Annotated in this window: 41 protein-coding genes and 2 tRNA genes; 32 read left to right on the top strand and 11 right to left on the bottom strand. The window is 62.0% G+C overall.

Annotated features, from left to right (window positions below):
• The coding region (locus tag Q0J85_RS09435; protein WP_294480768.1) for a DUF1570 domain-containing protein at window positions 1-735 on the top strand (735 nt) is incomplete at its 5' end.
• A gap of 144 nt (window positions 736-879) precedes the next feature.
• Entirely contained in the window at window positions 880-1,410 is a 531-nt protein-coding gene (locus tag Q0J85_RS09430) for a DUF2062 domain-containing protein (protein WP_294480766.1), read from the top strand.
• Between the two features lie 90 nt (window positions 1,411-1,500).
• Here Q0J85_RS09430 and Q0J85_RS09425 read toward each other — a convergent pair whose 3' ends face one another.
• Entirely contained in the window at window positions 1,501-2,502 is a 1,002-nt protein-coding gene (locus Q0J85_RS09425) for a LacI family DNA-binding transcriptional regulator (protein ID WP_294480763.1), read from the bottom strand.
• Window positions 2,503-2,664: 162 nt separating this feature from the next.
• Here Q0J85_RS09425 and Q0J85_RS09420 point away from each other — a divergent pair, with 162 nt between their 5' ends.
• Complete coding sequence (locus Q0J85_RS09420; protein ID WP_294480761.1) at window positions 2,665-3,552, top strand: dihydrodipicolinate synthase family protein; 888 nt, start codon at window positions 2,665-2,667, stop codon at window positions 3,550-3,552.
• The gene (locus Q0J85_RS09415) at window positions 3,549-4,724 is read left to right on the top strand and encodes a sialidase family protein (RefSeq protein WP_294480758.1); all 1,176 of its coding nucleotides are present in this window, start codon (window positions 3,549-3,551) and stop codon (window positions 4,722-4,724) included. Before Q0J85_RS09420 ends, Q0J85_RS09415 begins: the two co-directional genes overlap by 4 nt.
• Window positions 4,725-4,727: 3 nt before the next feature.
• Here Q0J85_RS09415 and Q0J85_RS09410 read toward each other — a convergent pair whose 3' ends face one another.
• Entirely contained in the window at window positions 4,728-5,753 is a 1,026-nt protein-coding gene (locus Q0J85_RS09410) for a glycosyltransferase family 9 protein (RefSeq protein ID WP_294480756.1), read from the bottom strand.
• Between the two features lie 232 nt (window positions 5,754-5,985).
• On the opposite strand from Q0J85_RS09410, the gene Q0J85_RS09405 reads away from it, so the two are divergent.
• Window positions 5,986-6,069: transfer RNA gene (locus Q0J85_RS09405), tRNA-Leu, on the top strand.
• Window positions 6,070-6,077: 8 nt separating this feature from the next.
• On the opposite strand, the gene Q0J85_RS09400 is transcribed toward Q0J85_RS09405, so the two are convergent.
• The 3 genes from Q0J85_RS09400 to Q0J85_RS09390 form a co-directional block, all read right to left on the bottom strand.
• Entirely contained in the window at window positions 6,078-6,329 is a 252-nt protein-coding gene (locus Q0J85_RS09400; RefSeq protein ID WP_294480752.1) for a hypothetical protein, read from the bottom strand.
• Between the two features lie 151 nt (window positions 6,330-6,480).
• Window positions 6,481-8,640 (bottom strand): AAA family ATPase, encoded by a 2,160-nt coding sequence (locus Q0J85_RS09395; protein WP_294480749.1) that lies wholly within the window; start codon window positions 8,638-8,640, stop codon window positions 6,481-6,483.
• A 224-nt stretch (window positions 8,641-8,864) separates the two neighbouring features.
• Window positions 8,865-9,206: a hypothetical protein gene (locus tag Q0J85_RS09390; protein WP_294480748.1), complete on the bottom strand. Its 342-nt coding sequence runs from the start codon at window positions 9,204-9,206 to the stop codon at window positions 8,865-8,867.
• A 235-nt stretch (window positions 9,207-9,441) separates the two neighbouring features.
• On the opposite strand from Q0J85_RS09390, the gene Q0J85_RS09385 reads away from it, so the two are divergent.
• From Q0J85_RS09385 to Q0J85_RS09345, 9 genes are all read left to right on the top strand, one after another.
• Window positions 9,442-10,791, top strand: a complete 1,350-nt coding sequence (locus Q0J85_RS09385) for a tyrosine-type recombinase/integrase (protein ID WP_294480746.1) — start codon at window positions 9,442-9,444, stop codon at window positions 10,789-10,791.
• Between the two features lies 1 nt (window position 10,792).
• Entirely contained in the window at window positions 10,793-11,389 is a 597-nt protein-coding gene (locus Q0J85_RS09380; RefSeq protein ID WP_294480745.1) for a hypothetical protein, read from the top strand.
• A gap of 151 nt (window positions 11,390-11,540) precedes the next feature.
• Window positions 11,541-11,849, top strand: a complete 309-nt coding sequence (locus tag Q0J85_RS09375) for a helix-turn-helix domain-containing protein (RefSeq protein WP_294480743.1) — start codon at window positions 11,541-11,543, stop codon at window positions 11,847-11,849.
• A 172-nt stretch (window positions 11,850-12,021) separates the two neighbouring features.
• Window positions 12,022-12,843 carry a DUF6291 domain-containing protein gene (locus Q0J85_RS09370; RefSeq protein ID WP_294480740.1) on the top strand — a complete coding sequence of 274 codons (822 nt, stop codon included), beginning with the start codon at window positions 12,022-12,024 and terminating at the stop codon, window positions 12,841-12,843.
• Window positions 12,843-14,168 carry a DnaB-like helicase C-terminal domain-containing protein gene (locus Q0J85_RS09365; RefSeq protein WP_294480737.1) on the top strand — a complete coding sequence of 442 codons (1,326 nt, stop codon included), beginning with the start codon at window positions 12,843-12,845 and terminating at the stop codon, window positions 14,166-14,168. The genes Q0J85_RS09370 and Q0J85_RS09365 overlap by 1 nt, the downstream gene beginning before the upstream one ends.
• A gap of 20 nt (window positions 14,169-14,188) precedes the next feature.
• Entirely contained in the window at window positions 14,189-14,356 is a 168-nt protein-coding gene (locus Q0J85_RS09360) for a hypothetical protein (protein ID WP_294480735.1), read from the top strand.
• Window positions 14,340-14,495, top strand: coding sequence for a hypothetical protein (locus Q0J85_RS09355; RefSeq protein WP_294480733.1), 156 nt, complete (start codon window positions 14,340-14,342; stop codon window positions 14,493-14,495). The genes Q0J85_RS09360 and Q0J85_RS09355 overlap by 17 nt, the downstream gene beginning before the upstream one ends.
• A gap of 468 nt (window positions 14,496-14,963) precedes the next feature.
• Window positions 14,964-15,521: a hypothetical protein gene (locus Q0J85_RS09350; protein ID WP_294480730.1), complete on the top strand. Its 558-nt coding sequence runs from the start codon at window positions 14,964-14,966 to the stop codon at window positions 15,519-15,521.
• 329 nt (window positions 15,522-15,850) lie between these two features.
• A complete protein-coding gene (locus tag Q0J85_RS09345) occupies window positions 15,851-16,255 on the top strand; it encodes a hypothetical protein (protein WP_294480727.1) in 405 nt (134 codons plus the stop codon).
• A gap of 770 nt (window positions 16,256-17,025) precedes the next feature.
• Here the strand turns inward: Q0J85_RS09345 and Q0J85_RS09340 are convergent.
• Window positions 17,026-17,101 (bottom strand) — tRNA-Ile (locus Q0J85_RS09340).
• Window positions 17,102-17,241: 140 nt separating this feature from the next.
• Here Q0J85_RS09340 and cls point away from each other — a divergent pair.
• Window positions 17,242-18,723: a cardiolipin synthase gene (gene cls, locus Q0J85_RS09335; RefSeq protein WP_294480723.1), complete on the top strand. Its 1,482-nt coding sequence runs from the start codon at window positions 17,242-17,244 to the stop codon at window positions 18,721-18,723.
• A 65-nt stretch (window positions 18,724-18,788) separates the two neighbouring features.
• Here the strand turns inward: cls and Q0J85_RS09330 are convergent, their stop codons facing one another.
• Window positions 18,789-20,219: a sialate O-acetylesterase gene (locus tag Q0J85_RS09330; RefSeq protein ID WP_294480720.1), complete on the bottom strand. Its 1,431-nt coding sequence runs from the start codon at window positions 20,217-20,219 to the stop codon at window positions 18,789-18,791.
• 235 nt (window positions 20,220-20,454) lie between these two features.
• Here Q0J85_RS09330 and Q0J85_RS09325 point away from each other — a divergent pair, with 235 nt between their 5' ends.
• Genes Q0J85_RS09325 through Q0J85_RS09285 form a run of 9 tightly spaced genes read left to right on the top strand, consistent with a single transcriptional unit; the run spans window position 20,455 to window position 33,876 of the window.
• A complete protein-coding gene (locus Q0J85_RS09325; RefSeq protein ID WP_294480718.1) occupies window positions 20,455-21,903 on the top strand; it encodes a hypothetical protein in 1,449 nt (482 codons plus the stop codon).
• 60 nt (window positions 21,904-21,963) lie between these two features.
• Entirely contained in the window at window positions 21,964-23,010 is a 1,047-nt protein-coding gene (locus Q0J85_RS09320) for an AAA family ATPase (protein ID WP_294480715.1), read from the top strand.
• Entirely contained in the window at window positions 23,007-24,809 is a 1,803-nt protein-coding gene (locus Q0J85_RS09315) for a hypothetical protein (RefSeq protein ID WP_294480713.1), read from the top strand. Before Q0J85_RS09320 ends, Q0J85_RS09315 begins: the two co-directional genes overlap by 4 nt.
• Window position 24,810: 1 nt before the next feature.
• Window positions 24,811-25,788 (top strand): ABC transporter ATP-binding protein, encoded by a 978-nt coding sequence (locus tag Q0J85_RS09310; protein ID WP_294480711.1) that lies wholly within the window; start codon window positions 24,811-24,813, stop codon window positions 25,786-25,788.
• Between the two features lies 1 nt (window position 25,789).
• A complete protein-coding gene (locus Q0J85_RS09305; protein ID WP_294480708.1) occupies window positions 25,790-27,238 on the top strand; it encodes a hypothetical protein in 1,449 nt (482 codons plus the stop codon).
• Entirely contained in the window at window positions 27,235-28,503 is a 1,269-nt protein-coding gene (locus Q0J85_RS09300) for a hypothetical protein (protein WP_294480705.1), read from the top strand. Before Q0J85_RS09305 ends, Q0J85_RS09300 begins: the two co-directional genes overlap by 4 nt.
• Window positions 28,500-29,357: a DUF58 domain-containing protein gene (locus tag Q0J85_RS09295; RefSeq protein ID WP_294480703.1), complete on the top strand. Its 858-nt coding sequence runs from the start codon at window positions 28,500-28,502 to the stop codon at window positions 29,355-29,357. The genes Q0J85_RS09300 and Q0J85_RS09295 overlap by 4 nt, the downstream gene beginning before the upstream one ends.
• Window positions 29,354-31,108 (top strand): BatA domain-containing protein, encoded by a 1,755-nt coding sequence (locus tag Q0J85_RS09290; RefSeq protein ID WP_294480700.1) that lies wholly within the window; start codon window positions 29,354-29,356, stop codon window positions 31,106-31,108. Before Q0J85_RS09295 ends, Q0J85_RS09290 begins: the two co-directional genes overlap by 4 nt.
• Window positions 31,105-33,876 (top strand): VWA domain-containing protein, encoded by a 2,772-nt coding sequence (locus Q0J85_RS09285; protein ID WP_294480698.1) that lies wholly within the window; start codon window positions 31,105-31,107, stop codon window positions 33,874-33,876. Before Q0J85_RS09290 ends, Q0J85_RS09285 begins: the two co-directional genes overlap by 4 nt.
• 25 nt (window positions 33,877-33,901) lie before the next feature.
• Here the strand turns inward: Q0J85_RS09285 and Q0J85_RS09280 are convergent, their stop codons facing one another.
• Both Q0J85_RS09280 and upp read right to left on the bottom strand, forming a co-directional pair.
• A complete protein-coding gene (locus Q0J85_RS09280) occupies window positions 33,902-35,266 on the bottom strand; it encodes a metallophosphoesterase (protein WP_294480695.1) in 1,365 nt (454 codons plus the stop codon).
• Window positions 35,263-35,889, bottom strand: a complete 627-nt coding sequence (gene upp, locus Q0J85_RS09275; RefSeq protein ID WP_294480692.1) for a uracil phosphoribosyltransferase — start codon at window positions 35,887-35,889, stop codon at window positions 35,263-35,265. Before upp ends, Q0J85_RS09280 begins: the two co-directional genes overlap by 4 nt.
• A gap of 256 nt (window positions 35,890-36,145) precedes the next feature.
• Here upp and Q0J85_RS09270 point away from each other — a divergent pair, with 256 nt between their 5' ends.
• Together Q0J85_RS09270 and Q0J85_RS09265 are read left to right on the top strand one after the other, a co-directional pair.
• Window positions 36,146-36,301, top strand: coding sequence for a small basic protein (locus tag Q0J85_RS09270; RefSeq protein WP_294480689.1), 156 nt, complete (start codon window positions 36,146-36,148; stop codon window positions 36,299-36,301).
• Between the two features lie 83 nt (window positions 36,302-36,384).
• Window positions 36,385-37,359 (top strand): serine/threonine protein kinase, encoded by a 975-nt coding sequence (locus tag Q0J85_RS09265; protein ID WP_294480687.1) that lies wholly within the window; start codon window positions 36,385-36,387, stop codon window positions 37,357-37,359.
• Window positions 37,360-37,368: 9 nt separating this feature from the next.
• Here Q0J85_RS09265 and Q0J85_RS09260 read toward each other — a convergent pair whose 3' ends face one another.
• Together Q0J85_RS09260 and Q0J85_RS09255 are read right to left on the bottom strand one after the other, a co-directional pair.
• Window positions 37,369-38,259, bottom strand: coding sequence for an alpha/beta hydrolase (locus Q0J85_RS09260; protein ID WP_294480685.1), 891 nt, complete (start codon window positions 38,257-38,259; stop codon window positions 37,369-37,371).
• Complete coding sequence (locus Q0J85_RS09255; RefSeq protein ID WP_294480682.1) at window positions 38,256-38,954, bottom strand: hypothetical protein; 699 nt, start codon at window positions 38,952-38,954, stop codon at window positions 38,256-38,258. Before Q0J85_RS09255 ends, Q0J85_RS09260 begins: the two co-directional genes overlap by 4 nt.
• A gap of 303 nt (window positions 38,955-39,257) precedes the next feature.
• Between Q0J85_RS09255 and Q0J85_RS09250 the strand changes: the two genes are divergently transcribed.
• From Q0J85_RS09250 to Q0J85_RS09225, 6 genes are all read left to right on the top strand, one after another.
• On the top strand, window positions 39,258-39,902 hold the full coding sequence (locus Q0J85_RS09250) for a TIGR00730 family Rossman fold protein (protein WP_294480680.1): 645 nt from the start codon (window positions 39,258-39,260) through the stop codon (window positions 39,900-39,902).
• A 17-nt stretch (window positions 39,903-39,919) separates the two neighbouring features.
• Window positions 39,920-41,164 carry a hypothetical protein gene (locus tag Q0J85_RS09245; RefSeq protein WP_294480675.1) on the top strand — a complete coding sequence of 415 codons (1,245 nt, stop codon included), beginning with the start codon at window positions 39,920-39,922 and terminating at the stop codon, window positions 41,162-41,164.
• 36 nt (window positions 41,165-41,200) lie between these two features.
• Window positions 41,201-41,710: a hypothetical protein gene (locus Q0J85_RS09240; protein ID WP_294480672.1), complete on the top strand. Its 510-nt coding sequence runs from the start codon at window positions 41,201-41,203 to the stop codon at window positions 41,708-41,710.
• A gap of 124 nt (window positions 41,711-41,834) precedes the next feature.
• Window positions 41,835-42,134, top strand: a complete 300-nt coding sequence (locus Q0J85_RS09235; protein ID WP_294480669.1) for a hypothetical protein — start codon at window positions 41,835-41,837, stop codon at window positions 42,132-42,134.
• Between the two features lie 18 nt (window positions 42,135-42,152).
• Window positions 42,153-43,172 carry a hypothetical protein gene (locus Q0J85_RS09230; RefSeq protein WP_294480667.1) on the top strand — a complete coding sequence of 340 codons (1,020 nt, stop codon included), beginning with the start codon at window positions 42,153-42,155 and terminating at the stop codon, window positions 43,170-43,172.
• A 21-nt stretch (window positions 43,173-43,193) separates the two neighbouring features.
• Window positions 43,194-44,942 (top strand): serine/threonine-protein kinase, encoded by a 1,749-nt coding sequence (locus tag Q0J85_RS09225; RefSeq protein ID WP_294480665.1) that lies wholly within the window; start codon window positions 43,194-43,196, stop codon window positions 44,940-44,942.
• The last annotated feature ends 231 nt before the right edge of the window (window positions 44,943-45,173 follow it).

Here is a 45,173-nt window from a genome sequence, read left to right as displayed (position 1 = left end):
TTTGAGTCCTACTTTCCGCTGCGGCGGCCGCTGCAGTCGGTGAGCGTGGTGCGGATTTTCAAGCAGCGCGAGCAGTCTCTGGAGTACGTCGGGGGAGAGCTGGAGTGGTCGGGGGGGCTCTGGTCGCCGGCGCGGCGCGAGCTGGTGATTTCGCCGCTCGACCGGCGGGTCCGGGATTCGATGCAGAAGATGATCATGCGGCAGGTGGCGTTTCACGAGGGGTTTCACCAGTATTTGTTTTTCGCGACCGGCGAGGCGCAGGCGGACATGTGGTACAACGAGGGGACCGCGCAGTATTTCGAGGGGATTGAATTCCGCACCGGGAAAGGAGTTGTGCTGCTGCCGCAGGAGAGCGGGCGGGCGCTGACGGCGCTGTTCGAGCACGACCGGGTGCTCGACGTCGGCGCTCTGGTGAAGATGGACCGCCGGGCGTTTTACGGGGAGAACCGCAACGAGAACTATCTGCTGGCGCAGGCGCTGGTCTACTATCTCTGGAAAGGGGCTCCGGTCGCGGACTGTCCGCAGTACGCGCAGATTCCGCGGCGTTATTACGAGAAGCTCGTCGAGACGCGCGATCCGGCGGCGGCGAACGCGGCGGCGTGGGAGGGGGTTGACATGGCGCAGTTCGCGAAAGATCTGAGTCGTTTCTGGAACGACTCGAATCTGGTCCGGGAGTCGATCCGTTACCAGCCGCCGGACCGGCAGGAGCCGGAGGAGCGGGGCGGAACGCGGTAGCGCCGCGCGGACACCAGTGGAGGAGGAGCAGGGGAGGGGAGGCGGAGGGTGCGTATTATCGACTCTTTTTTTGTTTTTCCGGCTTGTTATTTTCGGGAACTGGGGTTATATTACCACGACCGATTCCGGGAAGAAAGGAGATTCATGGCGTTCAAGCTGAGACGGAAACTGATTCACTTTTACGTGAAAATCGTTCGCGCGGAGGGGACACCCACCTACATTGCGCGCGGGTGGGCGCTCGGCATGTTCATCGGCTGCGTGATTCCGATGTCCGCTCAGCTGCTCATTTCGATTCCGCTCTCGTTTGTGCTGCGCTGCTCGAAGATCGGGGCGACGCTCGGGACGTTCATCACGAATCCGGTGACGGTTCTCTTCATCTATCCGGCGCAGTGCTGGGTCGGCAACAAGATCATCGGCGGGAGTTTGTCCTGGGAGGCGACGCAGCAGGCGGCGCGGGATCTGGTCAAGCTCGATGTGAGTGGATTTCTGCATCTCGGCGGGGATTTGATCGCGTCGTTTTTCGTCGGGGGTTTTCTGCTGGCGGCGGTCTGTACGCCGCTGACCTATTTCGGGGTCTACCATCTGGTGCTGCGCTATCGGCGGATCAAGGCGGCGCTCAAGGCGAAGCGGCGCGAAAAGCACGCCGCCGCCGCAGCAGCAGCGAAAAAGGAGTGAACGGGGACTCTCCTCCCGGGGGGCGGCGGACTCCCGTCGCATCCGGTTCCGGCCCGATTCCGCCTGTTATGTTTGTTCAGATGCTTTCAACTATTCTCCTGGAACGAGTTGAGGTGTGACGATGACGGCGACGTGGTCGGCGCGCGGCTCTTCGCCGGAAATGCGGCGCATGAGTTCCCGGAGCGCGAGTTCGGCGAGCATGCGCGGCCCGAGGTCGATCGAGGCGGGGCGGGGGAAGAGTCCCGCGAAATATTCGGGCGTATGATTGCACGAGATGAGGCGCGGCCTCCGGGGCGGAGGATCTTTCGCAAAGACGCGGCAGAGCAGGGCGGTCATGCGCTCCTCGGGGGAGAAGATGCCGTCGAACGCCCCCTGTTTCAGGGCGGGCATGGCGCGCGCGAGAACGAGTTCGAGTTCCGGGTCGGAGAGGGATTCAAATCCGTTTTCCCCCTGGGGGAGAACGAGTTCGATGGTGGTGCACGGGGCTGCCTCCGCGAAGAGCTCGAAGCGGAATCCGGAGATTCTGCCCGCGAATCCGGGGTTGTCGCTCGGGGCGGAGAGCACGGCGCAGCGACGGCAGCGGTTTTCGAGCAAATAACGGGCGGCGATGCGTCCGGCGAACTCATTTCCCATGAGGGTGGTGCGGTCGGAGTCGCCGCAGCGGTGGCTGTTGAGCCAGATGTGGGGCAGTCGCGTCAGGACGGCGGCCAGTTCGGGGGAGTCGGCGGCGTGGCCGAAGAGGAGGATTCCGGCAAGTTCGCCCCGCAGCCGTCGCGACTCGAGTTCCGCCGGGAGCGTATCCGGCGGCAGGAGGAGCAGATTCCAGCGGTGCGGCATCCGGGCGGCGAGGACGCTGAGTTTCTGGAGGACGGTGCGGGGGTCGCAGCCGGGATCTTTCGGCAGGATCACGCCGATGCTGCTGACGCGGCTTCCGGAACGGGGGGCGGGGCGGCTGCCTGTGAGCCGTTCGATCACGGCCAGGACCTGTTCACGTTTCTCCGCGGTGACGTTCCCGCTGCCGTTCATCACGCGGGAAACCGTTGCGGGAGAGACGCCTGCGACTCTCCCGATCTCTTTGACCGTATATGGCATAAGCACCTCATTGACCGGGTTGTTGCTGCTTATAGTATAGAAACGTTTCAGAAATATTTCAAATTCGTTTCCGGAAATTTCCTGAAAAAAGATTGCTCCGGGGCGTTTTCCGCGGTATACTCTAAAGCAGGGACCGAAACCGGAATGCAACAGGAGGGAACGATGATAAACGGAAAGATTCACGGCATTGTGGTGCCGCTGGTGACGCCGCTGTCCACGCCGGACCGGATCGACGAACCGGGTGCGGAACGGCTGATCGAACATGTGATTTCGGGCGGGGTGCATGCGATATTCCTGCTCGGCTCGACGGGGGAGGGGCCGGCGCTGCTGCCGGAGGAGCAGCGCCGTTTTCTGCATGTCTGCGTGCGTGCGGCAGCGGGGCGGGTGCCGGTGCTGGCGGGGATTTCGGGTGCGTCGGGAGCGTCGGCGGTGGAGCTCGGGAAGTTTGCGGCGCGGGCGGGGGTCGATGCGGTGGTGGCGGCGGTGCCCTGTTTTCTGCCGCCGGAGGGGGAGGAGATCGTCCGCTATTACCGGCGACTGGCGCGGGAGATTGCGCTGCCGCTGCTGGTCTACAACATGCCGTCGCTGACGAAAGTGTCGCTGAAACTCGAGACGCTCCGGCGTCTGGCGGAGATTCCCGGGGTGGTGGGATACAAGGACAGTTCCGGGGATCTCGCGGCGTTCCGGGAGGCGGTGAATCTCTTCGGGTCGCGTCCGGATTTCTCGCTGCTCGTCGGGCCGGAGGATCTGACGGCGCGGGCGGTGGCGCTGGGCGGGGACGGCGGCGTGAACGGCGGGGCGAATCTCTTCCCGGAACGTTACGTCGCGCTCTACGAGGCCGCGAAATCGGGGCAGATGGATCGAGTGGAACTTCTTCAGAAAGAGGTGCTTGATGTGGTTGGAACCTACGGATCACCCGCGACAGCGGCGAGTGTGATCCGCCGGTTGAAATATGAGCTTTCCCGTCGGGGGCTGATTCGGAACATCCTTGCGTTTCCGCTGCTGCCGATGGGGGATGAGGCCGGAATGCAAAATACGAGGAGTTTATGAAACGGATTGCCGATGAGAGGATTTTGTTCGAGTCACCGTATCCGGAGGCTGTGTTCTGCTACACGCCGTCGCTCTGCCGCGGATTCGACGGGCGGCTGCTGGCGGGGTTCGATCTGGGGGGACCCGGGACGGTGCGTCTGGAGGGGCCGCGCTCGGATTCGGGGGATTGCGCGAGCGGCAATCAGTTCCGGGTGCTGCTTTCGGACGACGACGGCGCCGGCTGGCGCGAGAGCCGCACCCGGCTGCCGATGCTGCACGCGATGATGTTCCGGGCGGGGGGTGCGCTCTACGCGCTCGGCCAGAGCGGGCGGCTGGTGATCAGCCGCAGCGTGGACAACGGGGAGAGCTGGTCGGAGGTTTCGGTGCTCGAGCGCGACCACATGTGGCATCAGAGCGCCTGCCGGGTCGACTTCCGTCACGGGAACGTCTATGTGGTTTACGAGCAGCGGATTCCGGGAGCTCCGTGGCCGGGCGTCTCGCCGGTGCTGATGGCGGCGGGGGAGGAGGCGGATCTGTGCGATCCGGCGAGCTGGCGTTTTTCGGAGCCGTTCCGGGCGGAGGCGCTGTTTGCGGAGCTCGGGATCACGCATTTCGGCGGGGGGAGTGTCGGGGTGCTTGAGACGAATGTGATCCGCATTTACGACCGGGAGCATCTCTACTACGATCCGGAAGACCGGACGCTGCTGCTGCTCATGCGGGCGGAGACGGGGCTCGGGAACGTCGGCGCGGTTCTGCGCGGGATCGAGTCGCCGGACGGGGCGTTGCGGATCGAGCCGCTCCGGAGCGTGTCGGGCGGGAAGTTCTTTCTGCTGCCGTTCCCGGGGGGGCAGATGAAGTTCCACATCGACTACGACGCGGAGTCGGGGCTCTACTGGATGGTGGCCAGTCCGAAGTCGGATGGGTTCCGGACGCCGGGAGTGCCGTGGTACGAGGCGTGCGGCGAGCGGCGGCGGCTCGAGCTGTTCTATTCGCGCAACGGGTTGGAATTCCGCAGTGCGGGGGTGGTGGCCGAGGGGCTCGGGAAGCTCGATTCGCGCCATTACGCGAGTCTGCTTTTCGACGGGAGTGATCTTCTGGTGTTCGCGCGCTCGGGGGATTCCCGGGCGAAGACTCTGCACGACGGCAATCTGCTCACGCTGCACCGGGTGAAGAACTTCCGTGATCTGGTATGATCTTCAGCGGGAATGCGTTGCGTGTTTTCTGCGGAAGAACTCCATTTCGGCGTTGAATCGGTCGAACGGTTTGCGCAGCAGTTCCGCAACGGCGACGCCGGGGTTGCGCCGCATGGACCGGATCTGATGGATGAGGCAGAGCCGGTCGCACTCGGCGGCGCTCATCGGCGCGCCGGAGAGGAAGCGGGCCGCGGCGTTGCGCACGAGCTCGAACGGGACGCGGGCGGCGGGGAGGTCGTAGAGCCGGACGAGGTTGCAGTCGATGCCGTGTCCGTAGCGACCCGAGTAGGTGACGTACTCCGGATGGCGGCGCAGCTTCCCGGTGATGATGATGCCGAAGACGCCGACGGCGTTGGCGATGTGTCCGAATCCGCTCTCGACGCCGATGAAGCAGGCGGCGTCGGCGATGATGCGGGCGGCGGTCTGCAGCTGGATCTGTCCGGTCAGGTTGACGAAGCGCGGGGAGTCGATGTCGAGGACGGGTTTCATGCCGATTTCGACGACGTTCCGCCCGGAGTCGAGGAGGAATTCGGCGAGACGCCGCCATTTTCCGGCGGGCCACTGGCGGTTTTTCCCGCGCGAGGCGCAGTGGAGGACGACGTAATCGTCCGGGAGCGGCGGCGGGGCGGCTTCGGGGTCGAAATAGAACCGGGGTGTTTCGTCGGGCACTTCGAGTCCCGCGGCTTCGGAGAATTGGCGCAGGAGGCTCGGAAACGTGCGCACCTGTCGTGGTTTCGGGGTGCCTGGGGTGTGGAAATTGAATTCCCACGAGAGGGTGCCGGGCGGGAGTTCGGCCTTGCGTTTCCGGTACTCGTCGGCGTCGGAGATCGTGACGATCTCGTCGACGAAGGGTGCGAACCGGAGGAGTTCGGCATACTGGGGCCGGGTGTACCAGCGGAACCTGCGGTCGGGGTGGCGTTCGTGCAGAAACCGGTAAGCCGGTTCCATCGCGACGATATCGCCGAGCCGTCCGAGCTGGCAGACGGTCAGAAGCGGCGCGTCTGTCGTGACGGGTTTCGCATGTTGCATAGCTGTTCTCCGGGTGGGGGAGTGAATAATCGTTTCCGGCCTGATACGGCGACACCGTCTTAATTTAGCACATGGTTTCCGGAAAGTCAAGCTGCGGCCGTTCCGCCGGCTGCCGGGGGGAGGTGAGGTGAGGGGGTGGCGGCGGGGATGGAGAGGAATCATTTTCACTTTTTTTTCCGATCTGGACTGGAAAAAGCGGGAGACGCCGGTTATCTTATGGAGCAGTGGTCGTGCCCGGATGGCGGAATGGCAGACGCAGCAGACTTAAAATCTGCAGCCGAAAGGTGTACGGGTTCGAGTCCCGTTCCGGGTACCAGTTGAAAATCAATGAGTTGCGACGAATCGCCGCGACTCTTCCGCAATCCGGGAATAGAGCGACGCCCGCACGGTCGGCGCCGCCGGTTTCAAGGTATCGTCAAAAATCGCCGCATTGCCGCCCACGGCGCGACTTTCGACTCCGGTGCGCCGTGATTCGCGTTTTCGATCTTCCGCGATCTGCGGGGCGTTTCCGGCGAATTCTGTCACCGTGCGCGGGGGCGGGCCCGACCTTGCAACCGTCCGGCTCGCGGTCTCCACGGGGAAAGAATCCGTTCCGCCTCCGGTTGACTTCGCGTCGCGGAGAGAAGAGTCGAATCGCCCCGGAAGTTTTATATACCCCCTTAAGGGGGTATAAAACCAGGGGCGATTGATTCTCTCTCTTCGCTCCCTCCCGGAGCGCCCCCGTCAATCACTCCGGACTCGGGGGCGATGGAAGAAACGCCGTCTGCACCGGCGGGGAAGCCGGTTTTTCGATCATCTTCCTGATTCCGGGAGTCGTCTTTTCCTCCCGGGCGGGCTGCCGCTCGATGAGGTAGCCGTTTTCGATGCAGACGGCCAGAAGCGTTTCGATCCGCTCCTTGCTGGAGGTGATTCCCCGGGCTGCGATGGCGCGGCGGAAAGCTGCCGCGGTCATGCTTTCGCCGGGTCTGAGAATCTCTGCGGCGCGGGCGGCGTCCTCCAGCAGACGGCGGCGTTTGTCATTCTCTCTCTGCGCCGTCCGCGCTGCCGGGGTGACCGCTGCCGGCGGGGCGACCGGTTCCGGCGGAGCGTCGAGCTCTTCCCAGTAGATGGCGCGGTCGCTCCAGCGGAGATATTTCGCCTCTCTTTCCCAGCCCAGCCGACGCCCTCGCTTGGGCGCGGACAATTTGTAGAAGAAGTTGCCGCTCCGGTCCTTGAAGCGTTCCAGAACGAGCGCATACCGGGCCCAGTTGATGATCTCGGCGCTCCCGTGATAGTTGTATGCCTGATTGAAGTTTTCATTCAGCAGCGCCCCTTTGCCCGATTTCGCCATGTGATGGACGAAGAGGGCGGCGGCATTCTGCCGTTTCAGGAGCGGGTTGATCTGGTGTCGGAGAAATCGGCTGACTTTTTCCTGATTGGAGAGGTCGCACCCGGCAAATGCAAACAGCGGGTCGCAGATGACAAGGTCGATTCCCGGTTCCAGAACCTGTTCCAGCATGCGGACAAAATGGTCACCGGCGTGCGTCGAGTCGCTGATGATCCTCACGGCTTCCCTGGCGGCATCGATCTGCGGAACGGCCAGCGACTCGATGCTGACGGCGCCCCAGCAGACGCCGGCGAGCTCCTCCTGCAAGTCTCTCTCGTCGTTTTCGGCCTGAATGAGCAGTATTTTCAGGGGGCGCGTCGGATGGAGGCCGAAGCACGGCAACCCGGCGCCCCAGTGCAGACACAACTGCATGACGAGGGAACTTTTCCCGCATCCGGTTTCCGCGGCCAATACGCCCGCGCCCCCCCTGCAGATGAAGCGGTTTCGGATCAGTTCATTCGGGTCGTCCGGCCCCTCCGCGATGATTTTTTCCTGAAGTTCCCGGAGGGTGACGGCTTGCGCAAATGTTTCTGCGGGGATCAGCTGATGTTCCTCGCCGGCGATCCACTCTTTCAGGGCCGCGCGCCCGTTCTGCCGCAGGAGGGCGTTGACATCATGAATTCCCGGAGTCATTGCGGCGATTCTGCACTTCTTCCCGGCAGCAGTCAATTTCTCTTTGAGCGCGTTGGACGATTTCATCCCGTGCTCATCCGAATCGGCAACCGCGATGAAGCCCGGTGCCTGCGAGGCGGCGGCCAGCTCGATCAATCTGCCGGGCTCGTTCAAGCCGGTACAGGCCGCGCCGCCCGCGTCGAGGATGGAAAGCGCGTCGATCTGCCCCTCGCACACGAAAACGGGGCGGGAATTCTGCTGCAGCGCCGCCGCGTTGAAAACCGGTTTTTTCCCTCTGGGATTATCGTACTTGGCGCCGTGGCCGTCGGTTTCCCGGTCGATGAAGCGCCGGACACAATACTCCTCTCCGGGATAGGGGATGATCGCGGCGCGGTCCGCGGGGTCGAATCCGAGGTGAAACGCGGTGACAATTTCCGGAGACAGGCCCCGGTGTTCGCAAAAATATGCAAAGGCTTCCGCCTGATTCTGTTCCGTATCGTTGACGTAGCGGCGGATCGCCTCCGGGTCTCCATGTTTTGCCTGACTCCAACTCGCGCCCCCGGCTGGAGTCGGCGAGGGCGAGGGCGCGGGAGTCGGGGAGGGCGAGGGGCGGAAATCGCCGGCGGGAAGCGGTTCCGCCGGAGGGAAATACCTGCCGCTGCGGATCGCCAGTTTCCGGAGCAGTCCGGCCGCGCCGTCGGGGTTTCCGGAGAGGGCGAGACTGTTCCATGCCGTGCGGCAGTCCGCGGCGTTGTACTTCAGCGGAGCGGTGGCGCTCCACTGGTCGAACGTCTCAAAAGCTCCTCCGGCCGATTTGAATGCTCCGCCGATGTTGATCCATTCGGAGCGGTCGCAATCGGCAGACAACGCGAAAAGACACTGCGTGACTACGGCTGGATCGTGCATCATGCTCTGGCCTCCGCAGTTACGGAATTGAGCCGTTTCCGGCCGCCGGCGGGTTTGATTGCTGGTGTGATCTGCATGTGAAAAGCTCCTTGTGTTGCGCATCGGGGATGGATTCCGCGACAACAAAAGGAGAAAATGTCAACTTTCCAACTGAAATCGGGGGGGGACAATCCGGGGCGGACTCCACCACCACCACCTCCTCCACCACCACCTCCTCCTCCCGGTCCTCAGACTGCGCCGCGGATTTTCCGGATTCGGCGCAACGTCTGCCAGAGGAGTTGACGCCCGGCGACGCATCCGCCGCCGGACGCGGCGATTGTTCCCGGCGGCCAGAGCGACCACTTGACCGTGCGCCAGTAGTTGCCGTGCGCGGTTGCGTTGCGGACGATGACCGGGGTTGATTCGCGCTTTCCGAAATCCGCGCTGCGGTCCGGGACCAGGAGGAACTCGACCTCCGCGGGGCGCGGATAGCGGATCAGCCGCCGGAGACGGCGCAGGGCGCGTCCCGATTCGGCCAGAACCGCTTCGGTGTCGAGCGGGTGCGGGACGCCCGGTATTCCGGTGTGCAAGACCCGGATATTTTCGGCTCTCCCGCCATCGGAGAGGGGGAGTTGAGCAGGAAAAGTGGTGGATCCGGCCGGATTTGAACCGACGACCAAGAGATTATGAGTCACCTGCTTATATGCTCAAAATCGGAAATAATCGCGAAAATGTTGTAAAAATGTGTAAGTTTTTGTTTGACAAGTTGCTTTTTGGCTGGTATCTTAGCACCGTGTAACAGTACCGGGAGCTAAGGGGGCCGGAATGAGCATTTTTAAACGCAAGACAACACGGGGCGAAACCGACGAATACCATTACAACTTTATGCAGGGCGGCAAGCGCTATTACGGCGTATGCGAGGGATGCACCACCGAACGGGCGGCGCTGGCCTTTGAAAAGAATATCCGCGACACCGCGAAGAATGCCAGCCAGCAGAAGAGTGTCAAAGCGTTGCTCGATAACTTCCGGGAAGAGCTGACCGGCGGCGATGCAATTTCACTGGCCGGGGCCTTTGATCGATACATGGCAAAGCCGAAGAAGCGGAGACCGGGCGAACACCAGCAGCAGAGAAACCGGACGTACTGGGGCGATTTCGTCGCCTTTATGGCTTCCCGTTATCCCGAAGCCGTAAACCTTGCCGACGTCACCGACCGCCATGCCGAAGAGTACATAACCATGCTGCGGGATTCCGGCGCTTTCGTGAAAGAGGTTACATTCACCCGGCAGAGCCGCCGCCGTATCGTCGAGGCCACCTATACGCACCAGTGCGATAAACTATCCCCCCGCACGATCAACGCCCGGCATAAGGCAATCAAGGCCGTTTTCGCGTGGCTGAAAGATGATGCCGGATTGGCCCGGAATCCGTTCGACATTCCGACGCTCGATAATGACACCGTAAGCCGCGACGCTTTCACCAATGCGGAACTTGTGCGGATCGGCGACGCGATGACCATGCCATACACGCAGCCGATTTTCACCATCGGGCTATGTACCGGGCTGACACTGGGGGATATTTGTCTGCTCCGCTGGAATGAGATTGACGGCGAATGGATCAGCAATAAGCGGCGCCGGAAAACCGGGGTAATGCTGGATATTCCCATCATGCCGCCGCTTGCCGCATTCCTTGAACAGCAGCGCCCTGTAACCGGGGGCGGGGAGTTTGTCGCCCCGGAGCTTGCCGCCATGTACCAGACCAACCCGACCGGGGTAATGATGCGGGTAAAGTCGTTCCTTGAGGGGTTGGGAATCCAGACTACTTCACGGATCGAGGGGCGCAGCCGGGCGGTTTCGACCAAAGCGGCGCACGCCATGCGGCACACGTTCGCATATCTGGCGGGGGTGTACAGCGTGCCGCAGCCGATTGTCCAAAGCGTCTTGGGCCACATGTCACCGGAGATGACGGCGCTTTACCAGAAGCACGCCAGCCGCGAAGCAAAGGTAAAGTTCATGCAGCAGATGCCGAACGTCTTGGGCGCTCCCGCCGCCCCGTTGAAACAGCTTCCGGCGGCAGGGGCGGCAATGGAACCGGAACGGGCCGAACTCCACCGCCTTGCCGACGCCTTGCCGATTGAATCAATACGGAATGTTTTAGAATATGCACAAAGGAGGTGTTGAAATGTTTGGTCTGAATAGAAAGAAATTAACCAAAAAAGAAGCATTGGGATATATTAAGGATGAGGTAGAAAGGTATAGTTTCCGGTTTCGACTATATTGTAAAGATGCCTATGGTACGGGACGAAAGATTCCGCGAATTGAAAAAGTTTTTTTTCTGCGTGCCAAAAGAGAAATATTAAACCTGATAGATTCCCCATTATCAAATGTCGATGAAGAATACTGGTTGCGGCTTGTTAATGCTTTTGGGTTTCTTCGTGCTTCTTTTGAACGGATAACGATTTTGGCAAGTTCACGTGATGTGGTAAGGTTGCCTTTATGCCCTGAACAGTTGGCAGAATTGGACTACTTTAGAGAAAAAGCAAATAAATTTTCCGGCCGGAAGCCGGACGCTTTCCGGCAGAACGTACGAGATTTTGCACTTAAACTGAAACAAGAATTATTGCAGAGGGGGAAGAGCAACAGAGAGGCAAACGCTATTATAATTGATCAGCTGGAGCGTCACCCGATTTATGGCGAGTATGTGAAAGAATTGGGGAAAGAAGCCTTGCGGAAATTGCTTCAAATGCCAAAAACGGCCAAAGAGAGAAACGGGAAATAACGTTTTTTCCCGTTATCGGGAAATATCGTTTTGTATCGTTTCTGTTGAAAATAAAGCATTTGCAAATATTGCTTCTTTCCCGAAATGTGGTATAATTGTCCTTGTAACAAGGCGCACATACAAGCGCAATCAAAACAAGGAGGATTATATCATGACACAAACAACCGCAGTACCGCAACACATCATTACGGCGGCCGACGCATTGCTCGGCCCGTTCGGCGTGAACATCCGCCAACTGCTGGCCGCCCCGGCCAGTGAGCCGCAGCAACTCACTAAGAAGTATCTGACCGTAGCCGAGGCGGAGAAGTATTACAGCGTCGGCCGCTGGATGATCTGGCGGGCCGCGCGCGCCGGGAAACTCCACACCGTCAAGCCCAACGGAAACGGCCGCCAAGGCCGCGTATTGATCGACAAGGCCAGCCTTGACGCATGGCTCGAAAGCAAGCAGCCGGAGGCGTAAGGATGCGCACGAATGAACGATATAGACCGCGCCGGAAAGCCCGTCGGCGTCCACCGTGTCAAACCGGCGGGATTTGCCAACCTTGCACCGATTGCCCCCGTGGGTGTCGCCCCGTTGTAACAATTCAGTACGTTTTCCGGACGATGTTTCCGAAATAGAGGGGGGCGATATTATGGCTGCTGCAAATTCAGTTATTTTGTATCTCGACACCGCCCCGGCGATTATGGCGCTTGAGCCTGCCGACGCGGGAGCGCTGTTTGTCGCTATTCTTCAACATGCCGGGGGAAATTGTGTCGAAATATCAACGTTGCCGGGCGTTATTCGCCCGCTTTTTATGATGTTTTCCGCACAGATTGACCGCGATAAAGCCAAATATGCCGAGGTGTGCAAAGAGCGGGCAGAATCGGGCAGAAAGGGCGGGTTGAAGAAGTCGGCAAACGCTGGCAAAAGCAAGCAAATGCTAGCAAATGCTAGCAAACCTAGCAAAAGCAAGCAAATGCTAGCAAATGCTGGCAAATCTAGCAAAAGCTGGCAAACCTTAGCAAATCTAGCTGATAGTGATAGTGATAGTGATAGTGATATTAATAAAGAAATCTCTCTTACGAGAGACAAAGAAACGCTTGACGCTTTTTCTTTGAGTGCCGAAGATTCGGCACCACTCACACAATCAGCATTGAATCCCAAAGCTACCAGTTTCAAGCATTGGACGAAAGAGCAGTTAAAGAACGCCGTCGCGGAATGCGTCGCCGCACATCCGGAGTTTTCCGAGTTCGCTGCCGATTTTGTCGATTACTGGTATGAACCGACCGCCAGCGGAAAGCCGCGTTTATGGCGTGAAAAAGCTTGGGATACAACGCTCCGCCTCCGCACATGGGAGAAAAAAGAGCTGGGGCACAACGTGGCCGCGCGGCCGGTTTCCGGGTATTCCGTACACCCGGAGGCCGGTACACGGGAATGGGAAGAACTCCACCGCCGCGAAATGGAGGCGTTTTGATGAGCCCCCAAATTCCGCATTACGCTGAAACAGAGCGGCAGGCCTTGGCCGCGATAATCCGCAACGGGGCGTTGTTTGACGTGGCGACCGGGGCGGGTATTACTGGAAATTCATTCTATTCCCCTGACAACCAGCGTATCTTTGTGGCAATGGAGGCGCTGGCGCGGCAGGGAATCCCGATTGACTTGCCGACACTGGGTGAGAAACTCCCAGATTTAATCGTAGAGCTGGGGGAACTGGAATGCGGGGCGATTGCCACCGACGTTAATTTTCCGGCGTGGCTGGCGCGGCTGCGGAGTTGCGAGGCCGCCCGGTTGATCCGGCTGGAGGCGTTGGGGGTTGTGGATGATTTATCCACCATCGATCCGGACACCGGGAAAGCCATTGCCCGACTGGTTGCGACGGAGGAAAAAGCCCGGAATTTGATCGACGGCCACCGGGTGCCGACCTTGAATGAGACGGCGGCCGCATTGCTCGAACGCATGGTAAACGCCCCGCCGCCCGTAATCCCGTTTTTCCCGAACGGAACGCAGGGAGCGCGCGTGTTACAGCTGCACCCGTCCGAGATGATCGTAATCGGGGCACGTACCGGACTGGGGAAAACCGCCTTTGCATGCGGGGCCGTCCTGGAACAGCTCCGGGCGGGGCTGGTGGTGGTGTACTTCTGCACGGAATCAAGCAGCGTTGATATTCTTGCACGGATCGCGGCGCAATATTCCGGGGTGTGCCATTTCGAGGCGCAGAAGCGGCAGCGGAATCCCGAAAAAGTCGCCAGATTCGGCAGGGCGGCCGAAAAAATCGCAGAAAAGTTTAATCGGCAACTGTATATTCATGGCTGCGAAAACGGCCCGATTACTCCCGATACAATCCGGGGGCGCTGCCGGGAAATCCTGCTGACCTCCGGGCGGGTTGATTTGGTGTATGTGGATTTTCTGCAAGGCGTGAAAGCTCCGGCATTCATGGAACGCCGTACCGCGCTGGAACAGACAAACTACAACGTGCAGCAGATTCACGACCTGTTAAGCGAAATGCGGGCGGCCGGGGTGGTGCTTGCGCAGTTTAACCGCTCTTCCCAGAGCGACCGGGGCGGGGGGATGCCTGACCTTACATGGCTGAAAGATTCCTCCCTGATTGAGCAACTGGCGCACACGGTGGCTTTCCTGTACCGGAAAGATGACAATTCCCCGACAAGATTTTACTCCCGGAAAACCCGCAATCAAGCCCCGTTTTCATCGGGGATTGATTTGGCGTGGAACGGCACCGGATACACCAGCGCCCCGCTTTACGATTCAACCGACATACCGGCAGCGACCGCCGGTGAATGAATGAGCAGAAAGGTATAGCCATGAAGTATGATTATGTTTGCAGGCAATGCGGCAGAAACAAACCCAAAGACGGCGGCAAGTACTGCAAACCCTGCCGGGCCATCGGATTTGATGAACTGCTGAAGTTGGCCAAAGAAATCAAAGCACCCAACCCCAAGGAGAAATCAACCCATGATCCCGAACAATGAGACCGACCGCGAAGAGCTGGCCCGTGAACTGGCCGCCCGAAATGATCTGGAATTGATTCCATTGCCGAACGGCCTTTACCGGCTCGGAGACGCTCCCCCGGCAACGCTCGACCAGATACTCGAATTTTTTGGAAATTGAGGCAACATGCCGAATTTTAAAAAATTCATTTCCTGACATTGTGTGTAAAAAAGGGGCCCCTTACGGTCTAGGAGCCGGGCAAGGTTAAAAATTTTGCCCCCCATCCCTTGCCGAGGGGCTTTTTTTTCATAGCATGCTTTTATATTTGATTTTTTTATTAGGATTTCCTTGCTATATAGCTGGCCATGTGATTGGGCTTCGCTTCTAATAGTTCGAGGTAACAAAATTGTATCAGTCGCCCTTGACACGTTCTTGCAGTGGTGCTATATTCCAGGCGTTGCGAGTACAAGCCGCAGCCGCCGACCGTTTCAAGGGCCACCAACCCCGAGGCGTTAACATGAAACTTTTTTTGTGCCCTGAAGTTTTGCCGTTTTGCGTGAAGCAGGAAACGGGTGGTGCCGTCCTGCAAGGTGCTTGTACCACCGACCGCAAGACGGCTCTTTTGCTTCCGGGCCGGGAGAATTGCAAATGAACAACACCAACCCAACCGCTACCAATGCAGCCGAAACCGTGTTTCCTGACAAGTTTACTGAAATGCATGAAAGCGGGCCGCAAATCACCGAAGCCATGAACGCGAGTAATGATCGGTCAAGCGCAGAAACCCGCGCAGGAAGCGGTAATGCGGCGATTTATGACGGCATAGAGCCGGAGGCGATTATGTGGGGCGTACAGGAAGCCGCCAGACGCGGGGTTTCTCTGCCGAAGTTAATTTCCGATTATCTCCGGACGTTCCGCCCGGTATATCGGGAGTATCAGGAAATCTTGCGGAAGTTGATCGAGGCGAATAAAAACGAACTCGAAGAAGAGTATGAGATACAGAGGGATTACGCAAAATCTTCCGAAGCTGTTCCGGAAAATCATCGTTTGGAGGAAATCAAACTTTGGCGCCGCCATTGGATACTTGAACGGTTGCGGCATTGCCATCCGGATGATATTATTTTCTTCATAGCCTCCCGGCACATTCCCCATGCCGAGGGCGAGGGCGAATTGCTGAATACTCTTGCCATACTTCGGCCGCAGGAGTAGCCCGGAGAACCGCAGACGTTCGGAGGTAATTCAACGGGCGAAATTTTGCGCCCGTTGAAATTCCAAAGTCCACACGAAAGCATGAAGTAATAATAAGGCGTCCATGACTTTTGATAAAAGCCTGCGAATGTATGGGAGGGGCATGTAGCACGTTGGCAATTTCGCAAAATGTGCTACATGCCGGATTTCACCAGCTCTATTTTACCTGGAACAATTATAGATGAATTCCGTGCCCCGAATTTTTGGGCGGCTGGATTCTTGAAGTTATGGCCGGACGGGGTATATTTATAGCTGAGATCGAAATTCCCTGCGGATCGTCGGGGCTTGTTATGACATTGAACGAACTGAAAAAAGTGATTGCGGATCGAAAGCGCGGCATTGTCGCCCCGCTGAAATCGCGCTTGTTTGAATCGGCGCAGTTGCGTTTTCCAGCCGGGCCGCTGGCGGAAGATTGCTTGCTGGTGTGCTCGATACTGGAAAAGCCCGAAAGCGGGGACGTGGTTGTTATCCGGTTGAATGACGGCAGCACCGTTGCCGGGGAGCTCCCCCGCGCGGCAGCGGCTTCAAACGCCCCGAAGAAAAAGCGGCACATGCGACGGGCCGCCGACATGGAACAACTGGGAAACGTCCCCGCTATTATCCTGCGGAACACATCCGGAGAGACGGTATCTTTCCAGCAGCACGAAGTCAGCGCGGTCTTGAAAGTTGTTGACGCCGCTATGAAAATTTTGTAAGTCGTTTATAATCAGTGGTTGCTATTCAACATAATGGGTGTTATGCGACGTTATAAAATTATATGCTCATAAACTGCTATTCATTAATGAGTTACGGAACACCTTGAAAAAAACGGGATGCCTGATTGCGACATTATCCGGAATCGAAACATATAATTTTAGGGACGTTTTCCGGGGATTTTGCCGGAAAGGGGATAAAGACCGGCTTATTTTTAAGCCCGTCGCGTATTTCCGGAACGAAATTCCCGGCCAGATTGCTGGGGCGATGGTTTCCGGAGGAAGCTGCTCCATAAATTTGTGGAGCACCGGGGGTACCGTCGCCAATTTTGGCGAGCGCTTGGGCGGATTCAGAATTTCTGAAGTCAGCTCTGGCGCCCGCGCTCATTTTTGAGCATGGCAAAATCCGTACCGTCCATAAAATTGTGGACGGCGCGGCCGCTTCTTTCGAGATTTCCGCTCAAATTACAACATTTTTACAACATTCGACAAGGCTAATCAAAAAAAGACGGGGAATCGAAGTGGTTTCCTTGACGCTTCCGACCATGGCTTTTTACACCGGGACATGACCGGAAAGACGCTTTTCCCGTTTTGGGCAGCAGCTTCCAGCGCTTGCACGCCGTTTACACTTTGAAAGACCGTTTTTGAGGGGAAATCGGCCCGAAAAAATGTTGTAAAAATGTTGTAATTCTTGTTTCGGAAGTGCTGTTTTTCGCTGTTTTGCACCATGTAACAGGGGTAAAGATGTTTGAGGGGGAGTTGAGGGGAAAAAGTGGTGGATCCGGCCGGATTTGAACCGACGACCAAGAGATTATGAGTCACCTGCTCTGACCGCTGAGCTACGGATCCACGAAATTCCCTTACTATAATTCCGGTTTCAATGATTCGCAAGCCCCGCAACGGTTTTTTTACGCTTTTCAATGCCGCAGGGTGGATTTTTTCCTCACCGCGAAGTATGGTATGCCGTATAAGAAAAGGTGAGAAACTCTATGGAACATTACGAGTGGTTCGTTTACGGCGGTTTTCTGCTGTTTCATATCGGAATCTGCTTCCACATTCTGATCACAAAACGCGAACAGCCCGGCGAGGCACTCTTCTGGCTGCTGCTCGTCGTCCTGCTGCCCGCCGTCGGCATCGCCGCTTATCTCCTCTTCGGCATCGTCAGACTCGATCACGCTCAGAAAAAAGTCCTGCTGCTCCAGCAGAATATGAAAGTGGATCCATTCCGATATTTCGGCCCCGCCGTCGCCGCCCTCCAGAAAGCTCTGAGCTCTTTCCAACCTCCCCCGGAGATCACGGAAAATCCTCATAATTTCATGTTCGACCGGCTGTTCCCCGACTCCGCAGCCCTCGCCGGAAACCATCTCGAAATGCTCCGCGACGGCGTCACCGCATATCCGCGCATGCTCGAGGATATCCGCCACGCCCGGCACTGCGTCCGCATGCAGTCCTATATCCTCATGAGCGACGAGGTCGGACGCACTTTCATGGAAGCTCTCGAGGAACGCGCCCGCGCCGGCGTCGAAGTCAAGGTGCTCTTCGACTCACTCGGCAGCATCCGGAGTTATTTCTCCCACTACTTCCGACGACTGCTCCACCGGCGGCTCGCGAATTTCCAGATCCGGTCGTTCTCGCCGTTCCATTTGATCACTCCCTGGCGCTTCCAGCTGCGCAACCACCGCAAACTCCTGCTCATCGACGGGAGAATCGCTTACTCCGGCGGAATCAACATCTCCGAGGAAAACGAACGCACGACGCGCGTCCCGCGCAATCGCCATATCCACGACCTCCACTGCCGGATCACCGGCCCCGCCGTCGCCGAGCTGACCAAGTCGTTCCTCCAGGACTGGGCCTATGCCACGCGCAAAGAGTGGCTCGACGGTGTCGGCCCTCATGATTTCCCGCTGCCGGAAAACGAGGGCGACGCCGTCGTGCGCATCCTGACCAGCGGACCCGGCGGCAACTACGAGGGTACCCGCAAACTCTTTTTCGCCGCCGCCATGTCCGCACGCCGTTCTCTCTGGATCATGACCCCCTATTTCGTTCCGGGGCCGGAGTTCATCAATATGCTCTGTCTGACCGCGGCACGCGGAGTCGACGTGCGGATCATCGTCCCCGCGAACAATGACCACTTCTTCGTCTCCTGGGCGGCGCAGAACTATTACTCCACGCTGCTCGAGAACGGCGTCAAAATCTACAACAAACAGGGCGTATTCTCCCACATCAAGGCGCTGCTCGCGGACGGAACCTGGGGATTCATGGGGTCGAGCAACTGCGACAGCCGGAGCTTCCGGCTGAACTTCGAGCTGGATTTCTGTTTCGAGCAGAGTCCGTTCCCCGGAGTCCTGCGCGACCAGTTCCTCGAGGAACTCGCCAACTCTCTGCCCGTCACCCTCGAACAGGAGCGCGCCAAGTCGTTCCCGCGCCGCCTCGGGGAGAACATCTGCGCGCTGTTCACGCCGATCCTCTGAAAAAAAATACCCCCGGAACGCCGTCTCGCAGCGCTCCGGGAGTGTGGCTCGATCGATCCTGCGCTTCAGTTCACCTTGACCGCGGTGTCGAACGGCGCGGCGGGAACCCCCTTGCTGTTCACGAGGTTCGGATTCGCAAGCTTGTCCCAGCCGAAACGGAGTCGCTGCGGCTCCGCGACGCGCTCGGATGTGACGATGAGTCTGCCGTTCTCAATCACGCCGGAAGCGGGGTGGAACGTGTTGTCTTTCCCCGCCAGCATCAGGTGCGAAACGGGTTTCCCGTCGCGGGTTTTGAGCCCGTTCGCATGGTCGAATTCGACGATGAGCCGGTTGCCGTCGCGCTTCGCGCTGCGGAACGTCGGCGCCATCGCGGAGTCGTCTCCGATCCCGTAGGTGTGGAACAGTACGAGATTCGCGAGGCGCTCCGCCAGCGGAATCTTGTTCCGCGGATGGATGTCGTTCTCCTCGCCGCAGTCGGTGGCGACGATGAATCCGGCGTTCCTGTCGGTCTGGGCGAACCGCTGCTGGGCGGCCCAGAAGTTCGGAATCCGGGTGCTGTCCTCATTGCCGTATTTGTAGGGCGGGAGCTGAACGATGTAGATCGGCATGTCGGGATTCGCGAAATTCGTCCGCCAGGTGTCCGCGAGCGCCTTGAGCTTTTCGCCGTAGAGCGCACCCTCGGAGTGGTTGTCCTCCCCCTGATACCAGAGCATCCCCTTGACCGCGAACGGCCCGAGCGGGTGAACCATCGCATTGAAGAGCGCGACGGGGAGGCGCTGTTTGTCCTTGCGCAGTTCGTCGTCTTTCTTCTTCATCATGTCGGCGACCTGGCTTTCGACGGTTTTCGCGGTCTGTTCGAGGGTTTTGAACTTCTTCATCGACTCGAGCGTGCTCATGGCCTCGACGCGGCAGCCGCCCCAGGAGATGTCGATGAGACCGACCGGAACCCCGGTCGCTTTCTGAATCCGCGCTCCGGTGAGATAACCGACCGCGGAGAAACCGCGCGCCGTTTCCGGCGTGCAGACTTTCCAGCTGATGTCGAGGGTCGTCATCGGCGTGCGGCTCCAGACGCGGGGCACCTGACAGAGCCGGATCTGCGGATTGTCCGCGGCGGCGACCACTTCGGCCGCTCCGGTGATGTTTTTGAGCACCCACTGCATGTTGCTCTGCCCGGCGCAGAGCCAGATGTCGCCGACGAGAACGTTCCGGAACGTCTTCGTCCCGTCGTCGCCTTTCACGGTGAGGACGGCGCCCGCGGCGGAGGCTTTGGCCGGAGGCAGTTCGAGTTTCCATCGGCCGTTCCCGCCGACTTTCCCGCGGACGGTGGCGCCGCCGAACGCGACTTCCACTTTCTCCCCGGATTTCCCGGTCCCCCAGACGCGGATCGGCGTGTCGCGCTGCAGAACCATGTTGTCGGAGAACACCGGGGCGGTTTCAACCGCTTCGAGGGCGAGTGCCGCACCGGTGAGCGCGGCGGCGATCAGTTGTTTTTTCATAAAACCTCCTTGACAAGAGCTGGTTGAGTTTAGTATAGCATTCGATGGAGGAGAATGCAAGTTTTCCGCGAAATTCCGTCGCATCCGGCGGAAACCGGCGGAAACCGGCGGAAACCGGCGGAAACCGGCGGAAACCGCCCGCGCGGCGGGAATAAAGCGTTTTTTTGTCGGAAAGAATTCTTGTATTTGCCGAAAAATCGGTTATGTTTCCGTATGAACGTATGCAGGAGAAACGATGAAGCAGCTTGATCCCGTCCGGAGAGCGGAGAGTATGGCGCACCGTCTGCGCCGGAGAATCGCGGCGGCGCTGTTCCTGCGCGGATTTCTCCGCGCGTCCGGCGCGGCGTGGTTCGCGGCCGGAGCGCTGGTGCTGGCGGTGCGGATCTTCGCCCGGCCGCTGCCGGACGCCGTCCCGTGGGGAATCGCGGTCGCGGCGCTGGTCGTCTCCGCCGCAATCGCCGGGTGTTCCGCCGCAAAACAGCTCCCCGGAATCAGGCGGCTGCTGGCGTGGCTCGACGGCGCGGGCGCTTCCGGCGGATTGCTGACCGCGTCGCTCGAGGTGGCGCCGGGCGCATGGCGCGAACGGATCGTCCTGCCCGCGATGCCGAAGATCCGGACCGGCGGCGCGAGGGAATGGGTCGCACCGGCGGCGGGCGCGGCGTTTCTCGCCGGAACTCTGCTGATTCCGCAGTCGCGCATTGCCCCGCAGGAGCACTGCGCGCTGGACATCTCGGCGGAGACGGCCGAACTCGAGCAGAAACTCGAAGTGCTCGAGGAGGAGTCGCTCATGCGCGAGGAGGAGCTCGACGGCATGCATGCCGCGCTCGATGAGCTCGAACTCGATAACGACGCGCGCGACACGGCGCGCACCTACGAACTGCTCGACGCTCTCGCGCGCAAGGTGGATCTCGCGGGAGAGGAGGCCGGCGAACGGGTGCGCAACGAACTCGAGACGCTGCGCATGCTCTCTCTCGCGCTCGACTCCCTGAATGCTCTCCCGCTCGACCAGGTCCCCCCCGAGGCCGCGGCGCAGATGAGCGCTCTGCTCGAAGAGCTCGCGCAGGAGAATCCGGAACTGGCGAAGATGCTCGCCGATTCCGGCGCCGCGACTGCAAAACTCGACCCCGGAACGATGAAACGCCTTGCCGAAGCGATGCGCGACTCCTCGGGCGGACTCGAACGGAAACTCGCGAAACTCGTCGAGCAGAAACTCCTGAAATCCCGGTGCGCCCGTCCCGGGCAGTGCGACGGCGGAGATGGCTCCTGCGCCTCTCCCGGCAGCTGCCCCTACGGGGAGGATCTCGCCACGTGGCTCGAGAAGAACGCCCCGGGCGCCGACGGACTGCTCGCCGCCTGCGCGATGTGTGAGCCTCGGCCCGGAGGGCGGAGCGGTGCCGGCGAACCCGGGCGCGGCCGCGCCGACGCGATGCTCCGGTACATCGGGAATACGCCGGAGTTTTCCGGGAAAGAGACGGATCTCGCCGTCGCCGGGGTGAACGATCCGGCGCAGAGCATGGTCGTTCAGCGGTTTGCGGGGGCGCCCGACGTCGACGGGAGCGAGCGGCGGGCGGCCGCGGCCGGCCATCTGCGCGGCGGCGATGCCGAAGTCGAACAGCGCGACGCCCGGATCTATCCCGAGCACCGGGCCGCCGTGGAGCGCTATTTCAAACCGAAAGAGAAATGATGGGCGGCACATACCGCAACGTTGACTGAAACCCGATACCAAACAAGGAGTTGTCTTATCATGAATCAGACCGGACTCATTACGCCGGAGGAGCTGCGGCCGATCTGCGGGCGGGCATGCCGGATTCTCGACGAACTTGACCGGATTCTGCTCGGCCACCACGAGGTGCACCGTCTGCTGCTGATCGGGATTTTGAGTCGCGGCCACATTCTGCTCGAGGGACTCCCGGGCGTCGGCAAGACCGCGCTGGTCAAGGCGCTCGGATCGCTGCTGTCGCTCGAATTCAAGCGCATTCAGTTCACCCCGGATCTGCTGCCGAGCGACATCCTCGGGTGCAACATATTGCAGATGATGCCGGACGGGGAGCGGAAGATGGTGTTTCAGCCCGGGGCGATCTTCTCGAACATCGTGCTGGCGGACGAGATCAACCGCGCTTCCCCGAAGACGCAGTCCGCGATGCTCGAGGCGATGCAGGAACACGCCGTCACGCTGCTCGGGGAGACCCGGCCGCTGCCGGAACCGTTTTTCGTGCTCGCCTCGCAGAATCCGATCGAACTCGAGGGCACCTATCCGATTCCGGAGGCGCAGCTCGACCGGTTTCTCTTCAAGATCGCGGTTGGAAACGTCGGCGCGGACGTGCTCACCGAGATCATCTCGAACCGCCGCCGCGGCGAACCGCCCGCCCCGACGTTCCACGTGTCCGCCGCGGAACTCGCGGAACTCTTCGACGCGATGGAGCGGATCTATCTGAGCGAACCGGTTGCGAATTACATGGCGCGGCTCGTGGCGGCGGGGCACCCCGGCTCTCCGGAGGCGCTGCCGGAGATCGAGCGGTTCGTCTCGTTCGGCGCCTCGCCGCGCGCGGCGATCGCGCTGGCGGAGTCGGCGCGCGCCGCGGCGCTGCTCGCCGGGAGGCCGTCGGTCGGATTCGAGGATGTGAAGAGCGTCGCGCCCGCGGTGCTGAATCACCGGCTGATCCTGAACTATCAGGCGCGGCTCGAAAAGGTGACGAGTTTCGACCTGATCGGGCTGCTGCTGGAAAAGGTCGATCCCGCCGGGCTCGGGCTGCCCGCCGGAGTGGCGCTCGAACCGGGGGGGGCGAAATGATGAGACTCCGGAGAACGGGCTGCATTCTGCTTCTTCTCTTTGCGGCGTGGTTCTGCCGGGCCGAACAGTTCGGCGAAATTTCGATCGAAATGGTGCCGGGCATGATCGAGGAGCCGCGGGGCGAAACCGGCTGTTTCATCCGGGAGTTCCGGCTCGAGAACCGCGGAGGCGGACCGGCCGCGATCTGGATGCGGATGTATGCGGATTCCGGGCTCCCGTTTTCGGCGGAACGGTCGCTGCTGCTGCCGCCGGGGGCGGTGCGGAATGTGCAGCTCCAATGGCCTCAGGTGATCTCCCGCCGCTATTTGAGCCGGTATTCCAGTAATCATCTCAGCGCGGAGCTCGAGCTGGCGATCAACGGCCGCCGGGTGCGCCATTCGCTTTCCCCGGGAGGGGGCGGCATTTCCGTGACCACGCTCGTCTCCGGAACGGTCGCGCTCGGGGAGTTTCTCTCGAAGCTCAACTCGTTGCAGGTGAGGGTCTCCCCCGTCCCGGTCGCGCAATGGGGGAGGGAGCCGCTCGACTATTCCGGACTTCGTTCGGTCTGGATTTCGTCGACGGACCGCCTGCCGACCGAAGTGGAAACGGCACTCATGCGCTGGGTGTTCGGCGGCGGCACGCTCGTGGTCTGCGTCCCGCCCGACGCGGCCTGGCCGGAGGGGGAAGAGCCGGATGAGGGGTTGAGGAAAATCAGTCACGGCTGGGGGACGCGCATTCTCTGCCGCCCGATCCCTCCCGACGGATTCCCGGAGGCGGCCGACGGCCCGGAGCCGGAGGAACAGCCCGGGAGCGCGGCGGCGACCGCGGCGGTCGATGTTTCGCCGTTCGGGATGGACAATCAGAGCGATGAGAGCGGGATCTTCTCCGCGTCGCCGGGGCTTTCGCTTCTGCATTCGCTCACAACAGGCGGGTCGAGCCGCATTTCGCAGGATTCGTCGGCGGTCGAGGATGGGCTCAAGCTGGAGATTCCGACGATTCCGCTGCACTGGCTTTTTTTCGTGATGGTCGCGTTCGTGATTCTGATCGGTCCGGTCAACTATTTTGTGCTGAGGAAATTGCATCGTGAGATGCTGCTGCTGGCGACGACGCCGGCGATCAGTCTGCTCTTTTGTCTGCTCGTGATCGGGTTCATCACGGTCGACGAGGGGTGGTATTCCCGGGCGAAAGCGTCCGGAATCACGCTGCTGGACCAGCCGACCCGCCTCGCCGCGACGCACGTCCGGTTCGGCGTTTATGCGCCGATACCGCCGCGCGGCGGATTGCGGTTCGACTCGGGCGACATGCTGAACTTCTGCGGCGCGGGGGAGATCGACCTCGCGCTCAACGAGGGGCAGCATTTCCGGTCGGGATTGATCCAGCCGCGCATTCCGCTCTACGCCGTCGTCGAGCGCGTGACTTTGCAGCGCGAACAGCTCCGGATCGTGCGGGAGAAAGGGGGAATTTCCGTCGTGAACGGCCTCGGCGTGAAGCTCACCGGTCTCGGCGTCATCGACGACGCGGGGCGGCTGTTCGTGACCGACGACCCGGTCGAGCCGGGCGCGCGCGTGCAGCTCAAACCGACCTCGTTCCGGACCGGACGGAGCGAAATGGAGTGGGAGGCGCTCCTCAAGCAGTTTGAGCGCTCCGACGCCCCGGGGGCGGAGGAGAATTTCATCCGCCGGAACGTGAGGGAGTTCGCGCGCGGTTATTATGTGGCGCTCACGGAGGAGCCGCTTTTCTACACGCCGGGATTCAAGCCGGATCAATTTGAGGCGAACCATCTGGTGTTCGGCCGTTACAGCTTTTCGGGAGAGGAGTAGAATGAAAATCCAGGTGAGGAATCTTGTGCGCACGTTCGGAACCACCCGGGCGGTGGACAACATCAGTTTCGAGTTCGCCTCGGGGAACATCTTCGGCTTCATCGGGCCGAACGGGGCGGGCAAGACCACGACGATCCGCATGATGGCGACGCTCGATCTGCCCGATTCCGGCGACGTGTTTTACGACGGGATTTCGGTCGTGGACGACCCGGAGGAGGTGCGCAGGGTCGTCGGATACATGCCCGACTCGCTGCCCGATTTCCGGGACATTCAGGTGTGGGAGTACCTCGACTTCTTCGCGCGCAGTTTCGGGCTGCGCGGCGAAAGGCGCAAACGCGCGCTCGCCGAGATCGAGGAGTTCACGAACCTCGGAGGAATCCGCCACAAATATCTCGCCGGGCTCTCGAAAGGGATGAAACAGCGCGTGAGTCTCGCGCGGGCGCTCGTGCACAATCCGGCGGTGCTCATCATGGACGAACCCGCCGCGGGACTCGATCCGCGCGCGCGGCTCGAACTGCGTTCGCTGCTGAAGATCCTCTCCGAACAGGGCAAGGCGATTCTGCTCTCGAGTCACATCCTCTCGGAACTGCAGGACATCTGCGACGGGGCGGTCATCATCGAAAAGGGGAAACTCCTCTCGGCCGGGACGCTCGACCAGCTGCTCGCGAAAGCCGGCGGCGCCGCCCCGGGCACTCCGGACACTCCGGGCGTCCCGGACGCGCCGCCGCAGGTGACGGTCGTGATTCAGTGCGCGAAAACGGAGGAAGCCCGGCTGAAACTGCTCGAACACCCTGCCGTGAAAGAAGTTGTGATTATGGGGGAGGGGAAGCTCAAGGCGTTCATCCAGGGGGGGGACGAACTCGTTCCGCCGGTCATGGGCACCTTGTTCGCGGCGGGGCTGCCGGTCATGGGATTCATGCGGCAGTCGATCGGGCTCGAGGAGCTCTTCATGCGCATCACCACCGGCGAGGTGCAGTAAAATGGCGAACGCAGCGGAAAAAACGGTCCGCCGGGATTGGAGCGACTGGTTCAACCCGGTGTTCATCAAGGAGATGCGGCAGTATTTCCACAATCGCGCCATTCTGGCGGTCATGGGAGTTCTGCTGCTTGTGCAGCTGCTGCTGCTCGTGATGATTCAGCTGCTGTCGGCGGAGGAGGAGGCGAACGAAATTTTCGGCAGCGGCGCATTCATGTTCGGCATGGTGACGGCGGGAATGGCGCTGGCGGCGTTTCTCGTGAACGCAGTCGGTTCGATGCTGCGGTTCACGGAGGAGCGGCGCGACCGGGAGCTGGATTTCTCCCGCACCACGATGCTGTCGGCGAACCGGATCATTCTGGGGAAGCTGTCCGGGGCGTTCGTGATGACGGTTTTCATCTACGCGCTCTGTCTGCCGTTCATCGTGATCGCGTACTTTCTGCGCGGGATCGCGATGCCGACCATGCTGGTTACGGTGCTGGCGACTCTGCCGCCGCTCCTGATCGCGATGCAGGCGGGCATCCTGGTCGGATGCGCCGGAAAGCGCTGGCTGATCGGGATCTACTTTCTGTTGATGTTCCTCCTGGGGATCGACGCGCTCGTGTTATTCGGATTTCTGGTGTCGTCGTTGAGCTTTTCGGATTCGCACTACTGGCTGTCGGTGCTGCTCTGGTACACGCTCTGCTTCTTTCCGTTCGGGCTGCTTTATGCGTTGAGCGTGGCGGCGTTGAGTTCGCGGCAGGCGAACCGGATGCTGCCGGTCCGGATCTTCCTGGCGGTGACGCTGGGGGCGGCTCTGCTCGCCGGGCTGGCGGTCGCCTGGATGAGCGACGGGCGGATCGATCCGCTCCCGGGGGCGCTGTTCGCGTTCGAGGCGGGCGGGGCGTTCGTCGCCGCGATCTGCGCGACGCTGGCGGCGTTTGAACGGCTCGATCCGGGCAGGCGCGTGCGGCGTTCGTGGCCGCGCAACCGGGCGGGGCGTTTCGTCTATTTCCTGTTTTCGAGCGGGGCGTGGGGCGGCATTGGATTGTCGTGGCTCATCGTGCTGGCGATGGGGGCGGTGTCGGCGCTGCTGTTCGTGATCTCGTCGGATGGGGGGAGAAACGGCACGGCCGCGCTGTGCTGGTGCGCGGTCGCCTGTTATTTCCTCTTCTACGCCCAGATCGGAATATCGGCGTCGAGCTTCTGGACCACGCAGCCGGGATGGTGCTTCTGGATGTTCACGGTGATTCTCTTCGTCTTTCTGCCGCTGCTCCTCTGCGGGCTGGTGGCGAGGATGACCGATGTGAGCGTGGAATTCCTGCTGATTACGACGCCGTTCTGCCTCGTGGACGTCTCGCCGGGCAATGAGCTGCTCATGGCGCTCTTCGGGCCGTCGTTCGCGCTGGCGTCTCTGGTATTGGCGGTCACGTTCCGCGCGATTCTGCGGAAAAGGGGGAGGGCGGCGCGATGAGATTCCGAACGTTCAGCGACAACTGGAACTTCTGGACGGTCAAGTATCTGCGCCGGGTCCGGCACAATTTCTCTCTGGTGATCTGCGTCGGCATTCTGCTGCTGCTGCAGTTTCTGATCTTCCGCAGCTATATCGGGGAGATGCCTCTGCCGAAAGAGTGGCCGCCGTGGTGGGTTCTGCTGCTGCTTTTCTTCTGCGGGCTCGGCACGACGGGCTGCATGACGATCGGATACGGTACGGTTTCCAGCCGGAAGCGCGAGCGCGATCTGGAACATTTTCTCCGGTTTGCGCCGATGGATGCGAACGCGGTCTGCCGGGGTTTCATCTGCAGTCATCTTCTGACGTTCGGGATTCTGTTCGCGACCTGCGGGCTCGCCTGGGGGGTGACGATCTGCCTTTTCCCGGAGATGACGGGGCGTCTGCTGCTGTGGGTTCTGGAAGTTTATTTCTTCTCCTGTATTCTGCTGCAGTCCGCGGGGAGACGTCTGGGGCGCCCCGATCAGTCTCTGCTGCTGATGCTGGCGTTTTTCCTGCTCTCCGGCCGGATTTTCCAGGGGGAGCGGGAGCATCTGACGGATTCGGCGCTGACGGTTATCCTCTTTTTTTCGGCGCTCTACCTGACGCTGCTGTTCCGGGAGTCGCTGCTGCCGAAAGAGGCGGTCCGCGAAGTCGGGCCGCGCCTCGCGCTGGCGGGATTTCTGGTCGTCGCTCTGCTGTCCGGGTCGCCGGTGACGGCCGGGGTGCAGGCGCTTGTCCTCGCGATCGGGGCGTATGCGTCGATGGGGTGCGCGGTTCAGGGCGTTCCGAACCGGCAGCTCAGACGGCTTCCGCGCAACGGCTGCGTCCGGTTTGCCGCCTGGGTGCTGTACGGCTCCTCCGCGGGGGGATGGATCTGGAGCTGGATCGCGGCGGCGACGGCGTGGGCGATTCTGCAAGGCGGGGAAAGCAGTTTGTCCGGAGTCCTCTTCGCGGTGAGCTGGGGACTGGCGTGGGCCGAGGCGGGAGTTTTCCTGCTCTCGCTGATCCGGCGGCGTCTGCGCCGGGTCGACGCGACGTTGGTGCACGGATGGTGCGTTGTGGCCGGATGCGGGGTGGTTCTGGTCGTGCTGGCGATGATTGCAATTACGTTCGGAATCGACGGCGGGGAGGTGTTCCGGACCGGAGCGAACTGGGGGTGGGCGGCGGCGGCCGTGCTGCTGATCCCGAACCTGCCGCGGATGGCGTTCGACTTCCGGAGAATCGTGCTCGGAAAGGGTGTGGAATGAACGGATTCTGCCGAAACGCGATCGCCGCCGCCCTCGCCCGGGGGGAGGGGCTGGAACTGGCCGCCGACCGCCTCAGCGCCGGATTCGACGGGCGGCGCACGGGGAGGCGTTCCGGCAATGCGCTCGAATTCTCCGAGTACCGCGAATACCAGGCCGGTGACGATCTGCGGCGGCTCGACTGGGGCGTATACGCGCGCAGCGGGCAGCTCATGGTGAAACGTTACAGCGAGGAGGTCGATCCGCGCTGCGACATCGTGCTCGACGACTCCGCGTCGATGGCGGTGCGCGAAGAGAAGGCGGCGGCGGCGGCCGGGGTCGCGGCGCTGCTCGCGCAATCCGCCGTGAATGCGGGATTCTCGCTCGCGGTCTGGCATTGCGGCGAAAAACTTGAAAAGGAGGAGCGCGCGCCGTTTCCGCTCGAGTGGAGCCATTGCGATTTCGCCGCGGAGACGAGTCCGGGGGAGGTGTTCGATTCGTTCGCGGGCGGGTTTCAGTTTCGCGGAATCCGGTTCGCCGTGACCGATCTCCTCTGGGCGGAGGAGCCGCGGCGCTTTCTGCGGCGTCTCGCCGACGGGGCGCTGCGGACGGTCGTGATCCAGCTTCTGACGAGGGAGGAGCAGTTTCCGTCGGTTTCCGGCAATGTTTCGCTGATCGATGCCGAGAGCGGCGAGGAGCGCGAACTCATGGTCGACGAATCGATTCTTGCGCGTTACCGGGAACGGTTCGTCCGCCATCAGGAGCTGTGGAGCCGGGCGGCCGGGGAGTTCGGCATCCGGCTGATCCGGCTGACCGTCGAGGAGTTCTATCCCTCCTGGGATCTCCGGGAGCTGTTTCGCTGCGGGGTGTTGAAATGAGTGAATGGATCACCAGCTTCGAGCATCCGGCGTTTCTCTGGGCGGGGGCGGCGGTTCTGCCGCTGCTGGCGCTCTACTGGTTTTTCCGGCGGTCGAACGTGACCCGGGTTTCGGCGATCTTCCTCTGGGAGCGGCCGGAGACGATGCCGGAGAGCGGGGCGCGCTGGCAGCTGCGGCGATTGCCGCTCTCGTTTTTCCTCGAGGCGCTGGCGCTGCTGCTGCTCGCGTTCGCGGCGGCCTCACCGTTCCGGATGGCGCGCGAGGCGTATCCGGTGCTTGCGGTGGTGCTGGACAACTCGTATTCGATGCGGGCGGCGCCGCCCGGGGGAGTCTCGCCGCGCGAGCGCGGAGCGGAGGAGCTGCGGAAACGCCTCGCGCGCCATCCGGGCCGCCGGGTGCTGCTGATTCTCGCCGGAAACGAGCCGCGTCTCTGCTCCGACACGCGGGAGGAGAATCCGGATTTCGAGAAGTTCTGGACGGCGGACGAACCCGCCGCCGATCTCGCCGGGGCGCTGGCGCTCGCGCGCATGCGGAGCGCGGGGTGCGAACTGCTGGTGCTGACCGACCGCAGGCCCGATTTCCCGCTGGCGGAGGATACGGGCTGTTTTGCGGCCGGAACTCCGCTCGGGAACACCGCGCTCGTGAACGTCCGGCGCGGGGCGGAGACGATTCTCGCGGAGGCGCTGAACGCCTCTTCCCGGCCGCGGCGCGTGCAGCTCGAACTGAATCCGGGGGGCACGGCCGGAACGGTGGAACTCTCTCCCGGGGAACGGTATAAGTTCGTCTGCCGGATTCCGGATTCGGCGCTTGCGCGCGAGATCTCTGTGACGCTGCGCACGGAGGAGGGCGATCCGCTGCCGTTCGACAACCGCGTCGTCCTCCTGCCGGAGTCGCGCGAACCGGTGCGATACGCCGTGGCGGCGGATCTGCCGGAGCCGGCGGTGCGCGAACTTGACGCGGTGCTCGCCGGGAATCCCGATTTTGTGCGCAGCGACGATCCGGAACTTGTTTTCGGCGGTCCCGGTCTCGCGGCGGGGAATCATCACCGCTTTCTCTGGAACACCGGGAGAGCGGGGCAGGGGAGCTGGTCGCGCGAACCGATCTCGGCCCGTCCGGACCGGGTGCTCACGCGCGGGCTGGCGCTGCGCGATCTGCGCTGGAGTGCCGATCCGCAGCTGCGGCTGCCGGGGGAAGTGCTTCTGCGGCGCGGCGAGACCCCGCTGCTCTCGTTCCGGCGCCGGATCGACGACCGCAGCGATCTCTTTCTGAACCTCGATCCGGAGAGGTCGAATCTGAGCCGCCGCCCGTTCTGGCCGGCGTTCTTCTGGAACGTCGCCGAGTACCTGCGGGCGGAGCGCCCGGGGCCGGGGCTGCACAACTTCCGCAGCGGAGACCTGATCGCGTTCCGGATTGCCGATCCGGCCGTGCGCGAGGTGCGGGTCATCTGCCCGGACGGGTCGGAGCGGAGCGTGGTGCCGTTCCGCCGCCGCGTTCTGCTGGCGGATCTGCCGCCCGGAGTGAGCCGGATCGAAGCCGGAGAGGAGGCGTGGAGCGTTTCGGTTCTGCCGCTTTCCGCCGTCGAGTCGCAGCTCGAGGGCGCGGGAGTTTTCCGCTGTGAACCCAGGCGCGTCGCGCAGATGGCGGAGAATCCGCGCACGCCGCTCGGCTGGATCGCGCTGCTGCTGGCGGCCGCAGTGCTGGCGCTCCATCAATGTCTGCTCGGCCGCAAACGGGAGGAGGCGGCGAAATGAACATTCTCTGGCCGGCGGCTTTTCTGCTGATTCTTCCTCCGGCGGTTCTGCTTTACTGGCGGCCGTTCCGGAGTCGTCGGGTGTGCGTGATCCGGATGATGGTCTACCTCGCGCTCGTGCTCGCGCTTGCGGGAATTTCGATCGAATGGCCGGACCGCGCCGGGACGCTCGTGGTCGCGGTCGACCGCAGCCGTTCGATGCCGGAGAACGCACCGGAGGAGTCGGAAGCGTTTCTGCGCCGTCTCGAGCTGTCGCGGCCGCGTGACTCGCAGCTCGGCGTCGTCGCGTTCGGCGGCGGGGCCGTGATCGACAAACTGCCGGAGTCGCCCGGATTCGACGGACTCCGGAGCCGGATCGACAATCCGGACGGATCGAACATCGCGGCCGCGCTCGAGCTCGCGCTGACCCAGATCCCCGCCGACTCGCCGGGGCGCATTCTTCTGTTGACCGACGGACTCCGGACCGGAGCGGATCCGGCGCGGCAGATGGCGCTCGCGGCGGCGCGCGGCATTCCGGTCGACGTGAGGCTGATGGCGCGCAGCTCCGCGAACGACCTTGCGATCACCCGGATCGATTCTCCGCTCACGGCCGCCGTCGGGGAGTTCTACACGCTGAACTGCCGGATCGTCTCGCCCGCCGCGCAGCGGGCGACCTGCCGGATCCGGCGCGGCGACGGACCGTGGAGCGTGCGGACCGTCGATCTGCGGCGCGGAGTCAATTTCGTCTCCTGGCGCGACCGCGGCGACCAGGCCGGCGTCATCGACTACACCATCGAAGTCACGGGAGCGGATTCCGCCTCGGATGAGCGCCCCGAAAACAACCGGGCGCGGCGGCTCGTCGAGATCGCCGGGCGGAAACCGCTGCTGCTGCTCACGGAATCCCCCTCCGGCAACCTCGCGCGCGTGCTCAGGGAAGCCGGAATCCCGGTCGTATCGCGCCGTCCCTCTCCCGCGGAGCTCACGCCGGAGAGACTCGCCGGCTGTTCCGGTGTGATTCTCGAAAACGTCCCCGCCTCCCGGCTCGGTCCCGACGGCATGACGCTGCTCGCAGACATGGTGAAATCCGGCGCGCTCGGACTCATGATGACCGGCGGACGCAGTTCGTTCGCGGTCGGAGGCTACTACCGTTCTCCGCTCGAAGAGATTCTGCCGGTCTCGATGGAGCAGCGCCGCGAGATGCGCAAGAGTCTGCTCGCGCTCGCGATCGCGCTCGACCGCTCCGGCAGTATGAGCGCCCCGGTCGGGAACATGACCAAAATGGATATGGCGAATCTCGCGACGCTCGAAGTGTTCCGGCTGCTGATGCCGCGCGACGAGTTCAGCGTCATCGCCGTGGACAGTTCGCCGCACGTGTCGATTCCCCTGACCCCGGTCGAGGATATCGTCGGCGGCGAGACGCGGATCCGGAGCATCGAGTCGATGGGCGGCGGCATTTTCGTCTACACCGCACTGCACGCCGCCACGACCGAACTGATGAAGTCGAACGCCGCGACCCGGCACCTGATCCTTTTCGCCGACGCCGCCGACGCGGAGGAGCCGGGCTCCTACCGCGAACTGCTCGAACGCACCTCGCGCGAGGGAATCACCGTCAGCGTGGTCGGACTCGGATTCGAGAGCGACTGCGATGCGGAATTGCTCAAAGAGATCGCCCGGCGCGGCAACGGCATGATCTACTTCTCCGACCGCGCCGACGAACTTCCCCGCATTTTTGCGCAGGACACGTTTCTCATGGCGCGCAGCACTTTTGTCGATACGCCGGTCGAGGCGCTCTACACGGCCGCGCTGCGGAGTCTCACAAACGCCGATTTCGGCCGTTCCGCCGAGTTCGGCGGCTACAACCTCTGCTACGGGAAAGCGGGCAGCGAAGTCATTCTCGTCAGCAATGACGAATTCAAAGCGCCGATCGCCGCGACCGGGCAGGCGGGGCTCGGACGGGTCTGCGTTCTCACCGCCGAGGCCGACGGCGAATACACCGGGCCGTTCGCCGTCGACCCCATGGCCGGAACGCTGCTCTCCTCCCTCGCCGGATGGATGATGACGCCGGAATCGGGGCAGGGGGAGTTTCTGCTTACGCAGTCGCTCGTCGACGGCGTTCACCGCATTGAGATTCATCTCGACCCGGAGCGCGGGCGCGACCCGTTTCCCGCGCCGCCGGTGGTCAATACGGTCGTGACTCGACCGGGCGGGGCGCCCGTCACGCGGCAGGATGCGTTCGTCTGGGTCTCTCCGGACCGGCTGGAAGCGAACATCCCGCTCGAGGGGGACGCGGTCTGCCTCTCCACGGTCGGCTGGGAGGGGAAACGCCCCGAAACCCTCGCGCCGGTCGCACTCCCCTGTTCCCCGGAGTTCCGCCCGGCCGAATCCGCCTCCGGAAATGAGATCATCGAACTGGCAGCCTCGACCGGCGGCGGAGAACGGCTGCTGCCGGACGGCATCTGGGAGGAACTCCCTGCCCGGTTGCGCCGCATTCCGCTCGCGCCGTGGCTGCTGGCGGCCGCGGGGATTCTGCTGCTGCTCGAAGTCGCGGAACGGCGGCTCGGACTCTCCGGACGGCTTTTCCGCCGCCGGGAAGAGCGCCCCGTTCCCGCTTCCGCCGTCCCTCCGGCAATGCCGGGGAAACGGGGGAGAAAACGGGGGAAAGCCAGCCGCCGGAAAGAGCGCCCCGTTCCCGCGGAAGTGGAAACTCCCGCCCCCGCCGCCGGGGAGGAGTCGCCGCCGGACGCCGATTCGCTCGGGGAGGCGCTGCGCCGCGCCCGCCACCGCCGGTGAACGGCGAACCGGGGAGGGGGGAGGCTCAGCGGCCGCCCGCCCGCAAATATGCGGCCACGGCTTCGCGTTCGGTGATTCCGAGCGGCCGAAAGGCGCCGGACTCCAACTTTTCGCGCAGCGGCGGCGTGCTCACGAGCGAATAGTTCGTGAGTGCCAGCGTGAGGGTTTCCGGGGCGTCCGGCGCGCGCCAGCGTTTCCCGTCCTCTTCGATCTTCAACCCGGAAAAGGCGAAGACGCTGCGCCCTCTGCGGCTGGCGGCGCCGATCCAGTTCAGCAGTTCCGCGAGCTCCTCGCGCGTGAGTTCGACCGTGCAGAGCTCGTTCTCATACGGCAGCAGCGTGAAGAGCCCCTCGTTCGTGACCGCGCAGGGAATCCCGAACTGCGGCAGGGCCGAAACGGAGAAGAGCGCCGCGTCGCTCCGGGCGGCCCGTCGCACCGCTTCCGCGCCGATGCGGCAGATCGGGGCGGTATTCTCCCGTTTCTCCGGCAGCCGCAGCGGCGTCTCCGTCGTGGCGATGACGGTTTCGGCATACGGTTTGTACCGTTCGAGGAAAGGGCGGAGCACACGTTCCGTCCCCGCGTCGGGGGCGGGTTCGTCGCCGGGGCGCAGCAGCTCCGAGGTGAGCCGCTCAAGTCTGCCCGACTCGTCGTCGAAGACGGCCCGGATCCGGGCGACGCATCCGGCGTAACGCCCCGCCTGAACGAACCACGCTCCGGAGATGCGGACCCCGCGTTTCTCCTCGTGGCTGTGCCCCGCGAGCACGAGATCGATCTCCGGGAACTCCGAGAGGAAACGGAACATCGTCCCCGGCGGCGTGTAGATGCCGGAGTGCCACGCCAGAACGATCAGATCCGGTTTCGCCGCAAGCACTTCCGGCATGATTCCGCGCAGCGCGTCCCGGTTCGGCCGGAACGTCCAGCCGGAATCGGGCATCAGCCGGTCCGGCATCTTCGGATCGGTCATGCCGATGACCGCGATGCGATGGCGGCCCCGTTCGATGAGAATCCACGCTGCCGGTTGAAATTCCGGGCGGCTGAATTCCGCGCCGAGTGTTTTCCCGCGGAAGTTCCGGGCGGCCCGGACGAGCGCTTCCGGGCCGAATTCAAAGTCGTGATTGCCGGGAACCCAGACGTCGTAGTCGAGCTCGTTCAGCAGAGCGGTCATGATTTCTCCCCTGCTGTGGCGCGAGAGCAGCGTTCCCTGCAGCGTATCGCCGCAGTCGATGCGGATCGCATCGGGATTTTTCCGCAGCAGCGGCGCGAGACGGGCGAACGCCTCCGCCCGTCCGTGAATGTCGGTCGTGCAGAAAATCTCGACTTCACCGGCGCTCCCGGCCAGGCAGACGCCGATGAGCAGCAGGAGAGCCGGAATTCCGCGCAAAAATCTCATACGTGCTCCGTTCCGAAGATCCGGTCGCCCGCGTCGCCGAGCCCCGGCACGATGTATTTGTTCTCATCGAGCCGCTCGTCGAGACAGCCGGTGAAGACATCGATTCCGGGATGGCGGGCTTCAAACACGGCTTTCCCCTCGGGCGCGCTGATGATCGTGACCGCCGCGATCCGCCGGAATCCCGCCTGTTTCAGCAGGTCGGCCGCGGCCGCGAGTGAATTCCCCGTCGCGAGCATCGGGTCGAGCAGCAGTGCGAACGAGTTCGGCGTCGCTTCCGGCAGTTTGCAGTAATATTCGCGCGGCAGTCTGGTCACATGGTCGCGCTCGAGACCGACGAATCCCGCCGCCGAGTCCGGAACGAGACTCTGCGCCGCCTCGAGCATGCCGAGACCTGCGCGCAGGATCGGAACGAAGACGATCGCATTCGCAATCCGGTACCCCGTCGTCTCCGCGAGCGGAGTTTTCACCGGAAAACTCTCGAGTTCCACTCCCCGCAGCGCCTCCGCGGCGATGAAGCTGGTGACTTCCCGCACGCACTCCCGGAAACGGACGCACGGCGTGGTACGGTCGCGCAGGATCGAGAGTTTCGCCCTGACGCATGGATGGTCGACAATATGAAGCATAACTGCCCTTTCTGCTGAGATTTTTTTCAGTATACAACCGCAATCGCGTTTCCGCAACCCGAAAAACGGCAAAAAAACGGAAATTTCCCGCTCTTCGCACTTGAAGAATCGCAAAGAAAAGGCATATTAATAGGCATTGCCGTTTGCGACCGGCTGCGGATGGAAGTTGAACTGCGCTTTCCTCCTCCGGTTTCATCGGCGGTCAATATCGTGTTTTTCATTTGTAAATGCAATTCAAACATATGAGGTGAAGAGTATGTCCCAGCATCCGAGTCTCCGCGTCGGCGGAAAAATCCGCAAAATCCGCAATGTCATGAAGCGTTTCGAGCGCATCAACGTTCTGCGTGCCGACGGCCGCATCCCCGAGGACAAGGTTCTCGGGCTGCCGAAGACCAAGCCGGTCGAGATGTAATCCGTCGCAGAACGGAATGGAGGAAACGCGGGGCGGAGCGATCCGGTCCCGCGTTTTTTCATATTTCCCGGAGGGAGGCGCACATGCCGGAATTCGGAACATTCGACACGCTCACGCCGGAGGTGATTTTCACGGCGGCGGAAGAGGCGTTCAACTGCCGTTTTTCCGGCGTGCTCCTGCCGCTGCCGTCGTACATCAACCGGGTTTACGAGATGGAGTCGGCGGACCGGGAACGGTTCATCATCAAATTCTACCGCCCCGGACGCTGGAGCCGCGCCGCTCTGCTGGAAGAGCATGTGTTCACGCTCGAGGCGCGCGAGGCGGAGATTCCGGTGATCGCCCCGCTGCGGCTCGCGAACGGGTCGACGCTCGGCACGGCGCCGGATGGAACTTTCTTCGGCGCTTTCCCGAAACGGTGGGGCAGGGGACTCGAACCGGAGTCGGACGCCCCCGTCTGGCGGCGGCTCGGCGCTCTCATCGGTCGGCTTCACACGGTCGGGGCGGCCCGCGCCGCAAAGCACCGGATCCGGCTCGACCCGCGCGGGAATACGCTCAATGAAGTCGCGCATCTGCTCTCCTGCGGCGTCGCCTCGGAACGGGTGCTGCCGGCGCTCACTTCGACGCTCAAGCGGCTGCTGGCCGCACTTGCCGAACGCTACCGCCCCGGGGAGACGATCCGGCTGCACGGCGACTGTCACAAGGGCAACATCCTCGAACGGCCCGGCGAGGGACTCATGCTGATCGACTTCGACGACATGCTCTCCGGACCGCCGGTTCAGGATCTGTGGCTGCTGCTGCCGGGGCCCGTGGAGGAGTGCGCGTTTGAACTCGGTGAACTGCTCGCCGGTTACGGTTCGATCCGGAATTTCGACCGCTTCTCGCTCGACCAGATCGAGCTCCTGCGCGCCATGCGGATGATCTACTTTCTCGACTGGTGCGCAAAACAGCGGTCCGACAGCGGATTCGCCGAACGCTATCCCGACTGGGGAACCGACTCGTTCTGGCGCGCGGAGATCGCCGCGCTCGAAAATCAGCTCGCCGTCATCGCGGAGTCGTAAGGGGCGGTTTCACGGCCGTCCCCCCGGGGGAAGCGGAGCGGCGGGGGCGGAGGCGGCGGGGGCGGAGTCGAGAAACTCCTTGAGTGTCATCCAGTAACGCTCTCCCGCTTTCAGCAGGATATTGTTGTGTCCGGCGCCCTCGACGGTATAGAATTTCTTCGGTTCGTTCGCCGCCTCGAAGAGTTTTTCTCCGTGAGCGTGAGGAATGATCCGGTCGGCATCGCCGTGAATGATGAGGAGCGGCATCTCGATCTTCGCAATGCGGTCGATGTTCGGGAAGCGGTCGAACGGCAGAAAATCCATCCCCGCCACCGCGAATGTGCTCAGAAACGGCGCTTCGAGCACGAGCGCCCGCGCTTTCACCTTTTCCGCGAGATGGCACGACGGACCCGTCCCGAGCGAAAATCCGTGGATCACGATCGACTCCGGCGCGATTTTTTGTTCTTCAACGAGCCATGTCCAGACCCGTTCGATATCGCGGTAAGTCGCGGATTCGGACGGGGTTCCGCCGCTTTGACCGTATCCCTCGTAATCGTAGGCAGCGATTCCGCAGCCGCGTTCGACGTACTGCTTCATGCGGTAGCGGATCATGCCGAGATCCTCGGCGTTGCCGTGGCTGTAGAGCAGCACGACTCCGTTTTCCGGCGGCGGCGAGTAACGGACCGCAATGCGGATCCCCGGCTCGACTTCGAGCATGGTCACATCCGGCGGCTGCGGCGATCCGCCCGGCGGCTGAAAGATGATCGAATCGGCCACGCATCCCGTCGCACACGAAATCAGGCCGAAAGACAACGCCGCGATCGCAAGGCTGATGAGCCCGGCGCGGAGCGTCCTGAACACTCTTTGCCGTTTCCGATTCCGGGCCGGCCGCTCGTCGTTCTGCTGTAGAGCATCCATCATTCAAGTCCGCTCCTGTTCCATTGCTCCGGGTCGAACGGGGCCCGCCGGCCGGGGCAGTTCTCCCGACGGCAGAGCCGGCAGGTCGCGAAATCGTGTTCCGCGGCAAACAGAACGCCCGAGGTGCTTTTGCATGGGACCATCAGCAGGGAATCGGTCAGTTCGACGCCGATCAGCTCCGGAATCCTGCCCCCGAAAATCCCGTCGAAGAGTTTCGTCTGCTCCTGCAGCGGCCAGACTCCGGCATCGCCCGAGCCCGGCGCCATTCCCGCCAGACGCGGAATGCCGAAGCGGCTCATGATCTCCCTGCGCAGCGCGGCGCTGGCATGGTGCAGCAGCTCCATGCGCAGCTCCTCCAGCCAGAATTGTTCGAGCGGATCGGGCGACTCTTCGAGTTCGGCGGTCTCCCGTCCGCAGGTGGCGCAGCAGGCGAAGAGCCGGCGGCGGCCGCCGAGCTGGGCGGCGAGCACCCGGCTCTTCAGCGTCACCCCCGCAACCGTGACCGTATCGGCGGTGACGGCATCGACCGTGCAGTCGCGATAGACCGCACGGGGGCGCCCGATCGCGTTCACCCGTTCGACCAGCGACTCCCAGGATCGGCGCAGTTCCCCGTCCTCCTCCGCCAGATAGACCCGTTTCGCCAGCTCCGCCGCGTTCAGCCGGAACGGAATCGAATCCAGAACCATATATTCACTCATGCAGCCCCCCTGATCCGGTTTCCCATACAATACACCGATCCCGCGTAATTGCAAGCGTCGCCGCCCGGGCGGAACGAAATGCGAATCCGGCTGAAAAAAATGCGCATCGGCAGTTGCAAATCGATCGATCACGCAGTACAGTATGCCTCATTCCGTTTCCCTGCACACTCATCCGGAGTGCGGATTTTTCCGTTTTGCGGCATCGGCGGCCGGGGAAGCGGTTTTGCGGAGTGTCCGGACGGGGACACAATAGAGAATCCCGCGGAGACCTTCCGGGTTTCCGTTCGAGTGCGGAGGTGAAAGGTGCGTATCGATAAATGGGACAGAATCCGGGCGGTTGCGGTCTATTGCGGCTCGCGCACGCCGGAGAATCCGGTTTACACCGCCGGCGCCGTCCGGCTGGGGCGTTTCCTTGCGGAACACGGGATGACGCTGGTCTTCGGCGGCAGCAATACCGGAACGATGAAGAGCGTCGCCGACGCCGTGCTCGAGAACGGCGGGCGGGCGGTGGGGGTGTTCCCCGCGGAGTTCCCCCGGACGCTGCTGCATCCCGGGCTGAACGAGAGCGTGATCGCGGCCGATCTTGCGGAGCGCAAACGGCTGATGCTCGACCGTGCCGACGTCTGCGTCGCGCTGCCCGGAAGTTTCGGAACCTGGGACGAACTCTTTGATGCGCTCGCACTCCGGAAGATCCGGTCCGGCCATGTGAAGCCGGTCGGCGTGCTGAACATCGACGGTTACTTCGACGCATTGCTCGCGTTTATCCGCCACAGCGTCGAGACGGGATTTACGAGCGCCCGGCACGCGGGGCTTCTGAAAGCGGCCCCGACGCCGGAGCTGCTGTTCCGCCGGCTCGCGGGGTCTCTGGTCCTCTCCGGGGAAAACAACGGGACGGAAGAGGAATGCGGAAACCGGACCGTTCCGAATGTCAATCAAAAACCTGAATGATGAGGAAAGGAATCAGGATGAAACGGAGATCAGGTTTCTCATGGTACGGCATGGCCGGGGTCGGCGCGGCTCTGCTGTTTTTCTTCGGCGCGGGCGGCGGGCTGCCGTCGGTCGGCGCGGCCGATGACGAAGTTCTGGAAAATTCGGTGGAGTCGGCCGATCCGGTCTACGCGGAACTCGAAAAACGGGCCGCGCAGAACGATCCCGACGCATGGTTTGAACTCGGCAAGCTCTATTTTGAGGGTTTCGGCTGCGAGCAGCCGCCCTGCGAATGGGCGCTGCGCTGTTTCCGTAAGTCCGAAGAGCTCAGGCCGAATGCCGAGGTCAAGATGTTCATCGAGCTCTGCGGTCGGCGCCTCGCCGCGGAAAAGGCCGCGGAGGAGAGCACCGGCTCAACCGTCTCTCCGATGGAAAAGGCGCTGGCGGCGCACTTTCAGGAGATGCGTCGGCGCCTCGGCTCCGGGAACGTCGATGCCGTGCTCGAGCAGCTGATCGCCGCCTCTCCGGAGATGGACGGGGAGGCGTTCGCGCTGCGGCTGGTGAAGCTCCCCGGCACGATCCGGCTGGCGGGGTGGAATTTCGATCCTGCCGGCTGCCGCAGGCATATTCGCGAGAACACGATCGATGACCGGGAGGGGTTTTCGCGCTGGATGACGGAGGATTTCAGGGAGATGCCGCTGTCGGAGAATCTGCTGGCGGTCAACCCCTCCATCCGGGTGATCAACCATACGCTTGAGGAGTTCGCCGCGCGGGCGCTGAATCAGACCTATCTCCCGTGCGGGGAGTCCGAGCTCGCCGGATTCCGGAAACTCATCCTCGGGACGGACGAATCGACGGATCAGGTCGATTTCGCCGGCTGGAAGATCTCCGACGACGTCTTTTTCACGATCATGACCGATAACAGCGGTGCGTGGCGGCTGCGCAGTTACCGGTTTCTGCTCCGCGAGAAGGGACGTTTCTACTGGTTTGGAGAATACGACTGCATGCCGGACGAGCGGACTGCCGCCGCCGTCGCCGGTTTTCTGCTGCGCGAACCGAACAGCCTCAACAACATCGCCGTCCTGCTCTCCGAGAGCGGCTGCGATGCGGACGCCGTCGTCGAAAACCTTTTGAAAGAGGCCGATGAAAAAGGGTGTGTCGCGGCAAGTTACAACCTCGGACTCTTCTGCCTCACGCACAAACGCAAGGCGGAGGCGCAGAAATGGCTTCAGAAAGCGCTGAAACGGGAGTCGGAGCTGCGGAACTCTCTGCTGCTTGAGTGAGGAAGCGTCTGCACCGGAAAGAAACGGAGGCCTCCCATGAAAATACGGGTCGTCGGGCAGATCTGGTATCGGGAACACGGCTGGGGCGGGAATCCGGCTCCGGTTTATGACCGGCCCGAGTCGGAATTCTGGCGGGAACACAACTTCATCACGATCCGCAATTCCGGAGTCGATGACGAGAACTGCGCCGTGCCGGTTTCGGGGCCGAATATCCTGAAGCTGCAGTTCGACGACGTGATCGACGTTGCCGAACCGCGGCTGGTTCCCTTCACACCGGAGATGGCGCGGCGGATCGCGGAATTCGTCGCTGCCGTCGACCGCAGCCGGGAACTCTTCATCAACTGCGCGGCCGGAATCAGCCGTTCCGGCGCGGTCGGGGAGGTGCTCGACGAATACTTCAACCGTTATCTGGAACAGAACGAACTCGATCACCTCCATTTCGCGAGGTTCAGCAGCCAGATTCAGGGCAACTCCCTCGTGCGGAGGCTGCTGCGGCGAGCTCTCAAGCTCACCTGCGACGGATCGTCCGCTCCGGGGGCGGAGTGAATTCGCCGTCATGGAGTTGCGGAGGCGCCGCGGAAGATGTGGCGGATTTCCGCGCCGGAATTTGCAAAATAGCGGAAAACATGCTAGATTACAGCAGTTCATGAGATCAGAGGAGGATATCACGATGAAACAATGTTATCGTTCCGGTTTGTTTCCCGCCGTACTTGCCGTCGTCTTTCTGCTCGGATCTGCCGCCGTGGCAGGCGAGGGGGAGACGCCGGCGCCGACTGCGGCGGACCGGCAGGAGACGGTCACCCGGACTCCCGCCGCGGATGAGCAGGAGCAGCAGGTCGCGGAGACTCTCCGGAAAACCACGCACGGCCGCAGCATGTTGTCCCGTGACGACGGCGGCGATCCCGAGAGCGGGCGTTTCATGCGCGCGCTCACCGCATGTATCCGTTCTTTCACCGGCAGCGCCAACTAAGGCAAGGAGGTATTCCATATGAATCGTCCCGGCAATCAGAAGCAGCAGGAAGAGAAGAAGAACCCGGCCGGAAAAATCGTTGCCGTTGTGATCGTTCTCGTCGTCATCGCCGCCGCGGTGATGATCGGAATCCGGATTCCCGACACGATGGAGCTTGAGCGGCAGATGGATGCCGCCGCGCTTGCCATCTCCAATGACGGCGTGACCGCGCTCGCCGGCGCGATTGAGCAGCATCCGCGCGCCGCGAACAGAGCCGGAGCGGTTCTTCTCGTGAACGAGATGATCGGCGTGATGGTTTCCGAAGCCGTGCCGAAAACCGATTTCCGCACGCTCGAGAGCATCGAAAAGGAGCTCAATGAAAATACGGCCTGGAAGCCCTATGCGTCCGAAGCGAACCGGAAGATCCTTGCCGACGCCTGGAACGAGGTGATCAGGCGCATGCAGGAGGAGCACGACAAACTCGTTGACCTCAAAGCGGTTGCCCTCCGGATTCAAAACGCCCCGGTGCCGCGCATCGCGGATATCGCGGAGTTTTACGACTTCAAACTTCCGGCCGGATTTGCGGCTGCCCGCCCGGTGCAGATGGCGACGGCTTTTGCGGCTGCGGTCGCGATCAAGAATCAGGAGCTTGCGGCCTCGATTCTCGGCGATGCCTCCGACCCGGAGGCTCTCCGGGCCGGGACGGAAGAGCCCTGCCGCGAATGTGACAGCAAGGGGAGCGTCCCCTGCCGCAGCTGCACGGCAAATCCCGGCAAATGCCCGACCTGCAAGGGAACCGGAGTGATGAAGGTCAGCCGCCTGGTCGACAATCAGGTGCAGGCGACCGAACAGCCCTGCACCCGCTGCAAAGGAACAGGCGAGTGCGTCGTCTGCAAGGGCACCGGGAAACGCGACTGCTTCTACTGCAAGGGAACGGCCCGCCGCACGAATACCGACATCGCAGCAATGACGATGAAAAAAGGTCTGAAAAATCTGATCGACCAGATCGACGCTCAGGCCGGTGAACTCGAACGGCTGAAATCCAAAGCCACGCCGTAACTGACGTACGGAGTCGAGACGATGCCGATCCAGTGCATACAGATTCCTGCGGGCACCGTTCTGGCCGGTTACCGGATTGAGTCGGAGCTGGGGCGGGGGAACAACGGCGTCGTCTATCTCGCCAGACAGGAGTCGCTTGATCGGGAAGTGGCGCTCAAGGTCCTGCTCCCGGAACTCGCTGCCGAGCCCGGGTATGTCACGAGTTTTCTGCGGGAGGCCCGTCTGGCGGCCCGCCTCGACCACCCGAACATCGTGCAGGCGTATGACGCCGGACCGACCCCGGAGGGGTACTATTACTTCGCGATGGAACTGGTGATCGGGCCGTCGCTTGAAGATGTCCGCCGGAACACTCCGGAGAAGTTGACATTCGATCTGATTTTCCATCTCTCGATCGAACTGGCCGACGCGCTGGAGTATGCCTGGAGCATTCATCACATGACCCACGGCGACATCAAGCCGGGAAATCTGCTGATTTCGCAGGAGACCGGCGGACTCAAACTCGCCGATCTGGGGCTGGCGCGGGTGAGCGGCAGCAAATCGGGGGAGGATATCATGGCGACTCCTCTCTATGCCGCGCCCGAAGTGATCCGAGGTGAAAAATCCGATTTCGGCGTGCGAAGTGACCTCTACAGTTTCGGCGTGATGCTCTATGAACTGCTCTGCGGTTCGCCGCCGTTCGTCGGGAGTCCGGAGAAAGTTCTCGAGCAGCATCTTTACTCGACTCCGCAGCCGCTGCTGACCCGGAATCCGGATCTGGATCCGAAGCTGGTTGCGTTCGTCGAGAAGCTGATGGACAAAGATCCGGAGAAACGACCGGCAAGCTGGGCTGAAGTGCGTGAATTCTTCTCCTCGATGCTGGCGGATTCCGAAGCCGACTCCGGCGCGGCAATTCAGGCGATCATCTCTTCCGAGAGGAAACGCAAGTCGTTTCGGATCGTGGTCGTCTGGTTTTTCCTGTTGCTGGTGCTGGCGGTGCTCGGGGCGGTGCTGTTTCTTGTGATCCGGCTTCAACAGCTTGAGCCGGAGCCGATTCACGCTTCTCCGCTGCCGTCTGTCGAGCCGGGCCGATCCCGGCAGACGACGAGTCCGTCCTCCTCCGGAGCGCTGCCGGATTTGTCGGTGCGTCTCTCATCGGAACCGGCGGTCTCCCCGCCGTCAAACGCTTCGGACTCCCGCCCGGGCAGTGAGCAGACTCCTCCCCCGGCCACACGGCAGCCGGAGAAGAGAGCGCCGCGGCTGTCGCGCCGGGGCAAGATGTTTGATCCTCCTGTCAGTGAACGATTTTTGCAGGAGGAGAATCAGAGGGTTCAACGACTTTTCACGATTTTCCGCGGTCAAATTCCGGAGTCCTGGCGGAAACAGGCGGATCAGGTGCTCAACGGGAGTCACCGACTGCTGCTTCAGCTCCGGCAGGCCGGGATGGAGTCCAGGCGGATCGACCGACTCGAGTTCAATCCGAACGAAAAGGATGATATCGCCTGGATTTCCAACGGACCGGTGAGCGGAACGTTGATCGTCAATCCGAACGTGCCGCCGATCCGGATCGCCCGGGCTCTGGGAGAGGGGCTGTTCGAGGCCAATTCCGAACGGCTGGGACTGCCCCGGGATTTGAAACGGGAGTTCGGCGAAGCGTTTGCGTATTTTGTCGAACAACGTCTCGCGGGGAAAGCCACGCCGAATCCGGGTAACCGCGTGCTGGTTCACTGCCGCCATTCGCTGCCGTTGTTTGTGTTGATGCTGCAAAATCGGAACATGCAGCGCAACCGTTGAGCCGGGAACGCCGCTGATGCCGCGCTCCCGTCCCGGCTGCCGGATTTTCTCCCTCGCCCGCTTCCTTTGAAAACACTCCCGGCAGAGAAATGTCATCCCGCCGGGAGTGCTTGAACTGAGCCGCTAGCGCGGCAGGGAAAGCGAAACGAGAATGTCCAAATGAAGAAAAATCGCTGGTGATTTGACAAAAAAAGAGATACCGTGATTAATATAATCAAGTTAATCACAACC

The organism is uncultured Victivallis sp. (assembly GCA_944389935.1).
GTDB lineage: Bacteria > Verrucomicrobiota > Lentisphaeria > Victivallales > Victivallaceae > Victivallis.
Note: the sequence above shows the minus strand (reverse complement) of the source record. Positions and strands in the feature narration are given on the sequence as shown.

What these genes read in the sequence shown, in the direction of transcription:
- Q0J85_RS09230 (WP_294480667.1), top strand. Translation starts at nt 42,153, where the DNA reads ATGAATCGTCCCGGCAATCAGAAGCAGCAGGAAGAGAAGAAGAACCCG.
- Q0J85_RS09305 (WP_294480708.1), top strand. Translation starts at nt 25,790, where the DNA reads ATGGCGAACGCAGCGGAAAAAACGGTCCGCCGGGATTGGAGCGACTGG.
- Q0J85_RS09280 (WP_294480695.1), bottom strand. Translation starts at nt 35,266, where the DNA reads ATGAGATTTTTGCGCGGAATTCCGGCTCTCCTGCTGCTCATCGGCGTC.
- Q0J85_RS09365 (WP_294480737.1), top strand. Translation starts at nt 12,843, where the DNA reads ATGAGCCCCCAAATTCCGCATTACGCTGAAACAGAGCGGCAGGCCTTG.
- Q0J85_RS09320 (WP_294480715.1), top strand. Translation starts at nt 21,964, where the DNA reads ATGAATCAGACCGGACTCATTACGCCGGAGGAGCTGCGGCCGATCTGC.
- Q0J85_RS09330 (WP_294480720.1), bottom strand. Translation starts at nt 20,219, where the DNA reads ATGAAAAAACAACTGATCGCCGCCGCGCTCACCGGTGCGGCACTCGCC.
- Q0J85_RS09240 (WP_294480672.1), top strand. Translation starts at nt 41,201, where the DNA reads ATGAAAATACGGGTCGTCGGGCAGATCTGGTATCGGGAACACGGCTGG.
- Q0J85_RS09295 (WP_294480703.1), top strand. Translation starts at nt 28,500, where the DNA reads ATGAACGGATTCTGCCGAAACGCGATCGCCGCCGCCCTCGCCCGGGGG.
- Q0J85_RS09375 (WP_294480743.1), top strand. Translation starts at nt 11,541, where the DNA reads ATGACACAAACAACCGCAGTACCGCAACACATCATTACGGCGGCCGAC.
- Q0J85_RS09350 (WP_294480730.1), top strand. Translation starts at nt 14,964, where the DNA reads ATGAACAACACCAACCCAACCGCTACCAATGCAGCCGAAACCGTGTTT.
- Q0J85_RS09235 (WP_294480669.1), top strand. Translation starts at nt 41,835, where the DNA reads ATGAAACAATGTTATCGTTCCGGTTTGTTTCCCGCCGTACTTGCCGTC.
- Q0J85_RS09395 (WP_294480749.1), bottom strand. Translation starts at nt 8,640, where the DNA reads ATGATGCACGATCCAGCCGTAGTCACGCAGTGTCTTTTCGCGTTGTCT.
- Q0J85_RS09290 (WP_294480700.1), top strand. Translation starts at nt 29,354, where the DNA reads ATGAGTGAATGGATCACCAGCTTCGAGCATCCGGCGTTTCTCTGGGCG.
- Q0J85_RS09430 (WP_294480766.1), top strand. Translation starts at nt 880, where the DNA reads ATGGCGTTCAAGCTGAGACGGAAACTGATTCACTTTTACGTGAAAATC.
- Q0J85_RS09225 (WP_294480665.1), top strand. Translation starts at nt 43,194, where the DNA reads ATGCCGATCCAGTGCATACAGATTCCTGCGGGCACCGTTCTGGCCGGT.
- Q0J85_RS09360 (WP_294480735.1), top strand. Translation starts at nt 14,189, where the DNA reads ATGAAGTATGATTATGTTTGCAGGCAATGCGGCAGAAACAAACCCAAA.
- Q0J85_RS09245 (WP_294480675.1), top strand. Translation starts at nt 39,920, where the DNA reads ATGAAACGGAGATCAGGTTTCTCATGGTACGGCATGGCCGGGGTCGGC.
- Q0J85_RS09285 (WP_294480698.1), top strand. Translation starts at nt 31,105, where the DNA reads ATGAACATTCTCTGGCCGGCGGCTTTTCTGCTGATTCTTCCTCCGGCG.
- Q0J85_RS09355 (WP_294480733.1), top strand. Translation starts at nt 14,340, where the DNA reads ATGATCCCGAACAATGAGACCGACCGCGAAGAGCTGGCCCGTGAACTG.
- Q0J85_RS09255 (WP_294480682.1), bottom strand. Translation starts at nt 38,954, where the DNA reads ATGAGTGAATATATGGTTCTGGATTCGATTCCGTTCCGGCTGAACGCG.
- Q0J85_RS09410 (WP_294480756.1), bottom strand. Translation starts at nt 5,753, where the DNA reads ATGCAACATGCGAAACCCGTCACGACAGACGCGCCGCTTCTGACCGTC.
- cls (WP_294480723.1), top strand. Translation starts at nt 17,242, where the DNA reads ATGGAACATTACGAGTGGTTCGTTTACGGCGGTTTTCTGCTGTTTCAT.
- Q0J85_RS09385 (WP_294480746.1), top strand. Translation starts at nt 9,442, where the DNA reads ATGAGCATTTTTAAACGCAAGACAACACGGGGCGAAACCGACGAATAC.
- Q0J85_RS09260 (WP_294480685.1), bottom strand. Translation starts at nt 38,259, where the DNA reads ATGATGGATGCTCTACAGCAGAACGACGAGCGGCCGGCCCGGAATCGG.
- Q0J85_RS09415 (WP_294480758.1), top strand. Translation starts at nt 3,549, where the DNA reads ATGAAACGGATTGCCGATGAGAGGATTTTGTTCGAGTCACCGTATCCG.
- Q0J85_RS09315 (WP_294480713.1), top strand. Translation starts at nt 23,007, where the DNA reads ATGATGAGACTCCGGAGAACGGGCTGCATTCTGCTTCTTCTCTTTGCG.
- upp (WP_294480692.1), bottom strand. Translation starts at nt 35,889, where the DNA reads ATGCTTCATATTGTCGACCATCCATGCGTCAGGGCGAAACTCTCGATC.
- Q0J85_RS09300 (WP_294480705.1), top strand. Translation starts at nt 27,235, where the DNA reads ATGAGATTCCGAACGTTCAGCGACAACTGGAACTTCTGGACGGTCAAG.
- Q0J85_RS09370 (WP_294480740.1), top strand. Translation starts at nt 12,022, where the DNA reads ATGGCTGCTGCAAATTCAGTTATTTTGTATCTCGACACCGCCCCGGCG.
- Q0J85_RS09325 (WP_294480718.1), top strand. Translation starts at nt 20,455, where the DNA reads ATGAAGCAGCTTGATCCCGTCCGGAGAGCGGAGAGTATGGCGCACCGT.
- Q0J85_RS09425 (WP_294480763.1), bottom strand. Translation starts at nt 2,502, where the DNA reads ATGCCATATACGGTCAAAGAGATCGGGAGAGTCGCAGGCGTCTCTCCC.
- Q0J85_RS09420 (WP_294480761.1), top strand. Translation starts at nt 2,665, where the DNA reads ATGATAAACGGAAAGATTCACGGCATTGTGGTGCCGCTGGTGACGCCG.
- Q0J85_RS09380 (WP_294480745.1), top strand. Translation starts at nt 10,793, where the DNA reads ATGTTTGGTCTGAATAGAAAGAAATTAACCAAAAAAGAAGCATTGGGA.
- Q0J85_RS09265 (WP_294480687.1), top strand. Translation starts at nt 36,385, where the DNA reads ATGCCGGAATTCGGAACATTCGACACGCTCACGCCGGAGGTGATTTTC.
- Q0J85_RS09270 (WP_294480689.1), top strand. Translation starts at nt 36,146, where the DNA reads ATGTCCCAGCATCCGAGTCTCCGCGTCGGCGGAAAAATCCGCAAAATC.
- Q0J85_RS09345 (WP_294480727.1), top strand. Translation starts at nt 15,851, where the DNA reads ATGACATTGAACGAACTGAAAAAAGTGATTGCGGATCGAAAGCGCGGC.
- Q0J85_RS09310 (WP_294480711.1), top strand. Translation starts at nt 24,811, where the DNA reads ATGAAAATCCAGGTGAGGAATCTTGTGCGCACGTTCGGAACCACCCGG.